General features: G+C 67.9%; 50 protein-coding genes, 1 tRNA gene and 2 pseudogenes (1 of these 53 only partly in view). 24 read left to right on the top strand and 29 right to left on the bottom strand.

Annotated features, from left to right (window positions below; genetic code table 11):
* Positions 1-2103, bottom strand: partial view of an FG-GAP repeat domain-containing protein gene (locus D7W81_RS04195; protein ID WP_120554005.1) — the 5' portion only. The gene continues 324 nt to the left of window position 1, outside the view; only the first 2103 of its 2427 coding nucleotides appear in the window; the start codon lies at positions 2101-2103; the stop codon falls past the left edge of the window.
* 188 nt (positions 2104-2291) lie between these two features.
* Positions 2292-5228 carry a cellulase family glycosylhydrolase gene (locus tag D7W81_RS04190; RefSeq protein WP_158621421.1) on the bottom strand — a complete coding sequence of 979 codons (2937 nt, stop codon included), beginning with the start codon at positions 5226-5228 and terminating at the stop codon, positions 2292-2294.
* Between the two features lie 325 nt (positions 5229-5553).
* On the opposite strand from D7W81_RS04190, the gene D7W81_RS42935 reads away from it, so the two are divergent.
* The 4 genes from D7W81_RS42935 to D7W81_RS04170 all read left to right on the top strand — a co-directional run bounded on the left by D7W81_RS42935 (position 5554) and on the right by D7W81_RS04170 (position 11172).
* Positions 5554-6537: a hypothetical protein gene (locus D7W81_RS42935; protein ID WP_208721155.1), complete on the top strand. Its 984-nt coding sequence runs from the start codon at positions 5554-5556 to the stop codon at positions 6535-6537.
* Between the two features lie 165 nt (positions 6538-6702).
* Entirely contained in the window at positions 6703-8550 is a 1848-nt protein-coding gene (locus D7W81_RS04180; RefSeq protein WP_120554003.1) for a M48 family metallopeptidase, read from the top strand.
* A 181-nt stretch (positions 8551-8731) separates the two neighbouring features.
* On the top strand, positions 8732-9706 hold the full coding sequence (locus D7W81_RS04175) for a hypothetical protein (RefSeq protein ID WP_208721160.1): 975 nt from the start codon (positions 8732-8734) through the stop codon (positions 9704-9706).
* Between the two features lie 296 nt (positions 9707-10002).
* Complete coding sequence (locus tag D7W81_RS04170; protein ID WP_120554002.1) at positions 10003-11172, top strand: hypothetical protein; 1170 nt, start codon at positions 10003-10005, stop codon at positions 11170-11172.
* A gap of 28 nt (positions 11173-11200) precedes the next feature.
* Here the strand turns inward: D7W81_RS04170 and D7W81_RS04165 are convergent, their stop codons facing one another.
* On the bottom strand, positions 11201-12229 hold the full coding sequence (locus D7W81_RS04165; protein ID WP_120554001.1) for a DUF3592 domain-containing protein: 1029 nt from the start codon (positions 12227-12229) through the stop codon (positions 11201-11203).
* A 59-nt stretch (positions 12230-12288) separates the two neighbouring features.
* A complete protein-coding gene (locus D7W81_RS04160) occupies positions 12289-12942 on the bottom strand; it encodes a glutathione S-transferase family protein (RefSeq protein WP_120554000.1) in 654 nt (217 codons plus the stop codon).
* Positions 12943-13016: 74 nt separating this feature from the next.
* Between D7W81_RS04160 and D7W81_RS04155 the strand changes: the two genes are divergently transcribed.
* Positions 13017-13820: a helix-turn-helix transcriptional regulator gene (locus D7W81_RS04155; protein WP_120553999.1), complete on the top strand. Its 804-nt coding sequence runs from the start codon at positions 13017-13019 to the stop codon at positions 13818-13820.
* Positions 13821-13847: 27 nt separating this feature from the next.
* On the opposite strand, the gene D7W81_RS04150 is transcribed toward D7W81_RS04155, so the two are convergent.
* Complete coding sequence (locus D7W81_RS04150; protein ID WP_120553998.1) at positions 13848-14762, bottom strand: NmrA family NAD(P)-binding protein; 915 nt, start codon at positions 14760-14762, stop codon at positions 13848-13850.
* Positions 14763-14868: 106 nt separating this feature from the next.
* On the opposite strand from D7W81_RS04150, the gene D7W81_RS04145 reads away from it, so the two are divergent.
* Positions 14869-15420, top strand: coding sequence for a TetR/AcrR family transcriptional regulator (locus D7W81_RS04145; protein ID WP_120553997.1), 552 nt, complete (start codon positions 14869-14871; stop codon positions 15418-15420).
* A gap of 290 nt (positions 15421-15710) precedes the next feature.
* Here D7W81_RS04145 and D7W81_RS04140 read toward each other — a convergent pair whose 3' ends face one another.
* A complete protein-coding gene (locus D7W81_RS04140) occupies positions 15711-16979 on the bottom strand; it encodes an SBBP repeat-containing protein (RefSeq protein WP_244226957.1) in 1269 nt (422 codons plus the stop codon).
* Between the two features lie 143 nt (positions 16980-17122).
* On the bottom strand, positions 17123-17608 hold the full coding sequence (locus tag D7W81_RS04135; protein ID WP_244226956.1) for a putative immunity protein: 486 nt from the start codon (positions 17606-17608) through the stop codon (positions 17123-17125).
* A gap of 220 nt (positions 17609-17828) precedes the next feature.
* Here D7W81_RS04135 and D7W81_RS04130 point away from each other — a divergent pair, with 220 nt between their 5' ends.
* Positions 17829-18404 carry a class I SAM-dependent DNA methyltransferase gene (locus tag D7W81_RS04130; RefSeq protein WP_120553995.1) on the top strand — a complete coding sequence of 192 codons (576 nt, stop codon included), beginning with the start codon at positions 17829-17831 and terminating at the stop codon, positions 18402-18404.
* A 22-nt stretch (positions 18405-18426) separates the two neighbouring features.
* Here the strand turns inward: D7W81_RS04130 and D7W81_RS04125 are convergent, their stop codons facing one another.
* The 3 genes from D7W81_RS04125 to D7W81_RS04115 form a co-directional block, all read right to left on the bottom strand.
* A complete protein-coding gene (locus D7W81_RS04125) occupies positions 18427-19005 on the bottom strand; it encodes a TMEM175 family protein (RefSeq protein WP_120553994.1) in 579 nt (192 codons plus the stop codon).
* Between the two features lie 118 nt (positions 19006-19123).
* The gene (locus D7W81_RS04120) at positions 19124-19855 is read right to left on the bottom strand and encodes an SDR family NAD(P)-dependent oxidoreductase (RefSeq protein WP_120553993.1); all 732 of its coding nucleotides are present in this window, start codon (positions 19853-19855) and stop codon (positions 19124-19126) included.
* Positions 19856-20078: 223 nt separating this feature from the next.
* A complete protein-coding gene (locus tag D7W81_RS04115) occupies positions 20079-20966 on the bottom strand; it encodes an aldo/keto reductase family oxidoreductase (RefSeq protein WP_279637800.1) in 888 nt (295 codons plus the stop codon).
* A 105-nt stretch (positions 20967-21071) separates the two neighbouring features.
* On the opposite strand from D7W81_RS04115, the gene D7W81_RS04110 reads away from it, so the two are divergent.
* From D7W81_RS04110 to D7W81_RS04105, 3 genes are all read left to right on the top strand, one after another.
* Positions 21072-21980 (top strand): LysR family transcriptional regulator, encoded by a 909-nt coding sequence (locus D7W81_RS04110; RefSeq protein ID WP_208721154.1) that lies wholly within the window; start codon positions 21072-21074, stop codon positions 21978-21980.
* Between the two features lie 55 nt (positions 21981-22035).
* The gene (locus D7W81_RS42225) at positions 22036-22206 is read left to right on the top strand and encodes a metallophosphoesterase family protein (protein ID WP_158621420.1); all 171 of its coding nucleotides are present in this window, start codon (positions 22036-22038) and stop codon (positions 22204-22206) included.
* Positions 22207-22462: 256 nt separating this feature from the next.
* Complete coding sequence (locus D7W81_RS04105) at positions 22463-23215, top strand: RICIN domain-containing protein (protein ID WP_158621418.1); 753 nt, start codon at positions 22463-22465, stop codon at positions 23213-23215.
* Between the two features lie 148 nt (positions 23216-23363).
* Here the strand turns inward: D7W81_RS04105 and D7W81_RS04100 are convergent, their stop codons facing one another.
* Positions 23364-23822 carry a nuclear transport factor 2 family protein gene (locus D7W81_RS04100; RefSeq protein WP_208721153.1) on the bottom strand — a complete coding sequence of 153 codons (459 nt, stop codon included), beginning with the start codon at positions 23820-23822 and terminating at the stop codon, positions 23364-23366.
* Positions 23823-23860: 38 nt separating this feature from the next.
* Between D7W81_RS04100 and D7W81_RS04095 the strand changes: the two genes are divergently transcribed.
* Complete coding sequence (locus D7W81_RS04095) at positions 23861-24499, top strand: TetR/AcrR family transcriptional regulator (RefSeq protein WP_208721152.1); 639 nt, start codon at positions 23861-23863, stop codon at positions 24497-24499.
* 127 nt (positions 24500-24626) lie between these two features.
* On the opposite strand, the gene D7W81_RS04090 is transcribed toward D7W81_RS04095, so the two are convergent.
* Positions 24627-27032: an Ig-like domain-containing protein gene (locus D7W81_RS04090; RefSeq protein WP_244226955.1), complete on the bottom strand. Its 2406-nt coding sequence runs from the start codon at positions 27030-27032 to the stop codon at positions 24627-24629.
* Between the two features lie 411 nt (positions 27033-27443).
* On the opposite strand from D7W81_RS04090, the gene D7W81_RS04085 reads away from it, so the two are divergent.
* The 3 genes from D7W81_RS04085 to D7W81_RS04075 all read left to right on the top strand — a co-directional run bounded on the left by D7W81_RS04085 (position 27444) and on the right by D7W81_RS04075 (position 29130).
* Positions 27444-28181: an Ig-like domain-containing protein gene (locus tag D7W81_RS04085; RefSeq protein WP_120553988.1), complete on the top strand. Its 738-nt coding sequence runs from the start codon at positions 27444-27446 to the stop codon at positions 28179-28181.
* 167 nt (positions 28182-28348) lie between these two features.
* On the top strand, positions 28349-28654 hold the full coding sequence (locus D7W81_RS04080) for a putative quinol monooxygenase (RefSeq protein ID WP_120553987.1): 306 nt from the start codon (positions 28349-28351) through the stop codon (positions 28652-28654).
* 17 nt (positions 28655-28671) lie between these two features.
* A complete protein-coding gene (locus tag D7W81_RS04075; protein WP_208721151.1) occupies positions 28672-29130 on the top strand; it encodes a group II truncated hemoglobin in 459 nt (152 codons plus the stop codon).
* 74 nt (positions 29131-29204) lie between these two features.
* Here the strand turns inward: D7W81_RS04075 and D7W81_RS04070 are convergent, their stop codons facing one another.
* The 4 genes from D7W81_RS04070 to D7W81_RS04055 form a co-directional block, all read right to left on the bottom strand.
* Positions 29205-30536: a PQQ-dependent sugar dehydrogenase gene (locus tag D7W81_RS04070; protein WP_120553985.1), complete on the bottom strand. Its 1332-nt coding sequence runs from the start codon at positions 30534-30536 to the stop codon at positions 29205-29207.
* 126 nt (positions 30537-30662) lie between these two features.
* Positions 30663-30833, bottom strand: coding sequence for an SMI1/KNR4 family protein (locus tag D7W81_RS04065; RefSeq protein ID WP_120553984.1), 171 nt, complete (start codon positions 30831-30833; stop codon positions 30663-30665).
* 29 nt (positions 30834-30862) lie between these two features.
* Positions 30863-31243, bottom strand: a complete 381-nt coding sequence (locus D7W81_RS04060; RefSeq protein ID WP_120553983.1) for a phosphopantetheine adenylyltransferase — start codon at positions 31241-31243, stop codon at positions 30863-30865.
* Between the two features lie 315 nt (positions 31244-31558).
* Entirely contained in the window at positions 31559-32461 is a 903-nt protein-coding gene (locus tag D7W81_RS04055) for a LysR family transcriptional regulator (protein ID WP_120553982.1), read from the bottom strand.
* A gap of 86 nt (positions 32462-32547) precedes the next feature.
* Here D7W81_RS04055 and D7W81_RS04050 point away from each other — a divergent pair, with 86 nt between their 5' ends.
* The 3 genes and pseudogenes from D7W81_RS04050 to D7W81_RS44560 form a co-directional block, all read left to right on the top strand.
* Positions 32548-32853, top strand: coding sequence for a nuclear transport factor 2 family protein (locus tag D7W81_RS04050; protein WP_244226954.1), 306 nt, complete (start codon positions 32548-32550; stop codon positions 32851-32853).
* Positions 32850-33641, top strand: a complete 792-nt coding sequence (locus D7W81_RS04045) for an SDR family oxidoreductase (RefSeq protein ID WP_244226953.1) — start codon at positions 32850-32852, stop codon at positions 33639-33641. The genes D7W81_RS04050 and D7W81_RS04045 overlap by 4 nt, the downstream gene beginning before the upstream one ends.
* 76 nt (positions 33642-33717) lie before the next feature.
* Positions 33718-33828, top strand: a pseudogene (locus D7W81_RS44560) (IS5/IS1182 family transposase); the annotation flags it as partial.
* 1201 nt (positions 33829-35029) lie between these two features.
* Here the strand turns inward: D7W81_RS44560 and D7W81_RS04030 are convergent.
* Positions 35030-37945 (bottom strand): cell wall anchor protein, encoded by a 2916-nt coding sequence (locus D7W81_RS04030; protein ID WP_120553979.1) that lies wholly within the window; start codon positions 37943-37945, stop codon positions 35030-35032.
* 1212 nt (positions 37946-39157) lie between these two features.
* Here D7W81_RS04030 and D7W81_RS04015 point away from each other — a divergent pair.
* A complete protein-coding gene (locus D7W81_RS04015) occupies positions 39158-41047 on the top strand; it encodes a bifunctional metallophosphatase/5'-nucleotidase (RefSeq protein WP_120553977.1) in 1890 nt (629 codons plus the stop codon).
* Here D7W81_RS04015 and D7W81_RS04010 read toward each other — a convergent pair.
* The 9 genes and pseudogenes from D7W81_RS04010 to D7W81_RS03980 all read right to left on the bottom strand — a co-directional run bounded on the left by D7W81_RS04010 (position 41031) and on the right by D7W81_RS03980 (position 48346).
* On the bottom strand, positions 41031-41318 hold the full coding sequence (locus tag D7W81_RS04010) for a transposase (protein ID WP_244226952.1): 288 nt from the start codon (positions 41316-41318) through the stop codon (positions 41031-41033). The two genes, D7W81_RS04015 and D7W81_RS04010, sit on opposite strands and share 17 nt — an antisense overlap.
* On the bottom strand, positions 41252-41758 hold the full coding sequence (locus tag D7W81_RS44355; RefSeq protein ID WP_120553975.1) for a helix-turn-helix domain-containing protein: 507 nt from the start codon (positions 41756-41758) through the stop codon (positions 41252-41254). Before D7W81_RS44355 ends, D7W81_RS04010 begins: the two co-directional genes overlap by 67 nt.
* A gap of 696 nt (positions 41759-42454) precedes the next feature.
* Positions 42455-45487, bottom strand: a complete 3033-nt coding sequence (locus D7W81_RS04000) for a P-loop NTPase (protein WP_244226951.1) — start codon at positions 45485-45487, stop codon at positions 42455-42457.
* Between the two features lie 27 nt (positions 45488-45514).
* Positions 45515-45916, bottom strand: a pseudogene (locus tag D7W81_RS44350) (FAD-dependent oxidoreductase); the annotation flags it as partial.
* Positions 45917-46176: 260 nt separating this feature from the next.
* A protein-coding gene (locus D7W81_RS03995) for an IS5 family transposase (RefSeq protein WP_244226950.1) occupies positions 46177-46999 on the bottom strand; the annotation gives its coding sequence in 2 pieces (ribosomal slippage) (positions 46177-46644 and positions 46646-46999; 822 coding nt in all).
* 88 nt (positions 47000-47087) lie between these two features.
* The gene (locus D7W81_RS03990; protein WP_120553972.1) at positions 47088-47603 is read right to left on the bottom strand and encodes a site-specific integrase; all 516 of its coding nucleotides are present in this window, start codon (positions 47601-47603) and stop codon (positions 47088-47090) included.
* 70 nt (positions 47604-47673) lie between these two features.
* Positions 47674-47850 (bottom strand): hypothetical protein, encoded by a 177-nt coding sequence (locus D7W81_RS42220; protein WP_158621415.1) that lies wholly within the window; start codon positions 47848-47850, stop codon positions 47674-47676.
* Between the two features lie 116 nt (positions 47851-47966).
* Entirely contained in the window at positions 47967-48152 is a 186-nt protein-coding gene (locus tag D7W81_RS03985) for a hypothetical protein (protein ID WP_120553971.1), read from the bottom strand.
* Positions 48153-48273: 121 nt separating this feature from the next.
* A tRNA-Asn gene (locus tag D7W81_RS03980) sits at positions 48274-48346 on the bottom strand.
* A 141-nt stretch (positions 48347-48487) separates the two neighbouring features.
* Between D7W81_RS03980 and D7W81_RS03975 the strand changes: the two genes are divergently transcribed.
* From D7W81_RS03975 to D7W81_RS03950, 6 genes are all read left to right on the top strand, one after another.
* On the top strand, positions 48488-49681 hold the full coding sequence (locus D7W81_RS03975; RefSeq protein ID WP_244226949.1) for an RsmB/NOP family class I SAM-dependent RNA methyltransferase: 1194 nt from the start codon (positions 48488-48490) through the stop codon (positions 49679-49681).
* 169 nt (positions 49682-49850) lie between these two features.
* Positions 49851-50765, top strand: a complete 915-nt coding sequence (locus D7W81_RS03970) for a S66 peptidase family protein (RefSeq protein WP_120553969.1) — start codon at positions 49851-49853, stop codon at positions 50763-50765.
* Complete coding sequence (locus D7W81_RS03965) at positions 50762-51925, top strand: serine hydrolase domain-containing protein (protein ID WP_120553968.1); 1164 nt, start codon at positions 50762-50764, stop codon at positions 51923-51925. Before D7W81_RS03970 ends, D7W81_RS03965 begins: the two co-directional genes overlap by 4 nt.
* 12 nt (positions 51926-51937) lie before the next feature.
* Positions 51938-53407 (top strand): UDP-N-acetylmuramate:L-alanyl-gamma-D-glutamyl-meso-diaminopimelate ligase, encoded by a 1470-nt coding sequence (gene mpl / locus D7W81_RS03960; RefSeq protein ID WP_120553967.1) that lies wholly within the window; start codon positions 51938-51940, stop codon positions 53405-53407.
* A 3-nt stretch (positions 53408-53410) separates the two neighbouring features.
* Positions 53411-53995: a TlpA family protein disulfide reductase gene (locus D7W81_RS03955; protein ID WP_120553966.1), complete on the top strand. Its 585-nt coding sequence runs from the start codon at positions 53411-53413 to the stop codon at positions 53993-53995.
* Between the two features lie 23 nt (positions 53996-54018).
* Entirely contained in the window at positions 54019-54843 is an 825-nt protein-coding gene (locus D7W81_RS03950; protein ID WP_120553965.1) for an inositol monophosphatase family protein, read from the top strand.
* Here the strand turns inward: D7W81_RS03950 and D7W81_RS03945 are convergent.
* From D7W81_RS03945 to D7W81_RS03935, 3 genes are all read right to left on the bottom strand, one after another.
* Entirely contained in the window at positions 54840-55448 is a 609-nt protein-coding gene (locus tag D7W81_RS03945; RefSeq protein WP_120554007.1) for a polysaccharide biosynthesis/export family protein, read from the bottom strand. The genes D7W81_RS03950 and D7W81_RS03945 overlap by 4 nt on opposite strands.
* Before the next feature lie 14 nt (positions 55449-55462).
* A complete protein-coding gene (locus tag D7W81_RS03940; protein WP_120553964.1) occupies positions 55463-56722 on the bottom strand; it encodes a hypothetical protein in 1260 nt (419 codons plus the stop codon).
* 109 nt (positions 56723-56831) lie between these two features.
* Positions 56832-57291 (bottom strand): hypothetical protein (locus tag D7W81_RS03935; protein WP_120553963.1); only part of this gene is annotated, 460 nt, incomplete at its 5' end.

Below are 57291 nucleotides of genomic sequence, written 5' to 3'. Positions count from 1 at the left end.
CGTGCCCGGGTCGTAGCGCACCACTCCGAGGTAGCGGTTCCCGGTGTCCTGGTTGCGCACCACCAGCTCCGTCCTGCCGTTGGCGTCGAGGTCTCCGGCCAGCAGCCAGGCGTCGCGCGTGTTCATCGTCCAGCCGCCGGGGAGGGTGTTCTGGAGGATGCCGTCCGCCTTGATGCCGTGCGTGCCAGGGTCGTCGCGCAGCAGGCCGACGTAGCGGTCTCCCGCGTACTGGCTGCGCACGATGAGCTCCGACCTGCCGTCGCCGTCGAGGTCCCCCGCGAACAGGTACACGTCGCTGGTGTTCATCTTCCAGCCGCCGGGCAGTTCGTTCTTCACGATCCAGGCCGCCCGGAGACCCTGCGTGGCCGGGTCGTAGCGCACCACGCCGAGGTAGCGGTCCCCGTCGTACTGGCTGCGCACGATGAGGTCTGTCCTGCCATTGCCGTCGAGGTCTCCGGCCGCCAGCCAGGCATCGCTCTGGTTCATCTTCCAGCCACCGGGGAGGGTGGTGTGGACAATCCAGACGGCGCGCAGCCCTCCCTGGCCCGGGTCGTAGCGCAGCAGGCCCAGGAAGCAGTCTCCCGCGTACTGGCTGCGCACGAGCACCTCCGTCTTTCCGTCCCCATCGATGTCACCCAGCGGGAGGTACACGTCGCTCGTGTTCATCCTCCAGCCGCCGGGAATCTCGCCCTGGACCCGCCAGCTGACAGACGGGCCGCCGATCTCCTCCGCGTAGCTCACGAGCGCGAGGGCGGGCTGTCCGCTCCGGCGCTGGATGAGCGCCTCCGGCTTGCCGTCCCCGGAGATGTCGCCCAGGGCCAGCCACACGTCGCTCGCCTCCATGGGCCATTCCCAGCCGGGGAGCGAATGGATGGCCGACCAGCCGACCTCGAGTCCGGCGCCTCCCGTCACCTGCCGCAGTGTCGCGGCGCGCTGCTCGCCCGCGGCCTGGGTGCGCAGCAGCACCTGGCTCCTGCCAGCAGCCGACAGGTTGCCCAGGCGGGTGCAGGCGTCCGTCTGCATCAGCGTCCATGGCGCGGGGAAGCCGACGTGCAGCGGCGTGTAGTCGCACATTTCGAAGGCGTTGCCCTTCATCAGGCACGCGACGCCTCCCGCGGGCGCGCAGGCCTCGCAGTTGTCATTGGGCGCTCCATACCGGCCCCAGGCGCCGCCGCACCCGCAGGAGCCGTATTCATCCGGGGCCCGGAAGATGTGGCCCGTCTCGTGGGCGAAGACCCTGTCGATGTTGTCCGGGCCCCAGCCGTCGTTGTCGTACTGCATCACCAGCCGCGGCCCGCCCAGCGAGGCGTAGGCGAACCACCACAGCGGGTACTTGGTGAAGAAGCCGCAGTACGTCCAGCGCGTCCCGAAGCGGACCCGCAGGGCTTCGATGTACTGGATGACGCCGTCGAAGGAGGCCGAGTAGCCCAGGGCGGCCATGGCGGGATCCCTCCACGCCGCCTCCAGGTCCGCCGCGTTGGGGTCCGCTGGCGTGGGAATGCGCACGTGCTGGATGTCATAGGTGAAGCTCAGCTGCGCGGCGGGGCTCACCGTGGGGAACCAGGAGAGCCCGTTCTGGACCTCGGCCACCACCTTGATGAGTTCGTCGTTGCTGAACTGCAACTCCGGCGTCGGGCCCGACACGATGACGAGCCCCACCGCGGCGCTGCCGGCCATGAACGCGCTCCACGGCGCTCCTGCCTTGAGCGCCGCGGCCTCCGCGGTCCGCTGCCTGTCGATGGGCGCCACGTCCGTGCAATTCCCGCGCATGTTCCAGGGCTGCCCCTGCCGGGGCCGCTGCTGTTTGGCCGTCTGGTACGCGGAAGACTGACGCAGCCGCAGGGCCGCCAGCCCGAGTGACTCCACCCGGTCGAGTGTGCCGGTGAGCTCGCGGGGAACCTCGGAGGCGTTCGGGTAGACGCTCGCGGGCATGGGCAGCTGAAGCGCCCGGGGGCTGGTGCTCCCGATGATGTGGACGCGCTTGCCGTAGGTGTGGACGGTCCTTGGAGCGGGGCCCTCGCGTGCGCCGGGCTGCGCCTCCGGACTCTCGAAGGGCTGCTCGCCGACGAGCACCTGCTCGTGAAGTGGAATATCGCCTGCCATGGTCTGGATCCTCCCCTGTCTCTCGCGGGACAGCCGGGTCAGTCACTCAGATAGGCATTGGCACCGTGAGAGGATTTGACACCCCGGCGAGCGCCGCGCCAGGCGGAGCCCCAGCGGGGTGCTCCGCCTGGTCTGACCTCCGTTTATTGCGACCCCTCTCTTCCTCGGCGTCAGGGGGCGTTTTTCCGTCAGGGCTTCGGCTTCAAGGCCAGCAGCATCGAGGCGTTGAGCTGGACGTTCTGCACGCTCAGGCGCCGGGTGTAGTCGCCTGCCGCCACGGGGCCCTCGCTGTGCAGCGCGCAGTTGTCGGCTGTCACCTTGGGCGTCATCCCGCCGTCGTCGGTCACCGCGCCGAAGTGGCCACTGGCGAAGTGCAGGAGGAGGCCGTCCTGCGGAGCCGTCACCGTCAACGGGGCCGTCTGCTCCTGCCAGTGGTTCGTGCCTGACGCGGTGTCGGCCACCCCGTCGCCTCCGGCCACGGCTCCCAGCACCGCCTGCCAGTTCCACCACCCGGCCAGCGGGAAGCTGTAGGTGGCGCCGTCGCCAGCCTGCGCTACGCGCCGGTAGAGGAAGCCCGCGTAGTCGCCCGTCACCGTCGCGTCGGCTACGAGCGTCCAGTCAGGAGAGGTTGGGGCCGGGGCCGTGAAGTTGTCACCCGGGAAGATGCCCAGGTACAGCTCCGTCCCCGCCACCGCCCCCGCGGGCCGGGCAATGCTGACCGGGCCACCTGAGCCGTTCGCGTGGGAGCCCTTGATGAAGGCCAGGCCCGCCACCCCGGCCGGTGTGGTCACCGCCGCTACGTTCGAGGCGGTGGTGCCCCCGGCGTTCACCGAGACCAGGCGGTATTCGTAGGCCGTCATCGCGGCCACCGTCGTGTCATCGGCGTTCGTGGAGTTGGCCGGGATGCCCGCCTCGATCTCCGTCCAGGCGCCCGCGCCCGCCGGCCTGCGCTCGAGGGTGTAGCTCGTCTCACCCGCGGCGTCGGACCAGTTGAGGGTCACCAGGCTGGCGGCAGGAGCCGTCGCCATCAGGTCGGTCACTCCCACGGGTGGGGCAGGTGGGTAGAGGTCCATCAGCTTCGTGGTGATGGGCTTGGCCATCTTCACGTAGCCCTCGTCGCTGAGATGCACCCCGTCACGGGTGTCGTCCGCTGTGTAGATGTGCTCGACGAGGTGGAGCCGGGTCCCGTAGTGCGTGTGACCGACGATCTGGGCCTTGATGAGGTTGTTCACCTCGACGACGGTCTCCGCCCGGTCGAAGCCGTTCGGCGGATTGACCAGTGAGCTGACCGCCCCCCAGGTGCAGGCCAGCAACCTGACGTTGCTGCTGTGCGCCAGGATCTTGTCCACCAGGTCGAACCAGTCGCTGGTGAGCTCGGCCGAGGTTTGGCTCTGATAGCTGAAGATGTTGTTGGCCCCGATGTGCAGCACGACGAGGTCGGCCGGTGACCCGGTCAGCCAGTCATCCACCTTGGCCAGGACCCCCTGCATCGTCCAGCCGCTCATGCCCTGGTGGTAGTGGTACTCATTGGGCATGCCGGTGTAGGCGTCGCATGCCGCGCCCACGAAGATCCAGTCGCCGCCCTTGAACCCTGCCGTCGTCAGCTGTGTGTAGGCAGGGTCGCGCCAGGCTCGGGGCTCGCCGGTCAGGCTGTCACCCAGCGGCATGATCCTCATCAAGACAGGAGGAACCACCTGGTGGCCGTAGCATTGGTGCTCGGCATGGATGTCTTCCTCGGCGTAGCTCTCCTCGTAGGAGCCCTCGCGGGTGTTGTCCCAGTAGTGGTGTGCCTCGTAGGCGAAGTTGTCGCTCGGGTCGTCAATCCAACTCCCGCGGGTGTGATGCTCGGGCCACTCGGCGGCGGAGGACCAGTCGTAGCCGGGGACCAGGATGAGCTTCCCGCTGCCCGCGTCGCGGATGGCGGTGACGGCGGCCTGGCTCACCTGCTCCCAAAGCAAGGCGCCGTCCTGCTCGAAGTCGTGGGGCTCGTTCATCAGACCAAAGCCCAGCACCCCGGCGTTGCCCTGGAAGGCCAAGGCGAGGCGGCTCCACACGTCGGCCAGGTCAGCGGCCGCGAGGCCGTCGCCAAAGGCCCATTCCGTGCGGGTGTTCGCGTCCGTCCCGCTCCAGTAGCGCCCGTAGTTGTGCAGGTTCAGGACGAGCTTCATCCCCGCGGCGTTGGCCGCGCTCACGGCCGCGGTCAGGCGCCCCAGCTCGGTGGCGTCCAGCGGGCCGCGCAGGGCCGGCTGGATTCGCTCCCAGCGGAAGGCCAGACGCCCCACGCGCACGCCGCGCCCATGGAGGTAGGCGTAGACATCCTCGTCGGGGTACTTGTAGTCCTGGCCGTAGGTCCCCGGGTTGACGTTCGAGAAGGCGCCGCTGTTGCTGGGCAGCACTTCGCCGGTACCGAACTCCGCGATGTTGAGGTTGACGCCGCGCCAGCGGTCCGCCGTCGTCGGGTGGGCCTCCACCACCGGGGCGCTCCCGGTTGAAGTCCAGGCGCCCGTGACGAAGGTGTAGGGCTGCCACGGGTCTTCGTCCCTCCACCAGTCGCCCACACTCCAGTTGGTGACGTGGAGGTTGGCGTCGTCGGCGGCGGCGTACCAGGCTTCGGCCAGGGCGTGCCACTTGTCGTCGTTCTTGGGCCAGCCCACCTCGCCCACGTAGCCCTTCGGTTGGCCGTGGGCCTCCAGCCAGTCGGTGAACGCCTTCAGCTGGGACTTGCTCCTCCGCGTGATGGCGTCGTCAAGCGGGGTGTAGCCCGAAGCGGTGGCCGTCGGGTAGTTGAAGGTGATCACCTCGGGAAGCGGGGCTGCGGGGACGTAGGCGCCCAGCCGGAGCAGCACGGCCTTCCAGTCAGTCACCCCGGTGGCGTGGAGGCGCAGCACGTCGCCCTTCAGCAGCGGTACCGGGAGCGAAGCCGCGGCGAAGCCCGCCTGCGAGCCGGTGGCCTTGCCGTAGGTGAGGACGCCTGTTCCACGCTCCTCCGCGCTCGTGACGAGGAGGTCTTCGGGCGCGATCCAGAAGCGGTCCCCGTCCGCCGTCCAGCACTGCTGGGGCTCGGCACCGCCGCTGCCCTCGGATGCGGCCTCGCTCTGTACGTCAGTCTCGCCTAGTCGTTTCATCGTCCGGATCTCCTGTTCCCTCGGAAGGTCCGCCAGCCTGTCGAGGAGCGCGCTCCGCCGCGGCCGTTGGAACCCTTGCGTCGGGTGCATTCGTGAATCCTCTCAGCAGCACTTCTCCAGGATGTGCATGTCCAATCCCCTGGGCGAGGCCGACGCGTTTAGGCTCAGCGCGGCCGGCCAGCCATGGATGCAGGGGGCGGCCCACCGAGGCGCGGGTTGTTCATCCAGACGGCGCGCGGGAGGCTCAGGGCTGGTTGCTGGCGCGGCTTTGGGAGGCATTGATGCAAGGGGTTATCTCCGTCACCCGCGCGCATAGGTTGATGCCATGAGCCGCGCACCACTCGTCGATCGCATCGTCTGCCTTTCGGAACTCTCCAAGGACCTCGAGGGCTCGCTGCGGCCGGTGGAGGCCGTGCGCGAGAAGTGCCGCCCGCTGCGCTGCGTGACGCTGGAGACCCTCCATCAGCTCGACCTCCGGGTGTCCGGCCACGCGTGCGATTCGTCGCTGGGCAAGCTGTTCGACGGGCAGCTGAACTCCCTGCAACTTGTGCACAAGTACAAGGACGGCGAGCGGCGCGGCGTGCATGAGGGGACGTTCCGCTGGCGAGGCCAGGCAGGCGTGCTTGCCACGGGAACGCTCCAGGGCATCACGAACGCCGGCACCCACCGCGAGCCAGCCTTCGCCGGGTGTCAGCGCTGCGACGAGCGCGGTGTCATGGAGGGCATGCTGCTCGGCGCGATCGTCCGCGCCGAGGATCCCAAGCTCATCGGTTGCGAGGTGCGCGCTGCCTACCGGTTGCGCTTCGACCCCTCACGGGATGAGGGCGGCTCGGGCGGTGTTCGCGGCACGCTCGAGGGCGCGCTCGTATGCGACTGCGCGGGCCGGCCGCCGGACACGTGCATCGACTTCAGCGCGTTCCCGGTGGGCGCGGGCCCGAACCCACGGGTGGAGCAGGGCGTCGGTTTCACGGTGTACGACTTCGCCGGTGCACCCGCGCCGGGCACGCAGGTCCGGTCCCGCGGCACGTTCACGGGGCTCGACGTGCTGAACATGACCGAGATCACCCTGCCCATGCCGTGCGCCGCGGTGGAGGTGACGCTCATGACGGAGGCCCAGCCCGCGCAATTCGAGGCGTTCGAGTCCGGCGGTGGCTCGGCGGGGGCGGTTTCGATGACGGTCGGCCAGCAGGTGGCTGAGACGCTGCGCCTCACCGGCACGGCCATTGACCGCGCCGTGATCACCGCCAGGGCGAACGAGACACTGCTGCTGAGCCTTTGCTTCTACCCGGCCCGCCAACCCGGCCGTTGATGGATCCGCGAGAGCGGGTCCCTGGGCGGCGGCCTGACCCCTCCGTGCCGCGCTTCTCAGGACCGGGCGAAGTCGCGCAGGAGCGCCGCGAGCGCCGCGGGTCCACCCGCGACCGAGCTGGAGGGGGCATGACGGTGGGTGCGGTATGCTGGTTCACCAATCCCCATGGCCTCCACCCGGAAATCCCCTGGTTTCGTCCAGAGCTACGTGCTGCCCGCGCTGTTGCTCTTTGCTCTCCCTCTCTTCGGCCTCTGGTTCTCCGGTCATGCCGCTGGCCGCTTCGACGCGCAGGTGCTCGAGGTCGTCGAGAAGGAGATCGGCCGTGACACGACGTTGAGCGACGCGGACCGTCAGGAGGCGCTCGCCTTCTACCGGGCGGTCCCCGCGTCGGCGGCCTGTCAGGGCGACGGCGAGGAGTTGGCGGGCTACCGCAACAGCCTGGGCGACGCGTGCTCGGACGTGAAGCAGTTCGGGTGGGCGCATCTGGCCTCCTGGGCGCTGCTGGCGCTCGGGATTGCCTCCACGGTGATCGCGCTCCTGTGCGGCCTGGCCGCGTTCATCTCGCGCCCCTTCCAGTACGGAAGCTTCGTGGTGGGCTGGCTCACGCTCCGCATCTCCAGCGCGCTCCAGGTGATGGGGCAGGGCGTGCTGCTGGTGTGGCTCTCCTATTGGGTGACCGCGCTCTGGACCGAGCGCTACTACCCGAAGCTCATCGGCATGATGGGCATCCTGGCGGCGATCGCCATCTTCCTGGTGGTGACGGCCATCTTCCGCCGCCCGCCCACGGACTTCGATGTGGAGGCGGAGGAGCTTTCCGAGGAGCGCGCTCCGGAGCTGTGGGCTTGCGTGCGCCGGCTCTGCGAGCGGCTCCAGACGCCACCGCCCGACCACATCCTCGCGGGCATCGACACCAACTTCTTCGTCACCGAGCATGAAGTGCGCGTGGGCGGACGCATCCTCGCTGGCCGCACGCTCTTCGTGAGCCTGTCCCTCTTGCGCCTGCTGGAGCGCTCCGAGGCGGAGGCCGTGCTGGCGCACGAGATGGGACACCTGCTGGGGGGCGACACCGGGCACAGCAAGCGGCTGGCGCCCATGCTCGGGCACTTCGGCCACTACCTCCAGACGCTGTACGAGGGGGGCGTGACGCGCCCAGTCTTCTATTTCATGGCGGCCTACCGCGGGCTGTTCGAGCTGTCCCTGGGCCGCAGCCGCCGCGCCAGTGAGCTCGCGGCGGACCGGCTGGCGGCGGGTGTCACCTCGGGGCAGGACATCGCGCGTTCGCTGGTGAAGGTGGGCGCGTACGCGAGCTTCCGCGACCGGGTGGAGGCGAAGCTCTTCGCCCAGGATGAGCAGCACCACTCCGTGGCCATCGCGCAGCGGGTCGCGCACGGCTTCTCCGAGTACGCTGGGTCCGAGGCGGTGCACGACGACCTGCAGCGCGCCGTGACACCCCATCCCTTCGACTCCCATCCGCCCCTGGCCGCGCGCATGGAGAACGTGGGCGTCCACCTCAAGCCCGCGGACATGTCCCAGGCGCTCCTGGAGCCCGTGACGTCCTCGTGGGTGGAGGCCATCGTGGACGCGGAGGCCATCGAGGCGCGCCTGTGGGGCGTCTACGAGGAGCGCTTCGCCCAGGCCCATGACCTGGCACTCGCCTGCCGCTACGAACCGGCCACGGACGCGGAGCGGCAGCATGTGGAGAAGCACTTCCCGCCGCTCGTCTTCGAGGGCAAGGAGGCCGGCTTCGAGGTGCGGATGGACTACGCGCAGGTGAGCTGCACCGAGTGGGAACAGCCCGTCCTATTCGACCGTGTCGCTTCCGCCGCCACCGCCGACCGCATGTTCAAGAAGTACCTGGACCTGCAGGTCACCGGGGAGGGCCGCTTCAAGGGCCGGCGCGCGCTCTGCCTGAGCAAGCTGAAGGAGCCCGACGCGGCGCTCCAGGCGTTCGAGAACTACCTGGGACGCCACCGGTTCATGAAGGCGCACCGCTCGGAGTCGCAGGCCGCCTGAGTCGAAGCCGCGTGGTGACTGGCGCCATCCTCCTGGTGACCGCGGTCACCAGCCGGGCCCCTGGCGCCGGTCCTCCGAAGTCATCCCTTCCCTGGGAAATCAAAGGGTTGTGGTGAGCACCTGGCGCGGCATGCGCGCTGCAATGAGACAGCGCAACGCTGTCACGAACCAGGTGATCCCCATGATCAAGCCCACGGCCTTCTCGTCTTCCATGCTGCGCCCGAACGCTGCTCCGTCCGCTCCCATCACCCCGAAGCAGCAGCTCTCGGCGGGGCCCGTTCAGGACACGCGGACCCTGGGCCTCCGAGGCGGGCCCGCGCAGGGCTTCAGCATGATGGATTCGTTCGAGCCCGCCGCCATCATCAACCGGCGGCAGCCGCCCCCGGAGCTCCAGCCGTCCGCTCCGGTCGAGCAGGCCTCCAGCTCCGGCGTGCCGAGCGCCAGCGACAAGCGGCCGGCCGGGGACACCCGCTCCGCGGCGCAGATTGTCGACGACACCCCGGTGCTCAAGAGCCTGGGCCGCCAGAAGGACATCAAGTTCAACGAGCTGTGCAAGCAGACCGGCGTCGACCCCAAGCTCGACCTGAAGGACCCGAAGCAGAACGCGGACGGCGTCTACCGGCTGGCCAAGGTGCTGGAGTTCATCGACAGCGCCAAGGCCTCCACGGGCGGGGACCGCTCGAACAAGGTCCAGGACGGCCAGGGCGACGGCAACATCGAGGGCATCACCAAGGACGGGGATGCGCGGCACGGCACCGAGGCCGGCATGCTCAAGGACTTCGCCGAGAAGGGCTACTCCTTCCTGGGCGAGCACCAGCTGCCCACCACGAAGGACACCCACGTGAAGGCGGACGGCAGCAACAAGGACAACTTCCAGTGGGCCGCGGGCGAGGCGGGCAAGGCCCTGTGGTTCATCCCGGGAGTCAGCAACGTCCTGACGGGCATTGGCAACTCGGAGGGCGGCTTCAAGGGCGTCCTCGAGGGCGCCGCGACCGGCTACGTCAACACCCTGAAGGGCGTCGCGGAGGGCGTCATCGGGTCCATCACGACGGGACGCGCCAACCCGGCCGGCATGCTCTTCGGCGCCTACATGGGCGCGCTGGGGAACACCGAGGCCGCGCCGCAGCCGGTGAAGGACATCGCCAACCTGTTCTGAGCCAGGGAAAATGGCTGATGGCTCACGAACGGCCTGTCCCTTCCACGCGGAAGGGGCAGGCCGTTTTCGTTTTCATCCCGTCCTCCCTGGCGCGCGGCAGGGGGCGATGACAGCTGTCACCCGCGCTGGTGACCGCGGTCACCAGTCCGCTCACCGCTCCCAGGAGGCCCCTCCCGCCAACTGCTTGAAACCACAGGCGGGCTTTGGCCACACCGTTCCACATGGGGACGGCATGTCGGATGCAATGGAAGGGGACATCGCTGCACAGTCCCCTTCGCCGCCCCCGAGAGCCTCCCATGCCTGTTCGCCCCGTCGGTTCGTCCCTGCGCCGCTCCTCCACCCTGCCGGCCTCCACGGTGTCCCAGCCCAAGCCGCCCGCGCGCGCGTCGACGCTCCCCGCCTCGAAGCCCACGATGCCCGCCGCGACGACCACGAAGCCCACCGCGACGCTGCCCGCCGCGACGGCCACGAAGCCGACGGTGACGCCGGCGGCCGTGGAGCCCAAGCCGGTGAAGCACGCGGGCGCGCCGGAAGGGGCGCCCTCCTACACCCCCTGGGAGCGCACCACGGGCGTGGGCTCGGACGTGTCGGTGAGCGGCGGTGACAACAAGCTCACGGCGCCCGCGGGCGCGAAGCAGAACATGCTCCTCGACAAGCCGGGCCGTCCCTTCGAGAGGGACACCTTCGGCGGTGGCCGGCTGAGCGGCAACGTGGGTTCGGCGCAGGCCTCCACCACGAGCCACAGCGGTGGTGGCGTGCACCACTACTCGGCCCAGGCCGAGGTCCAGGGCCCCAGCGCCGCCTTCGAGATGCAGAAGACGCACGCGGGCCGCTACGGCGTGTCGAGCGCGCAGCTCACCGGCGAGGCCAACAGCTTCAAGGCGCAGGCCCAGGCCGGTGTGTCGGCCGACACGAACTCGCACGCCTACACCGCCGCGCTGACGGCCAAGGCGGAGACGGGCGTGGGCGTCACGGCGAGCGCGAACCACGACTTCAACCGGCACGTGGGCGGCTACGTGAAGGGTGAGGCGAAGGCCTCCGCCAACGCGTACGCCGAGGGTGTGGCGACGCTGGACCCGAAGGCGGCCACGGCGATGGTCTCCGGGCAGGTGGGCGCGGGCGCCACGGCGGGGGTGTACGGCACGGCGGGCGGGCACGTGGGCCGGGTGCACGGCTCGGTCACCGCGGGCGCGGTGGCGGGCGCGTCAGCCCAGGCGGGCGGCAAGTTCGGCCTGGAGAATGGCTTCCTCAAGCACTCCGCGGACGTGAACACCGCCCTGGGTCTGGGCACCCACGTGAAGTCCGACGTGGCGGTGGACCTGCGCCACCACATGAAGCCGGGCATCGCGTCGGGTCTGCGTCCCGCCCTCGCCGGTGCCATGGGCGCGCCGGCACCCTCCATCGCCATCGAGCCGGAGAAGTCGGGCATCGAGAAGCTCTTCGCCAAGGCCTTCCACACGTCCTGACGCGCGCTCCAGTGCCAACCCAGGGAGCTCAGGCGGCGCGTGAAGGGCGGTCGAGGTGGGGGAGGCGCGCTCCCAGCCAGTCCGCCAGCGCCTCCGCCTGCTCCTGGCGGGTGAAACTGGCGATGTCCGTCTGTTGTTCCAAGCCGTCGGTGGTGGCGTACTCAATCGCGAGCGCGTAGCGGGTCTCCTTGCGCCCCTTGCGCTCGTGAACCCGGGGTTCGACGCGGAGCGACCGCGTGTCGCGCCACCGCAGGTCAAGCCGGTGCTCGCGGCCGGAGAACGGCGGCAGGGAGAGGCTCTTCGCCTGGGCGTGAATGCGCAGGTCGTAGTGCCCGGCCTTCCGTCGTGCACGCACCCACCGCCCGGCGAGCACGCCGCAGGCGATGACGACCCCCCAGGCCCCCATGCCCACGGGCAGCGGTGCGTTGAGTCCCCCCGCGATTCCTGCAATCACCACGCATGCCAGGGCGGAACCTCCCATGGCCAGGAACACCCAGGAGAGCATCGACTGCCGTTCCAGCGTCACGCCCTCGCTGCCGTCCTCCCGGACGAAGGGGGACACGAGCGGCGGCTCCGGCATCAAGGCCCACCCCACCAGGGCGCCCAGCCAGAGCGCCACCAGGTTGAAGGGCAACAGGATCATGAGCACGAACAAGTCCGTGCTCCGCAGGCCGGGCTGCAACACCGTCTCCGAGGGTTTCCCGGGCTGGTAGTACACCGGGACGGTGGCTCCGATGGGAAAGCGTGCCACCTGCCTCTCCGCGTCCCTGGGGTTTGACGTGCGCCACGCAGCGGAGCGGTCCGTGCCGCCCTCGTAGCGCTGCCCGTCGACGGAGTAGCGGTAGGCCACCTTCGGGCCGTACGTGGTGCCGCCCTTGCTCGAGCGCACCGCTTCCACCTCGCTCCGGGTGATGGTGCCCGGCACGGAGGGCCAGCGCTCCGCCTGCACCTGACGGACCATGTTGGCGGTGGCAAGGAGGTCGATGGCCACCGTGATGCCGGTCCACAGCAACACGAAGACGAGCAACACCGCGGACGAGGCGACGCGAGCAAACATCGCTCCAGTCTACAGGGAGGACAGGTTCGCGTCCGGCACCGCGCTGGCGGGAAGACAGCTCATTCTGGAATGGCCCCCAGCAGGGGCGTCGAATCCGGGTCGGCCTTCTGCATGGCCAGGCGGTACGCGGGCCTCGCGCCAATGCGTTGCAGGTAGGCCAGGATGTGGGGCCAGGGTGAGAGGTCATACGGCTTGAACCGCCGCATCGTGGTCAGCGTGAACACAACCATGATGTCCGCCGCCGTCAACGCGTCGCCGGCCAGATAGGGCGCCTCCCCCAGCCGCTTCTCCAGGGTCGAGAAGACCAGGTTGAACCGCTCCCGGGCCGCATGCAGGGGCGCGTTCTTGTCCGAGGGGTCGACGCGCTCCAGGGACCGCACCTGCAGGACGAGCGGTTGCAGCGTCCCGTTGGCGAAGTGGAACCAGTAGAGATAGTCGGCGAAGCCGGGTTCGCCGTGCTTCACCGCGAGCCGGCCATGGCCATGGGTCTGGATGAGGTACTCGCAGATGGCCCCGGACTCCCCGAGGACGAGGTCGCCGTCGGTGAGGACCGGCGCCGTGCCCAGCGGATGGAGCGCCTTGTATTCCGGTGGGGCCATCCGGTTGTCCGACCGGCGCTGATAGCGCTTCAGCTCATAGTCGAGCCCAAGCTCCTCACAGAGCCAGACGATCCGCTCCGATTGCGAATGTCCGAGATGATGCAGCGTCAGCATGGGACCTTCCTCGTGGTGAGGGGCGGACCGTAGGCTGCGTGGACCCGCGGGAAAAGACGTGCCCGCATACTGGTATGGCGACTACCACCCTCCCCGAATTCCTCCGCGCTCGCCGCGAGCGGCTTCAGCCCGCATCGACCGAACGGCGCCGCACTCCCGGGCTTCGTCGCGAGGAGGTCGCGGCGCGAGCCGGCGTGAGCGTCACCTGGTACACGTGGCTGGAACAGGGGCGCGGCGGCGTGCCGTCCGATGACGTGCTCGAACGCCTCGCTCGCGCACTCGAACTCGACGAAACGAATCGCGAGATGCTGTTCCTGCTCGCCCACGCGCGTCCGCCACCGCGCCGCCACACGCCGCCCGCGGAGGTCACGCCCGCGTTGCAGCGCGTGCTCGACAACCTGCGCGTGCCCGCGTTCGTGAAGACACCGACGTTTCAGATTGTCGCGTGGAACCGCGCCGCAGTGGCGGTGCTTGGTGATTACGCCGCGATTCCCGAGCGTGACCGCAACATGCTGCGCCGGGTCTTCCATCCCGAAGCCGCCACCTTCCTGCCGCATGGCGATGACATGCGGCGCACCTGCCTCGCCGCGTTTCGCATCGACATCGCGCGCGCGGGAGCCTCGGAAGAGGCTGCCGCGCTCGTCGACGACTTGATGGAGACGAGCGAGGACTTCCGCCGGCTGTGGGCCGAGAATGAGCTGTACCCGCACGGCGTGAGACTCAGGCGGCTTGTCCGGCCGGGGGTCGGAGAACTGGTGTTCGAGGCGTCTGTGTTTTCCGTCGACGACAGCGACGGCCTCGGCATGTTTGTCCTGTCCCCGGTGGACGACGCCTCCGCGCGGGGGGTCGAACAGCTGGTCCGCGAGCTCTCCGGTTAGCGCCGGGGGCCGTGCCTCGGGCGGCGGTCACGCCGTCTCGCGGCGCTTCCGCGCCCAGGTCTCGAAGCTCATGGGTGAAAGGCCAAGGGAGCGCGCGATTTCGGGCCGGGCCAGCACCGGGGCGACGTTCATGTACGTCATGCCTTGAGCCACGCCGGGATGCAGGCCCGCCGCGACGGCCTCTTCGACCGTGGCGGACTGGACGACGTACTCCTTGCCGTCGACACGCGAGAGGACCTCGGCGACCTGGGGCAGCGTGAGCAGGTCCCCCGCGAGTTGCAGCGTCACACCCTGGAACTTCGCGGGGTCGTTGATCGCCGCCGCTGCCGCCTGTCCGATGTCCTCCGGGGCGATCAACCCGATGGGCTTATCCGCCCCGACCACCGTGAGCAACCGGCGCCCGTCGACGAACCCGGCAGGGTCCAGCATGGCGTGATCCATGAAGGTGGCGGGCAGGATGAGGGTCCAGTGCTTGAAACCCGCGGTGCGGACGAGTTCGCAGGTGGCGAGCTTGTTCTCCCAGTACGTCTCGTGTGACTTCCAGCGCCCCTCCGCCCAGCCCTCGACGTTGCGATGGTCGCCGACGCCGGACGTCGCGGTGTGCACGAACGTTTCGACACCCTCGGCGAGCGCTGCCTCGACGAGGTTCCTCCCTTGCTGGAGCTCCTTGCTGAAGTCGACACCGGTCGCGGAGACGATGGGGGACTGCATGGAGAAGACCGCCCGGGCCCCGGCACAGGCGGCGCGCAACGACGCTGGATCCTCCAGGTCCCCAATGACCACCTCGGCGCCAGCCGCCGCCAGCGCCCTGGCGTTCGCCGCCTCCGGATTGCGCACCAGCACGCGCACCCGCGTGCGGCCCCCGGCCAACAGTGCCCGGGCGGTGGCGCCGCCCTGGCGGCCCGTGGCGGCGGTGACGAGAACCGAATCGTTGCTGCGCATCAGCAGCTCCTTGGTAAGTGGGGGACCCCACCGTTTATTTTCATGGTTGAATACGGAGGGGGACCCCGTTTGTCAAAGGGAAGGTTCCCGTGAGGAGGAGCGTGCCGTGGCGCAGGTGAAGCGGTTGCGAGTGGACGGGCAACGCAACCGGGAGCGGATTGTCGCGGCCGCCGCGGAGCTGGTCGCCAGGGATGGCGCTCAGGCGTCCCTGGAGGAGATCGCGCGGCAGGCGGGGGTGGGCTCGGCGACCCTGCACCGGCACTTCCCGTCGCGGCAGGCGCTGTTGGAAGCCGTCTTCCGGGATGGCGTCGCGCAGCTCTGCGCGCGGGCCGCTGCGCAACCGGGGAAGGAGCCCGCCGCCGAGCTGGCGGCCTGGCTCGAGGAGCTGACGGTCTACACCGCGACCCACCGCGGGCTTGCCTTCGCACTGCTGGGCGGTCCGGCGGGCCTCACCGCCGAAGACATCTGCTGCACCGACATGCTGCGCGACGTGCTGAACGTGCTGGTGGCACGGGCGTCATCGAGGGGTGCGCTTCACGCAGGCGCCACCACGGAGGACCTGATGATGCTGGCGAACGCGATCGCCGTCGCCAATGAGAAGGATCCGCTCACCGCGCGCCGGGTGCTGCGCCTCGCGCTCACTGGCATCCGGCCCTGAACGCGGCAGGGCGCCTCATCCAGGCGGCTCTGCCTGTGTCCCTTCCATGGCACTCATTGCGGACTCACGCGTGCCCGGACGCTGCAAAGGGCGGGCAATGGCAGCAGCGCGCCCCCCGTCTGGGGAGCACCGTGTGTTTCAGCGGGCGTCATGGGCCGTTCGTGCAACGCCAACGGCGTCTGGACACATCCCGCGCGCGCCAGGCACGCCCTCCCGTGGGATTGCCGGGAGGGGCGCTACCGGTGGCCGTCCGGCCTCTCGTGTCGAGCCGGACGGGAGGGTCCGCCAACTCAGAAGCGGATGAGGAAGGCGTCGTTGCTGCCGGCGTTCGTGTTGCCGCCGAGGCTTCCGAGCGTCTGCCCGGCGACGTAGGTGTTGCCGGAGGCGTCCACGGCCACGCCGCGAGCGATGTCCTGGCGCGAGGTGCCCAGGGTGCGGGTGCCCAGGCGGGTGCCGAGCGCGTCATAGCGGGTGAGGAAGGCATCGGAGCCGCCCGCGGACGGGACGCCGTCGAGCCCGAAGGTGTAGCCAACCACCTGCACGACGTTGTCCGGGGTGACGGCGACGCCGAACGCGTAGTCGGTCTGCGCGCCTCCGAACATGCGGCTCCAATCGCGATTGCCGGCACTGTCGTAGCGGGCGAGCAGCACGTCGATGGTGCCGTTGTTGGTGTTGCCGTCCAGGCTGCCGAAGGTATCGCCAGCGATATAGACGCCGCCGTCGGGGCCCACGGCCACGCTCTTGGCGTCATCGAGTTCGCCCGCGTCGATCTGCCGGACCCACTGCTGGGCACCGAGGATGTTGAGCTTGAGCAGGAAGATGTCGCTGCTCACCGGGGTGGTGGTGCCGTCGAGGCTGCCGTAGGTGTTCCCGACGATGTAGACCTCATGGGAGGGCGTGACGGCGATGCCGCGCGCCATGTCGCTCATGGGGCTGACGTACTGCTGGAGCCAGTACGGGTTGCCCGCCGTGTCATAGAGCGCGGCGATGATGTCGTAGTTGTTGGGATTGCCGCCGCTGGCGAAGCTTCCGCCGGTGTAGCCGGTGAAATAGAGGGTGTCGTCCGCACCGACGGCGATGCCGGTGGCGAAGTCATCCATCTGCGTGCCGTTCTGGCGCAGCCACAGGCGGCTACCGGCGGCGTCATACTTGGCGACGAAGAAATCGAGGCCGCCCGCATTGGTATAGAAGTCGAGGCCGCCGAAGGTGGTGCCGGCCACGTACACGTTGCCGTCCGCGTCGGAGGCCACGGCGGTGGCGCGGTCATTTCCCGGGGTGCCGAACTGGCGGACCCACTGGAGGTTGCCGGCGGTGTCGTACCGGGCAATGAACGCGTCCTGCCCACCCACCTTCGGGTCCACGCCGAGCTGGCTGGTCGTCTGTCCTGCCGCGTAGACGTGGGTGCCGGACACGGCCACGGCGTTGGCCTGTTCATCCAGGTTGGCGCCCAGCTGCTGCACCCAGGACGGAGGAGGGACCTGGGCCTCGGCGACGGAGGGGAGACCCGCGACGCCGACGACGCCCGCGAACCCGAACATGCTCAAGAAGAGGTGTTTCATCACGAACTCCATTTCTCAGTGGGGGGACCGGGCCGGATCCTTGGGAAGGCCGGAAGGCACGGCATCCATGCAAGACCACGAGAAACGGGTGTCTGGAAGATGGGTAATAAAAGACACGGAAGGCCGGAAGAGCCAATCCCCTGTCATCCGGTGAAGACGCCCCAGCAGATGGCATTGCGCGCCCGCTGGTCTTCGAGGACGAACTCACGGAGGTGGGCGGGGATCCGTTTCCGCTGCCAGCCGAGTTCCTTCAGCCGGGCGCTTTCCGCGTCACCTTCGGGGACCGACGCGGAGGCGGCCCGGATGGCGTACGCCGCCGCGCCCAGGTAGTGCGCGGCGACGTGGGCGACAGCCACCGCCTGGCCTGCCGCGAGCGCAGCGAACCTGGCCGGGTCCGGCAACTCACGAGCCGCGGCGTTGGCGACGAACGCGGTCTTGTGTGCGTCACGCATGGGTACCTCGCCCCGGATCCACGCTCGTCCCACGGCGATGGCGTCACGGGGGCGCGTGTCCTCGGGGCTCGCGTTCTCGAAGAAGGGCAGGACGTGCTCCGCGCAGAGGGCGGCCCACTCCGCGAGCAGGTGGTGGTCCTCGTCGGTCAGGCTTCCGCCACGACGAATCGTGATCAACCGGGGGTCTCGCTCTTTCGGCAGGATGGGCATTGGCGGATTCTCGGTTCGCCTCCTCGCGAGGAGGGGGCGCGGGTCGCCATGGTATTCTCCTGGAGGCCCAAACGACATGAGCCTTCCGGAACGACTGATAGGTCTCAGCGCCGATGACCCAGGAGCGTTCGCGCGCAGGAACGTCGAGAAGGCCTCGCTCGACGAGCTCCTTGGAGGAGGCTGACGCGTGCACGAGTACGATTTGATCGCGGACTGGTTCGCATCCCAACGCACAGGCTCCATGGGCGTCCCGGAAGTGACCGCGCTCGCGGCCTCACTTCCGGCCGGCGCCTGGGTGCTGGACGTCGGCTGCGGCACGGGACTGCCGCTGACGCGGGTGCTGCTGGAGCACGGCTGCCAGGTGATGGGCGTGGACAGTTCACGCGAGCTGCTGGCGCGATTCCAAGCGAACTTTCCTCACGTTCCGGTGAGCTGCGCGCCCATCCAGTCGTGTGAGCTTCAGGCGCGGACGTTCGACGCCGCGATTGCGTGGGGCGTCCTGTTCCACCTGCACCACGAAGAGCAGGAACAGGCGATCGCCAATATCGCGAGGGCATTGAAACCTGGCGCCGCGTTCCTCTTCACCTCGGGCGACACCCACGGCTCCGTGGACGGCGCTCCGATGAATGGCGTGCCGTTCCGCTATCACTCATACAGCGTCGACGGGTATCGCGACCTGCTGCGCACGCATGGGCTCACGCTGGAAGCGACGCACAAGGACCCGGGCGAAAACGTCTACTACCTGGCGCGCAAGACAGGGTGAGGCGGCTTCTCGCCAGCCGCTCCTAGCTTGCATGCGTCGCTTTCTCGAAGCGACGGTCCGGCACCAGCCACATCAGCGCGGCCAGCACATAGAGCGCCTCGGAAAAATACCCATTGAAGAAGGCGCTGACGATGCCGGCCAGGTAGAAAACCGGCGAAATCTTGCCCTTGAGATCGCGCCCGACAGCCAGCGCCAGCGTCGACTTCCGGCCCTGTGCCGCCACCATGCGGGTTTGCAGCAGCCACCAGGCGAAGGCGCACATCAGTAGCACGAAGCCGTAGAGCGCCAGCGGCACGGACGCGAAATGGTTTTCGCCCATCCAGCCGGTGGTGAAGGGAACCAGCGACAGCCAGAACAACAAGTGCAGGTTTGCCCACAGCATGCCGCCGCTGACGCGGTCGACGGTGTGCAGGAGATGATGGTGGTTGTTCCAGTAGATGCCCACGTAGATGAAGCTGAGCACATAGCTGAGGAAGACGGGGATCAGCGGTCGCAGGTCGGCCAGTTCGCTGCCGTGCGGTGCTTTGAGCTCCAGCACCATGATCGTGATGATGATGGCGATGACGCCGTCGCTGAACGCTTCCAGCCGGTTCTTGTCCATGCTTCCCCCCGTGCACAATGCGAGTGGCCTTGGGGGGCCACCCTGGCGCACACGTTATTCCGGAACGGCTCCCAGTCTCCCACTACTGGAGGCGATGGGTGTGGCCCGGAACATCCCGTCAGGGGAGCGAAACTCCGGTGGCCCGGGCCAGTTCGTCGAGCAACTGGGCCTGGAACTTCAGGTCGTGTGTCGCGGGATGCCTCTCGACCCGTCGTTGGTGGTGCCAGTAACCATCCGTGGTGCGTGCCTCGGCGGCGTCGCTGGTCGCCAGCCACTCCTGCGTGAGGTGTCCGAGCCGCAGGTCATCGGGTGCGTTGGGGCCGCCCATCTTCGTGGGAACCCAGCCCGGATCGACCGCGTTGCTGAAGACCTCCGGCCAGCGTCGGGCGACGGCCGAGGCCAGGGTGGTGACGAAGAGCTTGCTGTCCGAGTAGGTCCCCGTGACGCGACGTCCGCTCCAATCCATGCCATCCAGGCTCGCCCGCCCGCCCTTGTGCATCCCGCTGCTCAGGTAGACGAGGCGTTTGGGCCGCTGGATGAGCGCGGTGAGCACGTAGGGTGCCACGACGTTCACGGGCAGGATCCACGGGTCGGAGTACACGCCTGCGTTGTGGATCACCGCGTCCATCTGCCCGAGCGCGTTGACCTGCCTGGCCAGGTCGCGGGTCTGCTCCAGAACAGCGAGGTCCGCGACCAGGACGACCGCGCCTTGCGTCACCAGGTCCTGTACGGCAGCGAGTCGCTGCTCGCTGCGCACGTGGACGATCACCTCGTGACCGTCGGAGAGAAGCGTCCGTGCGGCGGCTTTTCCCAAGCCGTCCGCGGATCCGGTGATGAAGATGCGTGCCATGTCTCACCACTATGCGCTCCGTCACGCCGAGGCACCACTCACTGTGCGTGGGTGGATGTGCTCGCGATGGCTCAGACTGCCGCGAGAAACGTGTCACTGCTCGATTGCAGTTGGCCCGTCACGAAGGTTTTCAATCGATTGAGATTATCTCCGTTCTCTCCGGGATTGCCTGTGATCAGCTCCGAGAAGGGGCGCATCTCTTCTCGTTTGAAACATTGAAGGCCTATGGCGTGCCAGCAGTGTGATGCCCGGCAAGACGGTTCAAGGTGTCCATGTCTTCAGCGCTCAGGGCGAGCGCGGCACTTGCGAGATTCTGTTTGAGGTGTGTGATTGATGACGTGCCTGGGATGAGAAGCAGGTTGGGGGACCGGTGGAGGAGCCAGGCCAGCGCAACCTGCATGGGTGTCGCGCCGAGGCGCGCGGCCACGTCGTTCAGTGCGCTCGACTGTAGCGGCGTGAACCCGCCCAGCGGGAAGTACGGCACGTAGGCCGTACCCCTGGCGGCGAGCTGGTCGATCAGGGCGTCGTCACGCCGGTGCGTGAGGTTGTAGTGATTCTGCACGCAGGCGATCTCGGCGATCTTGCTGCCTTCAGCGACCTGCGCCGGCGTGACATTGCTCAATCCGATGTGGCGGATGAGGCCGCGCTGCTGAAGCTCCGCGAGCGCGGTGAGCGGCGCTTCGATAGAGCCTTCAACCGGGCCCTCGGCGCTGAACATCGCGCGGAAGTTCACGACATCGAGCACCTCGAGCCCGAGGTTGCGCAGGTTGTCGTGGACCGCGCGCTCCATGTCAGCGGCGGAGAACGCGGGCTCCCACGAACCGTTGGGACCGCGCACCGCGCCAACCTTCGTGGCGATGAGCAGACCGTCGCGGTACGGGTGCAGCGCCTCACGGATGAGCTGGTTGGTGATGTGGGGGCCGTAGATGTCACTGGTGTCGAGATGGTCGACGCCCTGGGCGATGGCCTCTTGCAGCACCGCGACAGCCGCCTTGCGGTCCCTGGGCGGGCCGAAGACGCCAGGGCCGGCGAGCTGCATCGCGCCGTAACCCACGCGGCGAACGGTGTGTGTGCCGATGCGAAAGCTGCTTGAGATGGGGCTGTGGGTCACTGGGAAGCTCCTTCGTGTGGCGAGGTCGCCCATCCCTTTATGGAAGGAATCAGTGCACGACTATGGGTAGCAATCTGCACGGGCCGTGCGAAAATCCGCACAGTGATGGATGAACTCGCTGATCTCACGGCATTCTTGACGGTCGCTCGCGAGGGCGGATTCCGCAGCGCTGCTCGCGTGGCGGGCAGCAGCGCTTCGCGCATGGGAGACGCTGTCCGTCGGCTGGAAGCCCGGCTCGGCGTGCGGTTACTCCATCGAACCACGCGCAGCGTGACGCCTACCGACGCAGGGGCCCGGCTCCTCGAGCGGCTCACGCCTGCGCTCGGCGAGGTGCGCTCGGCGTTGGATGTGGTCAACGACTTCCGCGACCGACCCGCGGGACGCCTGCGGCTCAACGTCCCAATCGCGGCAGCGCGGCTGGTGCTGCCGAGCATCGTGCCGCCCTTCCTCGCGAAGTACCCCGACATCCGCCTGGAGGTGATCGCCGAGGAGCGCCTCGTTGACGTGGTGGCCGAAGGCTATGACGCGGGCATCCGCTACGAAGAGCGGCTCGCGCAGGACATGGTGGCTGTTCCGATTGGTCCTCGCGTCCAGCGATTCGCGGCAGCCGCCTCGCCGGCATACCTCGCTCGTCGTGGGCGCCCCAGGCATCCGCGCGAACTCCTGGACCATGATTGCCTGGGGGGACGGTTCACGAATGGCCCGCTGCATGCGTGGGAATTCGAACGCAACGGAGTGACCCTCCACGTCGATCCGAAGGGGCCGCTGATTGTCGGTCTTGGCACGACCACCGACCTTGCGGTGGCTGCCGCCGTGGCTGGCACCGGGATCATCTACGACTTCGAGGATTGGCTCCGTCCCTTCATTGACCGAGGCGAGCTTGAGCCTGTGCTCGAGTCATGGTGGCCGAGCTTCTCCGGGCCGGTGCTCTACTACCCCGGCCGTCGCCACCTCCCTGCGCCGCTGCGTGCGTTCATTGACTTCGTCAAGTCGATGCGGCCCCGACGCGGCTGAGACGCGAGTGCCTCATCCGTCTCATGCCCGGGTGAACCCGAGGCATGCTGCGGGGATGCGCATCGTCGCCGTCTCGGACACCCACCTCTTCCACGACGAGCTCGTGATGCCCCCGGGCGACATCTTCGTCCACGCTGGCGACATGTGCCGCGCGGGTGACCTGGAGGAGTTCGCCCGAGCGGCGTCGTGGATTCGCGGGTCGAGCAGGTCCAGGCGGAGGCCGTGAGGACCGGGCTCGAGTCCCTCGTTCCGAGGACCGAAGAGGCCATCCGCGCGAGGAACGCACAGACCCACTCCGCCACCACGCGAGCGCCTCCTCGCGTGAGGCACGTCGACGACCGCGAAGTCCTTGAGTGCGCGGGACGGACTCGCTCCCGGCGGTGTGAATGAAACTTCCGGGTTCCCGTCATGAAGGACACAGTGCGAACGAGGCGGCGAGAGCTGCCCCTCCACTGGAGACCTCAAGGTCAAGGAGACGTCCCATGTTCGCGGTTCGCATTGGCTCCAACGCTGGTCGTGCGCGTGAAAACAGCGGGTCCGCGAAGGGCAGGGGATGGGCCGCGCTCGCGCTGCTGCTCCTGCCGCTGACGGCGTCGGCGGGACCGGGCCCGGACTACCGCTGGGACGAGTCGCGCAACCGTCCCGGGCCCAACCGCTGCCACGATGCCTCGCAGTGCGATGGCGCCCGCACGTGCAGCCCCGCGGGCTGGTGTCAGGGCGAGTCGCGCCCCACGCCGCCCCCTCCGCCTCCTGGACGTTCGGAGTGGAGCACAGGGCGTGGAGAGACGCGTCCCCAGCGGAGCACCGTCATCCGCAGCAAGCTCGCGGGGCTCGTCATCGACATCGAGGGCAACAACCGCGCGCCTGGAGCGGGGCTTGTCGCCTTCCGGGCCAAGTCCAACCGCGAGGGCAACGACAACCAGATGTGGCAGCTGGTGCCCACGAAAGGCGGCTATCTCATCCGCAGCCGGCTCAACGGGCTCGTGCTCGACGTGGAGGGGGCCAATGGGGCCGCGGGAACCCGCGTGATCACCTGGGAGGCCCACGGCGGACTCAATCAGGTGTGGCAGCTGGTGCCCGGTCGCGTTCGCGGCACGTACTTCATCCAGAGTCAGCTCAACGGCCTTGTGCTGGATATCGAGGGCGGCAGGACGGATGGCTCAGGGCGGCTCATCATGTTCCCCATGCATCGCAACGCGCGGGCGGACAATCAGCTCTGGCGGCTGGACATCTGAACCCATTACCCCGGGGTGCAGGAGACGGCACGTCATGCGTGGCGGCACCTGTGCCCGCTGGGCGTCACGCCGGCGCCATGGAGCATCGGTCTTCGCAGGGGCGTGCCGCCGGATGCGCCACCCACGGGATGGGTTCCGAGGTTCGTCATCATGCCGGGCCCCCGAGGTCCTCGGGCGTGAGTTTCAGCGCCTCGCTGATCGCCAGGACGTCCTGGTACTCGCGCCAGTGTTGGATCAGGCCGTCGCGGACCCGCAGCACGCCGATGAGGGTCGCCGAGGCGTGCCGGCCGGTGGTGGTGACCGTCCCCGCCAGCTCGTACTCGACAATGATGACCTCGGGGTCGCCGGTCTGATGCGTCGCCAGTTCGCGGAACTGCTCGAAGCGCACCGGCAGGACCGCGCTTCTGGCCCGGTAGAACGCCAGCCACGCCTCGCGACCCTCATGGCGTCGCATGCCTGGAGGGGAGAACGGGGTCTCGACCACGACATCCTCGGCCAACAGCTCCGCTGGGAGGAGCGTCGCACCGTCCCCGAGGAGTGCTTCCTGCATGCACCGGTAGATGGTGAGAGGGCCCGCGGCCCCCGTCGCCGGCTGTGACATGGTCATGCCTCCTGGGATAAGATGAGTGCGACTCAGGATGAATAGTGAGTCTGACTCACTTTTTCAAGGAGCGACGGCTGATGGCGCGAAAGGGTGGGCCGCCCGCGGGCGGCGGTGCGGGTGAACGCCCCGTTCGTGCGGATGCCCGCCGCAATCGCGCGCGCATCCTGGATGCGGCCGAGGCCGTGTTCGCCGAGCAGGGCGCGTCGGCCTCGACCGAGGCCGTGGCCGCGCACGCCGGCGTCGCGATTGGCACCGTGTTCCGGCACTTCCCAACCAAACCCGAGCTGCTCCAGGCCGTGGTGATGCACCTGCTGGACCGGCTCATCACGGAAGTCGACGCGATGGTCGGCAATCAGGACGCAGTCACCGCCCTGTTCGAGTTCTGCGCCCGCGTCATGGCGATCAGCGCGCGGAACAGGGCGGTGTTCGCCCGGCTCGCCGAAACCGGGGTCCGGGTCCGCGTTGGCGACGCGCTGGCCCGCCTCCGGCCCGGCATCGATGTGCTGCTCGAACGCGCCCAGAAAGCGGGCACCGTCCGCGACGACCTGCGCCCCACCGAGCTGATCGCCCTGCTGGCGGCCATCTGCCAGGAAGCGCTCACGGATGAGTGGAGCGCATCATTCCGCCAGCGCGCGCTCACCCTTCTCTTCGACGGCCTGCGGCCGGCCGCGAAACGCTGACCGCAAGCCCACGCCGGACATGGCTGAAAGGGGGCACCGCCAGGTTCCGCGCCGACTGGAGACGAGACGTGACGGCCTCGCGCGCCTCCCGCATGACCTGGGAGGCGCGCATCCGGGACCCGTGGATTCAGTACACGACCACTGAGGCGTAGATACTGGTGCCGTTCGTGTAGGCCACCAGGGCGCCGCCGTTCGACGGGAGCGCCGCAACCGCTGGCGCGGCACCCGGCCCCACCGTCCTGGCATCCGTGGCCAGAATCATGGAGGCCCCCACGAGCATCCGGTCCAACTGGATGTCGCCCGTCCCTCGCTGGGAGGCGATGTAGCCGTTGCCGAGCGCGTCCGCGTCAATCGTCCGGAGGGGGCCAGGACCGACGTCCGTGGGGAGGCCCGGCACCTGGGTGCTCGTCCCCGGCGCGGACATGGGGATGACGTCCACGTTGTCGTCCCCGAAGGAGCCCGTGGTGTAGATGAAGCCGTTGGAGCCCGTCCAGTCCGAGAAGAAGGCCTGCCCCGGAGGGGAGCTCAGCGGGCCGAAGCTGGTCCCCTGGTCGCTGCTGCGGCGGATGCGGAAGGAGGGGTCGTCGCTCACCGAGAAGACATCTCCGCTGATCTTGTCCACGATGACGTCGAAGTAGGCATTGCTCTGGTCCACGTCTGTCTCGCTGAAGTCGTTCGCGCCTCGCGCGAAGTTCCGGAGGACGCGCACCCCCGTGGAGGTGCCTCGCGAGACGGAGATGTAGAGGGCGTCGCCCCTGGAATCCAGACTGAGGGTGGGGTTGGCCGCCGCGCTGAGGGTTCGCGGCGCCTCCCAGCTCGCTCCCGCGTCGACGGTCCGGGTGAATATCAGCGTGCCCACGCTGGTGGCCGCGACGTACGCGACCCCCGTGGGGCCGCCTTCAATCGCGACCTCCGCCGCGTTGGTGATTCCCAGGGGAGTGGGCCCCACCCAGGTGTGGCCACGGTCCACGCTCACGCTGACATGGACCGCGCCATCGCACCTCATGACGACGTAGAAGCGCCCCAGTGCATCCACCGCCGCCTTGCGCCCCGTGTTCGTGTTGGCCGTGGTGCAGTTCAGGGTCCCGCTGATGAGCGTGGGGGGCACATTCGAAAAGGCATCCAGCTGGCACGCGGCGTCGCAGCCATCCCCGGGGATCGTGCCGCCATCGTCGCACTGCTCTCCCGTGACGCTGTCGACCAGCCCGTCGCCGCATACCTCCGCGCCCTGGCAGTCCGCCCGGCAGCCGTCCCCCGCGACGCGGTTGCCGTCGTCACAGACCTCACCCGAATCGACGTTGCCGTCGCCACAGACAGGCGGCGGCCTGACGGTGATGCTGAACGTGGCGGTGTTGGAGGTCAGCGCGCTGTCGCTGGCCGTGAAGGTGAACGCGTCCTCTCCATGGAAATCCGCGTCCGGCGTGTAGAGCAACTGGGCGCCCGTCCCGGACAGGGTGCCGTGCGCGGGAGGAGCCGTCACGGCGAACGTGAGCACGTCCCCGTCCACGTCCGTGGCCGTCAACGTGATGGGCGTCGAGGTGTTGTAGCCCACGGTCACCGCGGCAGAGGCGGCCACGGGAGCGTCGTTGACCGGGCTCACCGTGACCGAGACGGTGGCCGTTGCCTGCTTCTTGCCGTCGGAGACCGTGACCTGGAAGGTGTCCACTCCGGCGAAGTTCGCGTTCGGGGTGTACGTCACCGACGCCCCCGAGAGTGTGAGCGTGCCATGGCTGGGCGCGGTGTATGAGTAGTCAAGCGCGTCGCCATCCGGGTCCACCGCGGGGATGGTGATGTCCACCGGGATATCCTCGGGGGTCGTCGCGTGAACGTCCTCGACCGTGGGCGCTGAGTTGTTGTCGCAAACGCTCGGTGAGCCTGTGCAGGTGTAGCCCGGCTCCACTTCGCAGACGCTGTTACAGCCGTCTCCAGAGAGCTGATTGGCGTCGTCACAGGTTTCGAACCCACCCAGCACCCCATCACCACAGAATGGCCGCAGGGATGTCTCCACCGCGTCCACCAGGTAGAGCGCGAGCACCGTGCCCCTCAGGCGCACGTAGCGATAGGGCTTGTTCCCCGGGTACGTCGCCACCGCCACATGCGTCCCCAGGCCCAGCTCCACCAGGTGCAACGAGCTGGAGCCAATGAGGGTCCCATCCGCCTTCAGGAAGTCCACCTGGGCCACCAGCGCCAACGACAGGCCGTGGTAGTAGACGCGCAGGTCGCCGGTGCCTTCCTCGCCCTGGCCCAGGTCCAGCACCAATGCCGTGTTGAACAAGCCCAGCAGTGTCGCGGCCTGCCCGTCCGGAGCGCCCAGCGCCGCGCTGGCGTTGAGCACCGTCGCCGTGGTGCCCGGCGCCACCGCGTCTGCATACGGATCCCACGTCAAAGAGGCTTCCAGACGCTCATTCGTCAACGCCCGGACGTCCTCTTGCGACACCCCAGCCTCCAGGGACTCCACTCCACACGCCCCCAGCGACAGGGCCAGCATCACGCCCAGCCCCCACGACCACGGCACACCAGGACGGCTTCGCATCGAGTGTCTCTCCCCTGAGGAGCAGGATGAGGCCCGGAATGGACCGTCCCCTCTCATGGAATGAACGACGCCATTCCTTGCCCCCGACAGCTCGGCGCGCAACACCCGGATGGCCAATGTCCCCCGGTCACCAGCCGGCAGGCACTCGAGTGCCATGGACACCCGATGAAGGGGAGCGGCAGGCGCGCCCCCAGCCGCGACTCATGAGGCGTCCATCCGCCGCTCCACCGTCGAGGCGCACGGTGGACGCCTGCAAGCCGGGAGCCCTCCGGTGCAGGGGCTCTGTTCGGTGCGTGCCTCCTGCGGCCCACACGGAGTCCTCGTCATGATGCAAGCCCCCACCACCCTCTTCCTCGTGGACGACGATGCGTCCGTGCTGCGAGGGGGGCATCTTTGTTTTTGAAAAGGCTCATGGCATCAGCCGCTGCATTGCGCGCCGGATTGGTACTTGGACTGGCCGTCAGCACCCTCGCCGCTTGTGGCGGCAACGACCCGCCGCCCAACGACCCGCCGGTGGCCCGCGACGTCACCCTGGAGGCGGTGGAAGACACGCCCCTCGAGGTGCAACTGCCTGCCACCGGCAACGGGGCAATCACTTTCACCATCGTCGACGCACCGGACCACGGCAAGGTGGGTGAGGTCAGCGCCAATGGCTCCATCACCTACACCCCCGGCGCCGACGACAACGGCGAAGATGCGCTCATCTTTCGCGCCACCAACAGCCAGGGCCAAAGCGCCCAGGGCACGGTGACCCTCACCATCACGCCAGTGAACGACACACCCACGCTCTCCCCGGTGGAGAACCAGAGCATCACTGATGGCAGCTCGACCGGCGACCTGGCCTTCACCGTGGGCGACGTGGAGACCGCCGCCGACAGCCTCACGTTCACCGCTACGTCCTCCAATACCGACCTGGTGCCGAATGCCCCCGCGAACCTCATCTTCGGAGGCTCCGGCTCCACCGCACTGGTGACCAATCAGAGCACGGTGCATGGGATTGCCATCGATGTCGCGGCCGGGCGGCTGTATTGGGCGGATTGGCTGGGGACCGCGCTCCGGAGCACCAACCTGGCCGACGGCGGGGATATCCAGACCGTGAACTCGGGCAGCGCCAGGAACCTGGGTCTGGCCTGGATGCCTGCGCCGTAGCCTGGACCGAGGCGGCTGGGACGCACGTGCTCGCCGCCTGCCCTCCCGTCACAAGTGCTTCGCCAACGTTTCGTCGAGCGGCCCTGTTTCTTCTTGTCATTGTCATGGCAGGTGTTGGAGTCGCCGCGCCGCCTCAACCCCAGTCCCTTTCGAAGAAGGCACCGACCATGGTCGTGGAGTACATCCGTTATGACGTTCCCGCCGAGCGGGCAGGGGCGTTTCTCGAGGCCTATCAGCGCGCGGGTGAGCACCTGCGCGCCTCGGCTCACTGCCTGCGCTATGAAGTGAGCCAGGGCGTGGAGGAGCCGCACCACTTCGTGGTCCGCATCGAGTGGGACTCCGAAGAGGGGCACCTTCAGGGGTTTCGCCGGAGCCCCGAGTTCCGGAAGTTCTTCGAGCTCATCAAGCCCTTCGTGCCCGACATCCAGGAGATGAAGCACTACCGCGTCGACAGTGCCTGGGTCCGCCCGTGAGCGGGGAGTCCAGCTCCGTGCCGTCGTTGTACGCGTGGGCGGGCGGGGCCGAGGCTCTCGCGCGATTGACGGAGCGGTTCTACGAACGCGTGCGCGTGGACGCGCTGTTGGGCCCTGTCTTCGAGCGGATGTCCGCGGCACACCCGGCCCACGTCGCCCTCTTCCTGGGCGAGGTGCTGGGAGGACCTCCCCGCTACAGCGGCGAGAGAGGCGGGCATCCGGAGATGGTTCGCCATCACCTCGGACGACACCTGACGGAGGCGCAGCGCCGGCGCTGGACGGAGCTGCTGTTGGACTCCGCCGACGAGGTGTCGCTGCCGGAGGACCCTGAGTTCCGGTCTGCGTTCATCGCCTATGTCGAGTGGGGGTCGAGGCTCGCGGTCATCAACTCCCGGGAAGGTGTGAGCGTGGACCTGGAGGCGCCCATGCCTGTCTGGGGGTGGGGTGTTCCGGGCGGTCCGTACCGTCCTGGATAGGAGGCGCTGCCCCTCCGCTCCCCGAGGTTTGATTCTCTCGGGGAGCGAGGAGCGCGCCGCAGCCTGCGGCTGCTTCAGCGCGGCGTGACCTTGAGCACCTTGCCGTTGGTGGCGTCGGTGAGCAGGTAGAGGGCGCCCTCGGGGCCCTGCACCACGTCGCGGATGCGCGAGTCCAGGTTCTTGAGGAGGTGCTCCTCGCCCACCACGCGGTCGTTGCGCACCATGAGCCGCACCAGCGCCTTGGCGGCCAGGCCGCCGATGAACAGGTTGTTGCGCCACTCGGGGAACAGGGTCCCGGAGTAGATGGTCATCCCCGAGGGGGCAATCACCGGGTCCCAGTAGTACACGGGCTGCTCCATGCCCGGAGCCTGGGGGCTCTGGTGGATGGGCGCGCCGGAGTACTCCTCGCCATACCCGATGGTGGGCCAGCCGTAGTCCTTGCCTGCCTCGGGGCGGTTCACTTCGTCGCCTCCCTTCGGCCCCATCTCCACCGTCCACAGCCGGTTCTGGCTGTCGAGCGCCGCGGACAAGACGTTGCGGTGACCGATGGACCAGATCTCCGGCTTCGCCCCCGGGGTGTTCAGGTAGGGATTGTCCTGGGGCACGGAGCCGTCGGGATTGATGCGGACCACCTTGCCGAAGTGGCTCTTCACGTCCTGGGCCTGGACACGGCCCGCGAGGATGGAGCGCTCCCCGAGCGTGACGAACAGCTTGCCGTCCGGGGTGAACACCATCCGTCCCCCGGAGTGCAGCGTCGACTCGAGCGTGGGCATCATGCGGAAGATGACCTGGACGTTCTCCACGCGAGGCTGCGCTCCGTCCACCAGCCGCGCGCGCGCCACCGCCAGCCCGTTGCCGCCCTGGCGTGGCTCGGAATAGGTCCAGTAGATGAGCCCGCTCTGGGCGTAGTCCGGGCCCACCTCCACGTCGAGCAAGCCGCCCTGGTCGCGTCCGTCCACGGCGGGCAGGCCGCTGACGGCGGGAGACTTCGCGCCCTGCTGCGTGACGATGTAGAGCGAGCCGGTGGGCTTCTCCGTCACCAGCATGCGCTGGTCCGGCAGGAAGGCGATGCCCCAGGGGTTCCTGATGCCCGAGGCAATCTCCGTGACTTGAAGGGCCGTCTTCGTCTGGATGGCGGGGACGCGCGTCTGCTCGGGGAAGGCCGGCTTGAACTCGGGCACGTTGGGCGGGCCCTGCGGAACCGGGGGCCCGCTGGGGAGCGGATCTTCCGGGACGCCCGCGTCATCCTCAGGGACACCCGAGTCACCTTCAGGAACGCCCGAGTCCTGGGGTGGAACGCCAGAGTCCTGCAGCGAGGCGCCCGAGTCCGGTGGCGTGGGTTCTGGATCCTCGCGGCAACCGACGAGGAGGGTGGCGACGATGAGGGGGATTGACAGTAGGCGCACGCGACTCACTCCTGGGGGGAAGAGGACAGGAGTGATTATCTGGTTTTCGAGTCAGCCGGAAAGGACGCATTGCAACGGGTGGCCGTGCTGGACATCGGGCTCCCTTCCGTCCCAGGGCTTCAGCGCCTACGGGCTGAACATGTAGTCGAAGCAGCAGACCGAGGGCACACCGCCGTTGGACGTCGCGTAGAACGTTGCCAGTCCGTCAGGAAGCGTAAGGCCGAGCTGTGATTGGGCCGAGGCGATCTCAGCCGGGTCGGCTGGCTTGCCAACTTCCGAGAACTTCAAATCCCGCATGTTCTGTCTCCCAATAAATCAGGGACAGGTCAGCCACGAAGTCGTTCGGAGACATGGGCGGCAACACCCACCAGCAGGAAGACCAGCGCAGCGATGTCCGCGATGAAAACGCGCGCGAGCTGGGGGTTGTAGCCACCCACGGACCAGGCCAGCCAGAGAAAGGAGATGACGCTGACAAAGCCGGCGGTGAATGCCGTGGTTTGCAGCGAAGGTTGAAACGCGGCGAAGACCAGGAAGAGTCCAAGCAGGCCGAAAAGCACCGCGCGATGGCGCATGAGAATCGCCAGATTGGGCTCGGTGAAGGAGAGACCGTAGAGCGCGGCGAGCCGTTCGCTCCCAAGAACCCCCGGCAGTGGCAGGAGGTGAATGATGCCCACGAACACAAGCATCGTCGATACGACGTGGCGCATACGGACTCCGGCAGGGTGAACAAGGTGGGGCAGCCACCTTCGCCCAAGAAACCACAGCCCGCGCGAGCAAGAGCAGGGAGGCGGGGACAGGGGGCTGCGCTGGTTGAGAAGCGCGGCCGAGGCAGTCTGAGGGCCCCCCTCGGCACGGCGAGCCAGAGCGGTTCAAGTCCGGCGTGCAGGCGCTCCACCTTCGTCGCAAAGCGGGATGAGCGTGGACGGACCCGAGCGCTTCTCCGGCGGCTGCCATTGCGGCACTCCTTTTTATGCATTTTCGGTCTTCCCGCAGGATGCTCATGACTTTTCATTCTGCGAGCCTCATTTGCGAGCTACCGCGACTTCGCGGGCCAGTGCGACGAACGCAGTGTGTGCGGCCGAGGAATTGCGCCGACCAGGGTAGTAGAGGCAGAGCCGAGCGAGCTCCGGTGTCCAGTCCTCGAGCACGCGAACGAGGCGTCCCGCTTCGATGTCGCCTCGCACGTCCGGCTCCATGAAGAAGCCGAGTCCGATGCCCTCCAGGACTGCGATCCGCGAGAGGCTGGCCTCGTCCAGCGTGATGGGCCCCGTCACATCGATCAGGGCCGTCTGCCCCCGCTTACGGAACTCCCACCGGAAAAGGCTGCCGTTCGGCAAGCGCACCCGGATACACCGATGACGGAAGAGGTCCGATGGGACGCGCGGCCGACCGTGCTTCTTCAGGTACGCCGGCGAAGCGACGATGGCATGGCGTTGGGGCTCTCCCAGCGGAATTGCAATCATGTCGGTGGGCACGAGGTTCGCCATCCGCACGCCGAAGTCGAACCCCTCGGCGACAACGTCGACCAGCCGGCCTTCGGTCACGACGTCGACATGCACGTCCGGATGGCGGCGGAGGTACTCCAGCACCAGTGGCGCGAGGATCTCGCGCGCCGCTGTCGCAAATGTGTTGATGCGCAGCATGCCGGACGGCTTTGCCTGCTGGGAGCGAGCCGCGTCCATCGCGCCGCGGATGTCCTCGAGTCCCGGAGCCACCTGTTCGACGAACGCTCTGCCGGCGTCGGTCAGCGAGACGCTGCGCGTCGTGCGGTTGAAGAGGCGGACGCCAAGATGTGCTTCGAGCTTCGCGATCGCGCTGCTCATCGCCGTCGTCGACATCCCGAGATCGAGGGCAGCGCCGCGAAACGAGCTCCTGCGAGCGACGGCGAGGACGGCATCGAGATCATTCAGTCCGGGTTGATACATCGATAGTCCTGTAGTTCGGGATGTCGCATCCTATTTTGTCCCTATTGAGCGGGCAATCGCGCGGGCTTACTTCATGGGTCATGACAATGCACCCATCGATTCGAGCCTATTTCGACGCGGACAGTGCCACGCCGCTCCACGCCTTCGCGCCCGATGCCGTTGTCGAGGATGAGGGACATCGGCATGTCGGGCATGCGGCCATCGACGAATGGTGGCGTGACTCCCAGGTGAAGTATCAGGCCGTCGCGCAGCCGATCGAGGTGAACGCGAAGGACGATGCCTGCGAGGTTCGCGCGAAAGTGACGGGCCGGTTTCCCGGCAGTCCCATCACGCTCACCTTTGCGTTCCGGATGAAGGGCGATCGGATCGCGGCTTTGAGCATCGGCGCGTGAGCCGCGATGCCCATTTCAACCCTGCGGAAGGAGATGACGTGATGAGAGAGCTAGAGGGTAAGCGCGCGCTCGTGACGGGCGGAACGAAGGGCATCGGCAAGGCGGTGGTCGCATGGCTGCGCGCGGCCGGCGCGATAGTGCTGACGACCGCGCGGGAGGGAACGGGCGAGGGCTTCATCGCCGCCGATGTCGCCACGGCCGAGGGCTGCGCGCGCGTCGTGAAGGCCGCCGGAGCAATGGACATCCTGGTCCACGTCGTGGGTGGAACGTCGGCGCCGGCGGGCGGCTTCTCCGTCCTCGACGACGACGCGTGGCAGAAGACGATCGACCTGAACCTGATGGCGGCGGTGCGTCTCGACCGGGCACTGGTCCCCGGAATGCGCGAGCGCCGGACCGGCGCGGTCGTGCACGTGACGTCGATCCAGCGGCAGATGCCGCTTCATGATGCGACGACCGCGTACGCCTCGGCCAAGGCCGCACTCTCGAACTACAGCAAGGCCCTCTCGAAGGAGGTCGCGCCGCAGGGCGTGCGCGTGAATCGCGTGTCACCGGGCTGGGTCGAGACCGAGGCCTCCGTCGGATTCATGAGCGAGATCGCGGCGAAGAACGGCACCGACGAGGCGGGCGCGAAGGAGCTCGTGATGCGCTCGCTCGGCGGAATTCCTCTCGGGCGCCCCGCGCGTCCGGCCGAGGTCGCCGAACTGATCGGGTTTCTCGTCTCGGACCGAGCGAGCGCGATCACCGGGGCGGAGTACGTGATCGACGGCGGGACGGTGCCCGTGAGCTAGCAGGCTGCTGAAAGACTCCGGTGCGGGGACGACCTCCCGCACCGGAGCAGGGTCTCCTCCTGACCTGGTGAGCCAGGAGCCTCCGGACGACAAGGGCAACCCCACCGTCGACTTCCACGGCGAGAAGAGAAGCAACGCCGCGCACGCGTCAACGACCGACCCGGAGTCGAGGCTGGCGCGCAGAGGATGCCGGGTATGACGTGCAGTGCTTCGTGGAAGCGGTACGGGCGCGACGGATGACTCCGCACGTGGCCCAAACGCGGGACGTGCGCCGGGCCAGCCGAATCGACGGCCGGGCCCCCCGCCATACGGGCTGCGCCCTGCCAGCGCGCGCTCTTCAGCACCGCGAGAAAAATCCCTGGGGATTCAGCGGCTTGAGCACGAAGGCCCTGCGGTGTTCATCGCGAGGCCCGTGGAAAACAAAAAGGCCCTGCCGGGTAAGGGCAGGGCCTTCTTTTTTGCTCCCCGAATGAAGTCCTGCGCGAACTCGTTCTCGGCTTTTCTCTGAGAGGACTCAAACTCTCTGAGGGCCGAAAACCGAGTGATATCCAGCGGTTTCAAAGAGGCGCTGGGCGAGCCCTTCAATCGGGGCTCGATTCAATGTCCGCAAACTGCACCGTGGGTGACCTCCCGTCCATGGTTTCGATCTGCCGGTGCCTGGGCTTGAGTATCGCGCGCGCGGTAGCGGGAAGTGCGGTGCATGTCGAAGCCCACAGGTTCGCAGCGCGAAATCCAGAGCAGCAGATGCTTTCGGTTGCCCGGCTGCTCTGGCGCTCCGAGGCTCTCAGTCTGCTTGAGGAGGTCGGAGCTGCGCGGGGCGTGCGGAACAAGCCCCGCGCGGTCCTCTACGGGCGTCTCATAGAATGCCTTGCGCCTGAACAGCTACGGGCCCAGGTGCGTCGGGTGTTGAAGTCGCGAACGCGATGGCGAGCTACGGAGTGAGGTAGTGGTTCGTTCCTGCTCGCTAGGGCTGGGAATGTTCCGGGCTGGGCTGTAGCTCGAGCATGAAGCTTATGGCCTCATGCTCATCCGCAAAGTGGTTCGGAAACACTCCCGCCAACAAGCCAGCAGAGGGGTAGAGGTCGTCTCGCGTGTGCTCCCCTCCAGCGGTCGCATTTCGGTCCACGAAAAGACGTGGTGCAGATCGTGGAAGCGCACCGCGCGCTTGCGAGCCTCGGTGTTGGGGAGCGGGAAGGGGAGGGGGCCGAGCTTGAAGTCGACCCAATCGGACGCGTACCCGCCGTCCTCTCCGAAGCCACTCTCGTCGAGTGTGTACGACCACGTGAACGGCGGCGCCGAGCGCGAGCTCCCAGCTCGGAACAGCAAGGCCGGCCATGATGGGGACGTGCCCCACGACCGGCCTTGCTCCTCGGCGTGTCGACGCGGTCCTAGCGCAGGGGCACGCGCTTGAGCCTGAAGGGCGAGGGGCTCTCGCTCATCGTGAAGTAGCTCGCGCCGTTGGCCTCGTACTCGATCGCCTCACCCTGGCCCTCGGAGGTGTCGGTCAGCGTGACGGGCGTCGCGAAGACGGCCGACTCGAAGCCAAGTCCCGGCGTCGCACGGAACTCGTAGACAGTGCGGTAGGTGCGAAGGAGGAAGCGATCCGCGCATGGGTGGATCGCCGCCGCGGTCGCGGCCGAGAAGTTGGCGTCTCCGTTCAGCGGCAGCTGGATCGTGTGGACGTGGATCAGCGTGGCCTGCACGCCCGGCGTCAGCGGCTGGGGGAACTTGTACACGCCGCTCTGCCCCGTGTCCCCGTTCTTGGTGACGACGTAGATGTCCCCGGTGGTGGGGTGCACCATCAGCGACTCCGCGTCCTTCGCGCCGTCCGGATAGACGAACGGGAGGGCCTCGGCGACGAGCCCCCCCGAGGTCTGGCCGTTGGCGAGATCCGGCTCGGGCACGCGGTAGATCGTGAACGACGTGGGGCTGCCACCCGGAGGGAAGTTGGCGCTCCACTTCCCGATGTCACCGATGAAGATGCACGAGCCGCTCGGGCAGGGCCCGGTCGCGAGGTCCTCCCAGTCGGCCGGCGTCACGTTGGTCACGTTGAACGTGCCGATCGTGCTCGCGTTGAGGGTGTTGATCGCGACGATCGCGGTGGTGTCCTCGTTGTGCACGTAGAGCGCGTTGCCGACCACGCGGCTCGCGGCCAGGCCCGAGGGCTCCACGATTTCCGGCGCGGTCACGGTGCCCTGGAGCGTGAAGGTGCTCGCGTACGTGTCGCCGACCATGCAGCTGGGGGCGTTGGCGGCGCGCAGGACGATCACGTGCGCGGTGTTGGTCTGCACGAACGCGGAGCTGCCGGAGAGGCCCGTCTGGAGGCCCGGCGCGGTGAGCGACCGGTAGGCCGCATTGAAGAGCAGTCCGTTGGCGTGACCCAGGCACGCGTCGAAGGCCTCGGTGAAGCCGAGCGGCGGCTCGATGCCGGTGGCAGGGCAGGTGGCGTCCGGCCAGACCTGTGAGCCGTACCAGACGGCGAGGCCACCCGCGCTGCCGTTCACCACGTCGGGCACGGTGAACGACGCGGAGTCGCCGTTCTTCTGGCCTGCGTGCACGTCGATTGGCTGGACCGGATCGACGCCGCTGAAGGCCTCCACGCTCCCCGCCATGTGGGTGGCCGCGTCCAGTCCGAACGCGTAGCTCGCGGGCTCGGAGGCGCCCGCGACGCGGTAGAAGATCCAGGTGCGGATGGCCCAGGCGCTCTGCTCCGAGCGCAGGAACGTCCAGCCGGCGGGCGGCGTGACGGTCGCGGAGATGTTGTTGCGCACGGTCACCCGCGCGATGAGCGCGTCGTTGGCCTCGGTCCCCGACGGCTTGGGGATCGACAGCGAAGCGAGCGACAGGCCGCTGTGGCGCGAGCTCCCACGCAACGCGACCCCCGAGGACGGTGCGACCTCGGCGCGGCGAAGGACGACGACCTGCGCGACGTTGGTCTCGGCGAACGTCGAGCTCCCGTTGAACGGTCCCTGGATGCCGGCACCGGCGAGGGGCATGAAGGCGGCGTTGAAGACGAGGCCCTGGGACGAGGACACCAGGCAGGTGTCGTAGGTCTCGGCGAAGCCCACGGGGGGCTCGATCGCCGGGGACGGACACGCGGCGCCGGTCCACGCCTGCGCGCCGAACCAGACGGCAGCCCCGCCCGCGGTCAAGGTGCTCAGCTGCGGCGTCGTGAAGGCCGTCGAGCCGCTGTTGCTCTTGCCGGCGTGCGTGTCGATCGGGTTGGCCGGATTGACGCCGGCATACGCCACGAGGTTGCCGACGAGGTTGCTCGCGATGGAACTCTGGAACGTGTGGCTCGCGGGCTCGCTGGCGGTGGCGACGCGGACGAAGACCCAGCCGCGGATGCTCCAGGTGCTCATGTCGGTGCGCACCAGCGTCCAACCCGCAGGCGGGGTGAGCTCGGCGCCGATCTGGTTCCGGTTCGCAAGGTGCGCCAGCAGCACGTTACCGGCGGCGACGCCCGTAGGGGTCGAGAGGGTCAGGCTGGTGACCGTCTTGCCGCTCGCGTGCGTGGTGCCGACGAGGGTGATCTCCCCGGTGGCCGGCGGCTGGAGGGGACGCAGCACCACCGCGTGCGTGATGTTGGTGTTGGGGAGCGTGGAGCTGCCGGTGAAGGCGGGCTGGGCACCTGCGGCCCCGAGCTCCGAGGTGGCGGCGCTGTGCAGCACGCCGCGCGACGACGAGACGAGGCAGGTGTCGAGCTGCTCGGTGAAGCCCGTCGGAGGGGTGTGGACCGCGGGGCACGCGGCGCCTCCCCAGACCTGGGCCGAGAACCACACTGCGAGGCCGTTCGCGGACGACGTGGTGGCGACGGGCAGCGCGAGGCTCGCGCTGTTGCCATTCTTCTGGCCCACGTGCACGTCGATCGGCTGGAGCGGATCCGCGCCTGACACCGCGACCAGGGTGGCCGCCATGGAGCTGGCGAGGTCGAGGGTGAAGGTGTGACTGCTCGGCTCGGCCGCGCTGGCCACGCGGAGGAAGAGCCAGGACTTGATGGCCGAGGCGCTCTGCTCGGAGCGCAGCAGCGTCCAGCCAGCGGGTGGGGTGGCGACAGCGGTGACGGCCTCGCGATTGCTCAGCTGCATCACCAGCACATCTCCGGCGGCTGTACCGACGGGGGTGGGGATGGAGAGGGTGGTGGTGGCCAGGCCGCTCGCGCTGGTGGTTCCTCGCACGGAGAGCGTGGAAAGGCCCTGGGCCGTCGTCGCATCCTGTACGTCGTCGGGCTGCGCGAGCTCAGTCGTTCCACAGGCGGCCATCAGTAGGGCGGCCGCGAGCCACAGACTTCGGAATGGGGTCATGGGGTTTCGATCGGGTGTCGACTCACTGGACTGGAGGTCCGGGAATCGGCCATGTGAAGGGCCCCGAAGTGCGAAGCGCAATCGACTGTCATGACACGGGAAAGCTGCCGTGAAATGGTTGGGATCGTCGGGTGTCATCGAAAGAAGGTGGCAGTCCTGTCCATGCGGTCACGCGGAGTGCTTGGAGAACGCGAAGCCCAAAGATATCTGCGCACGGTGCAAGGGCCGAAGGGCGGTCGGCACCCCGCGGGGTGGGCCTCCAGGCAAGCCTCGTGACCGTGGCTGTGACCGGCTCGTGACGTCAGCAGAACGGTGCTGACATCCTGTGATTTGGAGCGTGCCTGGAACTGTGGGCTTCGTCGAGCTCGTGGGGCACGAAGCCCTTGGAGGCCCTGCTCTGCGGGCGTCCGACCAAGAGGGAGTCGATTGGAGTGTGCTGTGTTTGTGCCGCTGCGATGAGGGCGCAAGCGAGGTGGAGAAACCCGAGGAAGTTCTCGGCTTTCACCTCGTAGCGGGTGACGAGGCGCCGGAAGAAGCGGAGCCAGGCGAAGTAGCGTTCCACCTTCCAGTGTCGCTCGTAGCGCCGCGGCTCGCGCCCGTCCTGAGGGCCTTGCGCTTGCGGCCCCTGCGGTGTGGGGCAATCAGCTTCACGCCACGCTCGTCCCAGACTCGCTCGTCGAGTTCGCTCACACCTACCGCCAGGTATCGAACCGCTGCGGAAACCCATCAGATCGAGCCTCCGCAGACTTCTCTCAGCTCGACAAGTCGTCGGAGAGCATGTGGAGCAGGAAGGCCGCGCGCTACGCCGTCATCTTCGGTTTGCTCGTGGAGGCCGAGGGCTCACGGGTCGGAATCGAAGAGGCAGGTCAACGTGAGGTCCATGAGGGCCTGCCGGTGCGCACCGTCTACCTGCGTGGCCCCGTAGCGTCCCGGCGGTGTCGTCCGAGACTGGCTTCGCCTGGCGCGGAGAGGCGGAGCGCTTCGGTCGCGCGCACGGTCAGGTGGCCGTCCTGGTGGGTCGCACCGGAGGTCCCGCGGAGTTGCTGCTGTGTGGCAACGAAGCGCAGCCATCCGCGCCATGAGTACGAGCGGCAGCCGCAGACCCGTGTCGAGACGAAGTCGGGACGCGAGCTTCACCGTGCCGCCATGAAGTCGCGCCATCGTCCACGAACCAAAGTAGGTTCTCCCTCCCTGTTCGGTGGAGTTCCGTCGATGCCACAAGCCACACCGCGCTCGTCACTTCTGGACGCGCGTCCCAGCGTCTTCCTGCTCGCCGGAGCGTTCGTCACCGGCATGTTCCTCTTCGCCCAGGGCGGCTGCGGAGGTGACGAGTGCCAGGACGCCGCCGACTGCCGTGAAGACAAGGGACCGCCGGCTTCGAACACGGAGTGGGTCTGCGGGGACACGCGCTGTGAGCAGCATTCCGGCCAGGTGCCGCCCCCGGATTCCGGCACGGACGCGGGGAGACCCGACGCGGGGACTCCCGATTCGGGCCCCACCACGGTGAGCGTGCAGGTGCTTGCGTTCAATGACTTCCACGGGCAGCTCGAGGAGCCCGCGGGCCAGATTCTGACGGGCGTGGCCCCCGACGGTGGACCGGTGCGGGTGAACGCGGGCGGCGTGACGTACTTCGCCCGGCACATCGCGGCCCTGCGGGCCACCAACCCGAACACGGTGGTGGTAGCGGCGGGAGACCTCATCGGCGCCTCCCCGCTGCTGTCGGGGCTCTTCCACGACGAGCCCACCGTCGAGGCGATGAACCTGATTGGCCTGGACCTGGTCGCGGTGGGCAACCACGAGTTCGACGAGGGCAGCACGGAGCTGTTGCGCATGCAGTCGGGCGGCTGCCACCCGGTGGATGGCTGCCAGGACGGGGATGGCTTCCCGGGCGCGAAGTTCAAGTTCCTGGCGGCCAACGTGGCCACGGGCGTGGACCGCACGCTGTTCCCCCGCTACGACGTGCGCGAGTTCGAGGGCGTGAAGGTGGCCTTCATCGGCATGACGTTGGAGAACACGCCGGAAAGCGTCATACCCACGGGCGTGGCGGGGCTCACCTTCAAGGACGAAGTGCAGACGGTGAACGCGCTGGTGCCGGAGCTGCGGCGGCAGGGCGTCGAAGCCATCATCGTGGTGGTGCACCAGGGCGGAATTCCGACCTCGGGCTCGCTGGTGAACGAATGCAAGGGCGCGGGTGCGGACGGCCTCATCTCAGGTGCCATCGTGGGCATGGCCAAGGGCCTCAACGACGCGGTGGATGTCATCGTCAGCGGCCACACGCATCAGGCCTACAACTGCGTCATCGATGGCAAGGTCGTCACGAGCGCCTCGTCGATGGGGCAGCTCGTCACGGACATCGACCTGACGTTGAGCAAGGCGACGGGCGACGTCGTGGAGGCACGAGCGAACAACGTCATCGTCACTCGCGACGTGCAGGAGGTCGGCGCGGTGAAGGAGCTGGTGACGAAGTACCAGGAGCTCGTCACGCCGAGGGCCAACCGGGTCATCGGATGGGTGTCGCAGACGCTCAGGACACAGACGGACTCCGCGGGCCAGTCCACCCTGGGCTTCGTCATCGCGGACTCGCATCTGGAGGCGACGAAGCCCGCGAACCTGGGTGGGGCGCAGGTGGCCTTCATGAACCCGGGCGGCATGCGCGCGGGCATCGCCCAGGGCGAGGTCACCTACGGCGAGGCCTTCACCACGCAGCCGTTCGGCAACAGCCTGGTCACCCTGACGCTGACGGGCGCGCAAATCGAGCAACTGCTGGAGCGGCAGTGGCGGCCGTCGGGAGCCACCCTCATGCTACTTCCGTCGGCGGGCTTCACCTATGCGTTCAGCGCGTCGGCGCCCGTCGGAAGCCGCGTCGACCCGGCGTCCATCCGGATCAACGGCGTGACGGTGGACCCGGCGGCGAACTACCGCGTCACCGCGAACAACTACCTCGCGAGTGGGGGTGATGGCTTCCAGGTGTTCGCCGAGGGGACGAACCGGCTGGGTGGCGCCGTGGACAGCGACGCGCTGGAGGCATACCTGAAGGCACACAGCAGCCAAGCGAGCCCCTTGCCCGCCCCCGCGCTCAACCGCATCACCATGCTGCCCTAAGGCCCGGACATAGATGTTGTCCAGGGGAGTGAAGTCGCAGGTGGTGGCGGCGCAGTGCGCGCCGCACGGCCCTCAACAAGTCATCGAGGGTGACGTAGCTGCGCTCAGATAACTCGTAGTGCTTCACCACTTGCAGCACGGCCTCCACGTCGTTGAGCTGCGGCGAGTACGCCGGTAGGTAGAAGAGGCGCAGCCCCTTGGGGCTCAACGCGTGCGCCGCCTTCCGCACCCGATGGGCGACGTGGATGCCCACGTTGTCCAGTACGACCACGCAGGGGCATAAGCCGGAGGGCAATCGGCGTAGCAGGTGCACCACTTCGTGCGCGGGCGCACCAGGAAGCGCAGTCCGGGCCTATTTCCTGCCGGGCGGTACGCCACCAGCGCGTTGACCCGTCGACGCTGAGGATTCTCGTACGGCCCAGCTTGCGCGTGCCGCCTGCGGCCCAGCTGTAGCCAGTGGGCTGCGTCAGGCTGAAGCCGCACTCGTCCATGAAGTAGAGGTCTAATTTCCCCTCTCGGGCTTTTTTCAGAATCAGGCGCCGGCCCGGGCAGTTTCTTGAAGAGAGCCTGCTCACCTTGCATGCGCCAACCCTTCAGCAGCCGACGCACCGTCTTGTCGCTGACGCCCAGGTGGCGCGCGATGCGCGGCGCACGCCAGCCTTCGGCGGCAAGCAGGACCATCTGCACTCGGTCCCGCTCGTCCGCATCCACATCTGCTGAGCGACCAATCTCCCGCAGGCGCTCACGCACCGCCTCGTTCACCCTTACTCCTACAGCTGCAGTTTGAACCGCGCCTTTCGGGCCCGGTAGTGGCACTGCATGGCCACGGCTTGGTGGTGGCGTCGCCAGCGACTCCACGCCAGGACATAGGCAAGTGGAGCCGCCACGCGCCGCAATAGCGCTACCAGAAGCGCTCGCACTTCCTGGACGGAGTAGCGGACGAGGGCTGTCAGTGAAGGCCGCGCCGGGCGAGAAACGCGCGCATGGGGTTTCTGCGCCTCGGCAGGCCGAGCGCTTTTGGGGGCAGTCCCTCCTGGAGTTGATGATTGGCCACGGCACGCGCGGCGGCGAGAAAGACGTGGGCCACCAGGCGCAATGTCATATGTCGATGCTAGGCCGTCCAGGTGCGCACCTCATAGTCGGCGAGGCCCACCTCGTTCTTGGCGGATTCGAAGTCCTCGTCCTCGGCTGCTGCGTCATGCTCCTACGACGCCTCTGTCCTGGCATTTGTTAGGAGCTGTAAATCGTCAAGGAAGAGGCATTCGGGGGCATTGTTTGTCGTCGTGTTCTACGTCATGGATAACCTGGGCAACGTTCTGGCCGCCGTTGTTGGCGTGGGACTGAAGTTGGTGGTTCCAGAGCGGGGCTTCTGGGTTCGAAGACTGTCGAGGTGGCGCTTCAGTCATGCTAATTTCTGTGTTTGCGTCGCGGCGCTGGAGAGGGGAGCTTCCTGGGAGTCTTTGCTGGCTTGCCAGCCGTTGCCCTCTTGGACGAATTACGGTTGCTACGAGGCTCCTTCCCTTGGGACGAAGTGTGCGCTTCCTCCTTTTTCCTCGGAGCGTTAGCCCAAGGCGTCTGGTTCTTGGGGGAGTTGCGGATGTTCGCGCGTAGCATCTCCAAGGAGGCAGTTGTCTTCAGACTCTCAAGCTGCTGCCGGAGTTCTTCCGACACCAGAGGCCAGACATCCTCCAACGACGCCTCCAGCACATCAGTCGCCCCATCTGGATTCTTGATGGCCTTCGAATCTGCCCGCTTCGCGAACTCGTCAAAGAAGCGAGTGGTTTGCTGGTTTCCTTTCAATCGAACTTTCAGCGCAGTCAGCGCAGCGAACCCCTTCTTGGCGAGGGGAAACGCACCACGATCCTGCAGATCCATCAAGGCACGCCCGGATCCTGCGAGCGAGTTCGTTACTTGCTCGTGGGTCAGAGGTTCGTCTGAAAAAGCATCGGATACCGATAGCAGGGCTAGGAACAAGTTGCCCGCCGCAGACTCGACCGTCTGGTCCGATAAACCCACACAAGTGGCCCACTCGAATATCAATGCTCTTATGTGAGCATTGGCATTCCTACTGGAGCCAGAGAACTGGCGATATGCCTCCGATAGCAGAGTGGCGCCTCTTTTCGCCCCAGAAGGGTTCGACTTCGTGGATTCGCGATGGATGAACGCTAGGTGAGAGAGCAGGAACAGATCGTTGGGTTGGCTGATGCGCACAGCCTCAGCCAGTGCCACGGCAAGCTCCGGCTCACGTTTGACGAACTCGGATGAGAGGAAGAGGATTCGCCTCAACCTCGGATTCTTCCAACCATCCGGGTACAAAGTGGATACGGCTTCAACAAGGTTGGTATACGCCTCCTGTCTGAAGCCTCGCATCGAGTCGTTCTCGCGAGAATAACTCAATGCAACCTTGGCGAGCATGTCATGCCGGATTTTGAAGCGCTGACTACTCCCAAGCCCTGTCACCTCAATCTCCGTTGACAGAGGCTCGCGAACCAGTTGCTGCAATCTCTCAGGACGGATGTCCAAGGCTTGCGCAAGCACATCCCGATCCACGCCGCCAAGCCCCAGCGACTGGAACGCCCCGACATGAAGATACAGGGAGAGCAGATTATGACCTGCCTCACCTGTGCTCTTTTGCATTCGCTCCATCAAGGAATGCACATGGGTTTCCAGGGACTTGCCGGTCCGCCCTTCGATGAGGGCTCCAAGGAAAGCTCCTTCGCTCTCCTCCTCCTTGCGATGCCGGGCGCTATCCACCAAGGCCGCGACCTTTTCATCATGGCTCGCAATATTTGCCAGAATGCCCTGGGCATGTTGGCGAGCAACAGGATCCTGCAGGGCCTCGTAGCACCCAACAATGAGGCCCGCATCCACCTTATGGAGCCCCTGTACCCTGAATGGATCCAGGACCTCCAGGGCTTGACGCCATGTCGACAGGTGTGGTGCAGCACGCTGCCAGTACAACTCTGTCGAGCAGAGCAGAATATGTAAAGGATGGGTTCGCTCGTTCAGGTATGCGCGGAAGCGGCCAGTTCGCATGATGCGGTCCAGTTGTGGAGCCAGTTCATGCCCATTGTCGGAGGCCAGCAAGACGGGTCTGTCTCGCGGCAGTCGCGCTATCAGTTCATCTGCCAGCAGTGACACCTCGGGATCATCCCGCCAAAGAACCGCAAGCTCAGGCTTCTCCAACACGAGTCGGCGAACCGCTTGCATGAGAATCGTCGACTTGCCTTCCCCCCCTGGACCGATGATGCGGCTCAGAAAACTCTTCGCCGGGGCATCCAGCCTCTCATGGAGGTTTCTGACAATGGTCTCCACCTGCTGCCGCTCAGCCAACCGCCCGGAGACAATGTCTCGCCAGAGAGGATCCCGTCCCTCGAAGAAAGGGAGTAACTCCCGCTCGCTTGATATCTGCTGCTTGTCGAAGAACTCCCGATCCAGCGTCAGCCATCCGACCAGTGTCGCCGGAGAATGAGCAGGGTCTTCGACGCGGGGATTCAGGGACGCGGACTTCGATAGGAGCACGGCCTCTCGGGGCGCTTGGAAGTCTTCATCTCTCCAGATCTTGAACCGCGTTCTATCCGTCACGAGGCGAAGCTTATCGACAGACTCCTTTCCGAGGTTCAGACATGCAAGAACGTCGGGAAATTGCTGAAGCGGCGTCGGTTTCGCGGGTCCGTGACGGAGCACCATTTTGGAAAAGACATGAGGTGCGCTGATGTTCCCAAGCCGGTTGAATTGTATGGTGTACTGCCCCTTCTCATCCTGCTTGATCGGCTGTTGCACCTCACCAAACTCATAGGGAAGTCCAAGCCGCATCAGGCGTGATACCAAGAACCGATTAAGTGAAGCGCTGCCACGGTCGAAGGGGAGACGGGAGCGGCCATTGAGAACGACCTCCTTCAGATTCTGTACGCGGCCACGAAGGAGTTCCTCGGGCTCCTCCACCGAAAGCTCACGATAGAATTGGTTGAGTTCTCGATCACCTCCGGTGTCTCCTGCGCTCCCCTGCTTAAGCTCGGCTTCGAGAATCTTGGGGCGGACTCGCTCCAGCCAGGGGCCGGAGAGCAGGCTGAGAATTTGATCGTGCTCGAAGTCGCGAACGCACAGCCGAAGAGTGTCGGTTAAGCCACCATCGCCGCAGCCGGAGACGAGGACACGTCCTGGGAGCTTCGTTGCCAGTTGATGAAGGTGATCATTCCGCCAGTATGATTCCGAGTGCGCAGACTCCTGTTCCTCTCCGAACCCTACGGCGAAGATGACGATGTCGAAGCTCCCGCCACCATGCCCAGGCGCATTCCAGGTCAAGTCCCAAGGCGGGTTCGATGGGCTGAGGTCAATATAGAGGGACTCGACGTTGAACAGCTCCTTGATCTGCCCATGATCAGCGCCCTTGAAATGGCTGACCAGTGCTCGCCATTGCTCATTCAGGGCTTTCGCCACGTCCCCCGCCCACCCTGCTGACCAGTTGAGAACAGGGAGCCCTGCATTACTCTGGTCCCAGCCTTCAGCCGGCCAGTCATAGATGTGAGGATGGATCCATCGAGTGTTACAGCCCAGCTGGATGGTCAGCGGCCGCGAGCGCCGCTCTAGAATAGTGACATGTGCCCCTCGAATTGTCAGAGCCGCCGAAACGGTCAATCCCGCCACACCAGCTCCGATGACCGCGACGCGGACCGGCTGACCATTCCTGGGTGCAAGCTTGCCCGTCACTCGGAGCGCATGCACCAGATTCAACGCTCTGCACTGCTGGGAGTAGAGCGTCACGCGCCCTTCAAGGCTTCCGAGGACAAATAGGCCAGGCTTCTGCTTGCTCCCAAGCAGCTCAAGAATCTCCTCCGTCGTCGGCTGCGTTCCGTCTCCCGCTGGCATTCGTCGTACCTCTTGAGCTTTCGCTGGCCGTAGTACTCCGTCTTTTACCTACGAATGACGGAGGCACAAGGCTCCAACTCCCGCTGGGGCCATGCTACGTGGCCGCGACGCATGGCATTTCGGCTTGAGGGAACTGAAATGGCCGGGTTTTGCGCCTTGAGCGATGAACGCCGCCTGACAGAAGAAGTCTGCTTCCAGGAACCAGGGAAGCAGGGCGAGTAGCTTGGCTGGATTCGAACCACCGGCCTGCGGTTTAGAGCTTATTTCGGTAGGAGCGAGTGGAACCAGGTGATGATGCCCAGCGCGAAGTGCAGCATCGCGACGTAGGTGTCCTCTCGCTTCTCCCAGCGCACCAGCAGGCGTCGGAAGCGGTTGAGCCAGGAGTGGGTTCGCTCGACGACCCATCGTGGCGAAGGACGCCGACGCCGTGCGCTCCTGGGACTGAGTTGGGAGCGCCGTCTCGGCGCTCGGAGCGTGAAGCCATACTCCTGGACCAGCTCACGTACAGGCCTGAAGGCATACCCCAGGTCGACGCAGAGAGTCTGACGACGGCTTCGATTCGGCAGAGGCCTTCGGACTGGAATCGATTCAAGCGTGGAGCGCGCCAGCTTGAAGTCGTTCGTGTTGGCGCCAGCGACCACGAGGCCGAGGGGGACGCCACGAGAGTCTGTCAGCAGGCTCCGCTTGGTACCTCGTTTCGCTCTGTCGGTGGGATTGGGACCGGTTTTTTTCCCCGCCCAGCGGCGCTTTGCCCTGGGTCCCATCCAGCGCCAGCCACCGCCAATCAATCTTCGCCAAGCCGTCATAGGCGAGCAGCCCCTGACGCCAGAACTCGCGGAAGACGCCCGCGGTCAACCACTCCCGGAAGCGTCGGTAGGCCGAGGACGGATGGCACAGGCCCGTGGCCTTCAACGCGCCCCACTGCATCCCCGTGCGCAGCACCAGGAGGATGCCATCCAGGGCCTGTCGGTCGGGCACTCGTGGATTGTGGCAGCCCAGCGGGTGCTCTGGCCGAGCTGGCAGGAGCGGCTCGATGCGTCGCCATCGCTCGTCGGGTACCCGCCAGCCGTCGTCCTTTTTCACTACCCCATGGGCTCGTCCTCCTGCCTCTTCAACCCGGCAGGAGGCCAGCCTTCTTCCCTACCGAAATAGGTTCTTAGGAAATCGCCCCTCACCGCAACGTGGGGATCTTCTTAGGTATGGCGTGCGTCGCGTAGAAGCGCATCGTTGTCCTTGGACTCTTGTGGTTGAGGAACGCCGCGACCGTGGCGGGCTCTGCTCCCTGGTTGATGGCCCACGTCGCCACCAAGTGTCGGAAGCGGCCAGGGCTGACCTCCGGGATGCCCGCTGCCCTGCACGCGGCCCTCACCGCGAGGCCGAACTTCCCGATGGACAGGCTGCCGCGCTCACGCAGCCGTCGCGCCGCGTCTACCTCCTCGGTCGAGGCGCCTGTGCGCAGCTCCTCGCCGTTCTTGTACGAAGGGCACACGAGCACGCCGGCCACGCCTTCAGCATCGCCATGGCGCGGGTAGGGTTCCTCGCGGCCATCCTCCGCGAACCGCTGAAGCTCGCTGACGTGCCAGCCGGTACCGGCGAGGATGTCCAGGGCATCCCGCCAATAGCCAGCCAGGTGCTCGCGGACGAGAGAAGGTAGTGCTCCCGGGGAATCGCCTTCATGCGCTTCCACTGCTCGGGTTTCGCCTGCGGCACGGAGAGCCGGCCGAAGGTCGGGTCCTCGGCCACGGTGAGGACGTGCTTCACCTTGCGCACGTAGCTGTAGACGCGCCTGAGCACCGCGATGCGGTGGCCCGAGCCTTCTGGCCCTTCAGCGCCGGCAGGATGTCATCGAGGAGGGTGAGCTTGCGCAGGTTCCGGCCCTTGAGCTGGTCGGCCCACCACGCGAGGTAGCCCTGCTGCTTCTTCACCCAGCGCACCCCCGTTCTTGTCCACGTCGCGGGAGTGGGTGAGGAACTCCAAGGCGAGCGCCGCGTCGAGGTAGAGGGGCTGCTCCTGTGGAGCACCCGCCGGGCTGTAGCCGTCAGGGTCGGCCTCAAACCGCTTGAGCTGCTCCATCGCGGCGCGGAGGGTGTGCGCGGGTGCTGACCTTGTACGTCTTCCCGTTGAGCATCCGGCGGATGACGTAGACCTTGCGGCCCTTCGCATCGACGCGGACGTACCCTCCGTCCCACGTCTCCGCGTACCACTTGCCCGCCTCGCTGGCCGCGTCCTTCCCCATGAGCGCCTCTACTGGGGAAAACCCATGGGGGGTTGCCCAAATTTTGCCCACGGGGAGGGGAGGGCAAAAGAAAAGGGCCCTGGACTGTTGTCCAAGGCCCCGGATTTCTTCAGGAATCTTGCTCCCCGACGTGGACTCGAACCACGGACATGGTGATTAACAGTCACCCGCTCTACCAGCTGAGCTATCGGGGAATATGTCCCGTCGCGGCGGTGCGTTGCCGAGACGGATGCGACTTCTAGAGAACCGAGCCTGCCCTGTCAACTGTCCTGTTCGACCCGATCTCCCGGCTTACTTCGCAGCCCTGGTCCGCGCTCCAGGGGCTCGGTCCCGTCGTGTCCGACGCGCTTGCCCGCGTCCTCTCGGGGGACCCCGCCGAGCGCGTCCTCGACCGGACCCTGCGCGCCCACCGCGACCTGTCCCGCGAAGGGCGCCAGGCGCTGAAGGAGGCCGTCTTCAACGTGGGCCTTTGGCGCCGCCGCCTGGGGTTCCTCCTGGACGCTCCGGACGCGCCGCCGTCCCAGCTCCTCTTCGCCCTCCTGCATGGCCTCGCGGGCGTTCCAGCCCGGGATGCCGCGTCGTGGGCCGGGCTGGAAGCTCCGGTGCCTTTGAGGACTGAACCGCCTCCGTTACTTGCGCTCCGGGCCTCCCTTCCGGACTGGCTCGCGGACCACTTCTCCCGGGAGCTGGGCACGGAGGCGGAGGACTTCTGTGCCCACCTCAACGTCCCGGGGCCCATCACGCTCCGGGTGAACCCGGCCCGCATCTCCCGTGAGGACCTGGCCGCGCGCCTGGCCTCCGAGGGCGTCGCGACCCGCCCTGGCTCCTGGAGCCCGCTGGCCCTTCATGTCGACGGGCCCCGGCCGAACCTCTACGCCCTGCCGTCCCTTCGCGAGGGCCTGTTCGAGGTCCAGGACGAGGGCAGCCAGCTCCTGGGGCTCCTCGTGGAGGCCCGGCCCGGAGAGACCGTGCTGGACCTGTGCGCCGGGGCAGGGGGGAAGACGCTCCAACTGGGCGCCGCCATGGCGGACTCCGGCCGGCTCATGGCCTATGACCCGGATGGGGAGCGACTGGACCGGCTCCAGCAGCGCGCCTCCCGTGCCGGGCTCACCCGCGTCCAGGTGCTCCGGACGCTTCCTTCGCCGGGGCTGAACGCCGACCGCGTCCTCGCGGACGTGCCCTGTTCCGAGCTGGGTTCCCTGCGCCGGGGCCCGGACCTTCGCTTCCGGCTCGGCCCGGACTCGCTCTCCCAGTACGCCGCCATCCAGCGCGACATCCTGGCCCGCGCCGGGGATGTCGTTCGTCCGGGCGGCCGGGTCGTCTACGCGACCTGCACCGTCAACCGCGCGGAGAACCAGGACGTGGTCGCGGACTTCCTCCGTTCCCGCCCCAACTTCCGCCTGGTCCGGCCGGGCGCCGGGTGGCTTCCGGACGCGTGCCTTCAGGACGGGTTCCTCCTGGTCACGCCCCACCGCCATGGGACAGATGGGTTCTTCGCGGCGGTGCTCGAACGAAGCGCGGAGGGGTAGGGCGGCCCGGTCCTGAACTGGTCCGACAGTCGGACCAGTTGGCCGGCTCCCCTCCGGCGACGGGCAGGCGTCCGAGCGCTCCACGGAGCCTCGTTCCTCCGTCCTGCGGTACTCAACGCTTCGGGCCACGGCCTCCCTGAAACACCGTGTCGCCCCTGGACCGGGTGCTATGAAGCGCTGCGTGCGTTGGCTCAAGCCCCTTCCGCTCCGTCCCCGCGACACGGTGCAAGTCGTCGCCCCCGCGGGTCCCTTCGAACAGGCCCCCTTCGAGGCTGGCCTGCGCATCCTCTCCGAGCGCTACGCTCCAGTGGTCCGGCCCGACATCGGCGCCTCGCACCGCTACCTCGCCGGGGATGACGCCCGCCGCCAGGAGGAGCTGTCCCAGGCGTTCCTCGACCGCGCCACCCGCGCCATCTTCTGCGCCCGGGGTGGCTATGGCAGCTCGCGCCTGCTGCCGGAGCTGCCGCTCGACAAGGCCGGCCCTGTCTCCTTCACCGGCTTCTCCGACCTGACGTCCATCCACTGCGCGCTCCAGGCGCTGGGCCGCGTTTCGTTCCACGCGCCCGTCCTCACGCAGCTGGGCCGCCAGTCGACCCAGGTCCACGACTACTTCTTCCGCCTGCTCGAATCCGCGGAGGCTCCGCCGCCCCTCACCGGCAACGCCACCTACGTCCCCGGCACCGCCGAGGGCGTCCTCGTGGGCGGCAACCTGTCCGTGTTCTCCCGGCTCCTGGGCACGCCGTACATGCCACCGCTGGATGGCGCCGTGCTCCTCCTGGAGGACGTCACCGAGCGCCCCTACCGCCTCGACCGCATGTGGACCCACCTGCGGCTCGCCGGTGTCTTCTCCCGCGTGCGCGGCATCGTGCTGGGTGACTTCACCGCCTGCGAGGAGAAGGACGCGAACTACTCCAGCGCGGACGTGCTGCGCGAGCTGGCCCGGGACGCGAAGCTGCCCTGCGCCGCGGGCTTCCCCATTGGCCATGGCGCCATCAACTACCCCGTGGCCCTGGGCACCCGCGTGCGCCTGGACGCGGACGCCGCGCGCCTCACGTTCCTCGAAGGCGCGGTGAGCCCCGGATGAGCCAGCACCCCATCGCCAACCTCCAGGCCGTGCTGGATGACGGCGTGGAGCTGGGCATCTTTCCCGCCGCCCAGGCCGTGGTGCTCCACAAGGGCATCCAGGTCTTCGGCGGCGTCGCTGGCAACGTGACGGGTGACACGCGCTTCGACCTGGCCTCGCTCACGAAGGTCCTCTCCACCACCGCGCTCTTCCTGCGCCTGTGGACCGAGGGCAAGGTGGGCCCGGACACGCTCGTGTCCCGCTACTTCCCCGGCTCCCCCGCGGGCGACGCGGGCGTCACCGTCGCGGACCTGCTCTACCACCGCTCCGGCCTGCCTCCCTTCGCCCCGTTCTTCGCGGAGGCACTCAAGGCCCACCCGGAGCTGCTCGACGCCGCGTGCCCCGCGACCCTCCGCGCGCAGGTCCACGCGGAGGTGCTGCACGCCGCCGCCGCCACGCCGCTCGATGCGCCCGTGCGCACGAAGTCCGTGTACAGCGACGTGGGCTTCATCCTCCTCGGCGACATCCTCGCCCGGGCCGGTGGCGCCCCGCTGGACGTGCTCTTCCACCGCCACGTCGCGGAGCCGCTGGACCTGAAGGCCCGCTTCCACCGCCTCACGGATTTCCCCACCGACGGCGCCACCGCGCGCACCGGCGCCATGCGCCCCCGTGAGCCCGCGCCCGGCCAGGAGTCGCTGTGGAAGGACGTGCCCTCCCAGCCGTCCCGGCCCGCTGAAGTCGACGACGACAACGCGTGGGTGCTGGACGGCGTCGCCGGACACGCGGGCCTCTTCGGCACCGCCGTGGACGTGGCCCGCTTCGGCCAGGCCGTGCTGGAAGGCGCCGCGGGCACGCATGCCGCGATTGCTCCGGGGCCCTTGTGGCACCGCGCGCTCGCCACGGATCCGCTCGTGGCGGGCAGCACTCGCTCCATGGGCTTCGACTCTCCGTCGAAGGGCCATTCCAGCGCGGGTCGATTCATTGGCGACACGCCTCCGGGCGCGGTGGGCCACCTGGGCTTCACCGGCACCAGCCTCTGGGTGGACCTGAGGCGGTCGCTCGTCGTCGCGCTCATCACCAACCGCGTGGCCCAGGGCCGTCAGGACCTGCGCATCCGCGACTTCCGCCCCGCCTTCCACGAGCTCGTCGTGGAGGCGCTCGACCTCCACGTCCTCCCCTGAGGAAACCGCAGCATGGCTGACGACAACGGCAACGTCCTCGACACCCTCGACCCGAAGTCCGTGCGCCGCATCCATCTGGTGGGAGTCGCCGGCACTGGCATGGGCTCCTTCGCCGGCATGCTCAAGGCCGCCGGCTACGACGTCACCGGCAGCGACGAGAACGTCTACCCGCCCATGAGCGACATGCTCCGCACCTGGGGCATCCCCGCCAGCAGCCCGTACTCGCCCGCCAACCTGGACGCGGCGAAGCCGGACCTGGTCATCATCGGCAACGTCATCCGCCGGGTGAACCCGGAGGCCACCGCCGTGCGCGAGCGGGGCCTCAAGCAGATGTCCTTCCCCGCGGCGCTGGGCTCGCTCTTCCTGGACCGCTCGCACTCCGTCGTCGTCGCCGGCACGCATGGCAAGACGACGACGTCCTCGCTCATGGCCCACGTGCTGGTGGCCGCGGGCAAGGACCCGAGCTTCCTCGTGGGCGGCGTTACCCAGAACTACTCGGGCAACTACCGCGTGGGGAAGGGGCCGCACTTCGTCGTCGAAGGCGACGAGTACGACACCGCCTACTGGGACAAGGGCTCCAAGTTCCTGCACTACCGCCCGCGCACCGCCATCGTCACCAGCGTGGAGTTCGACCACGCGGACATCTTCCGCGACCTGCCGCACTACGAGGCCACGTTCGAGAAGTTCGTGCGGCTGGTGCCCAAGGACGGCCAGCTTGTCGTCTGCGCCGCATACCCCAACGCCGTGCGCATCGCGCGCGAGGGCACCGCGCCCGTCAGCACCTACGTGGCCAAGGAGGGCGCGGACGCGGACTACACGCCGAAGAATCTCTCCTTCGGCCCCGAGGGTGCCCGCTTCAACGTGATGGAGAAGGGCCAGGACCTGGGCACCGTGACGCTGCCCATGTCCGGCGCGCACAACGTGGAGAACGCGCTCGCGGTCATCGCCGCCGCGCGCGGCCTGGGCCTCACCTTCGCGGAAATCCAGCAGGGCCTGTCCACCTTCCAGGGCGTGAAGCGCCGCCAGGAGGTGCGCGCGGAGGTGGACGGCGTGCTCGTGGTGGACGACTTCGCGCACCACCCCACGGCCGTGCGGGAGACCATCGCCGCCATCCACCACCGCTACCCGGACCGGCGCCTGTGGGCCATCTTCGAGCCGCGCTCCAACACCAGCCGCCGCAACATCCACCAGGAGGACTACGCGCACGCCTTCCCCGGCGCCGCGCGCGCCAGCCTCAAGGTGCCCGAGCGCCACGACAAGGTGCCCGAGGGCGAGGAACTCAACGTCCCCAAGCTCATTGAAGCGCTGAAGGGCCAGGGCATCGCCGCGGACGGCGCCACCGACGTGCAGACGCTGGTGGACCGCGTCGCTTCGGAAGCGAAGGCCGGTGACGTGCTGCTCGTCATGAGCAATGGCTCCTTCGGGGGCTTCATCGACAAGCTGCTCACCGCCCTGAAGGCCCGGGCGGGGAAGGGAACCTGAGCCATGCGCCGTCCGTTCCTCGTCTCGCTGGGGGCCCTGGCGTTCGCCATGGGCTGTGCCTCGTCGCCGTCTTCGTCGCTGCCTCCGCTCACGGACCGGACCGGTGACGGTCCGCGCACCAGCAGCTCCGCCCTGGAGTCGTCGAACCGGGCTCCGGGCCAGCCGCTGTCCTTCCAGGTGAAGCACTACCCGGATAACACCCCGTACGACCTGAAGAGCGACCGGGGGCAGGTGGTCCTCCTGGACGTGTGGGCTTCGTGGTGCGAGCCCTGCAAGGACGCGCTGCCCATGTACGCGCAGCTGCAGAAGGAGTACGGCGCGCGCGGCTTCAAGGCGTACGCGCTCAACGTGGACGAGGACGTGCGCGCCATTCCCGCCTTCCTGGAGGAGGCGAAGGTGGAGGTGCCCATCCTCCTGGACACCAACGCGCTGGTGTCCGAGCGCCTGCTGAAGGTGCGGCTGATGCCCACCACCTTCCTGATTGACCGCAAGGGCGTCGTGCGGCACGTGCACGAGGGCTTCGCCGAGGAGTTCCTCCAGCAGTTCCAGACGGAGATCGAGCAGCTGCTCGCCGAGCCCGCCTCCTGAACGCACCCGAGGGACACGCATCCATGGCCCACGATTCGGACACGCCCGCCGCGCTGCGCCGCACCGCGGAGGAGGGCGCGCGCATGGCCGGCCGCATCCTTCGCGAGCGCTTCCCGCAGCACCGCACCATCGAGTTCAAGGGCGGCATCGACCTGGTGACGGACGCGGACCGCGCCTCCGAGGCCGCGCTCCTGGACTTCCTGCGCCAGCGTTACCCGCACCACGCCATCCTCGCGGAGGAGAGCGGCGCGACGCAGGGCACGGACACGTTCCGCTGGCTGGTGGATCCGCTGGACGGCACCACCAACTACTCACACCAGGTGCCGCACTTCTGCGTCAGCGTGGCGGTGGAGGGACCGGAGGGCACGGTGGCGGGCGCCGTCTACGACCCCATGCGCGACGAGCTCTTCTCCGCCGCGAAGGGGGAGGGCGCCACGCTCAACGGCGTGCCCCTGAAGGCCAGCCCCACGGACACGCTGGAGCGGGCGCTGCTGTGCACGGGCTTCCCCTACGATGTGCGCGAGCGTCCGGACCTGCCCGTGGGCCTCTTCTCCCAGCTCATCCTCCTGGCGCAGGGCATGCGCCGCACCGGCAGCGCCGCGCTGGACCTGGCGTACGTCGCGGCCGGCCGCTTCGACGGCTACTTCGAGTTCGGCCTCAAGCCCTGGGACATCGCCGCGGGCGGCCTGCTGGTGGCGGAGGCCGGCGGCGTCATCGTGCACATCGACGGGCGGCCCTTCGACGTGCTCAAGGGCGACGTGCTGGCGAGCGGCGCGAACCTGGCGCCCCAGTTGATGACCCAGGCGAAGCGCTTCCTGGATGAAATCGGCTGGACGCCGCGCGACTAGAAGAAGCTCTCCGGCACGAAGACGATGTCGCCGGCCTGGAGCAGGAAGTTGCGCTCACGGCCCACGCCGATGTCCTCCACGGGCACGCGAATCTTGCGCTCCTGCCCGTTCACCACGCGCGTGACGAGCGTGTTGTTCTTCGCCGCCAGCTTGGTGAAGCCACCGGCCAGGGTGATGGCCTGGATGATGGACACCTCGCCGGTGACGGGGAAGGTGCCGGGCTTCTGCACCTCGCCGAAGACGAAGATCTTCTGCGAGTTGTACTCGCGCACCAGCACGGACACCTGCGGGCGGCGCAGGTAGCGCGCCAGGCAGTCGCGCAGCGCATCCGCCGCGGCGCTGGCGGTGCGGCCGGACAGCTCCACCTTGCCGCACAGCGGATAGTCGATGGTGCCTTCCGGCGACACGCGCCAGGTGCCGGAGTGCTCGGGCTCCTGGAAGACTCGCACCTCCACCACGTCGCCGGGGCCCAGGCTGCCGCCGGACGTCGCCGCGGCCTCCGTGGAGGACGCGGGCGTGGGCGGAGGCGGCGGCGGACGCGTGTCCGCGTGACACGCGGCCAGCAGCGAGAGGAGGACGGGGAGGATGAGCCGCGAGGGACGCATGCGCGCGGAAGGCATCAGTAGGAGACGGACACCCGCGCGTAGCCTTCGTGGCGGGTGTAGTTGAGCCCGGCGGCGCCCAGCGAGGAGGAGCGCGTGCCCAGCATGTAGCCCACCGCGCCCACGAGCCACGGGCGGATTTGATACTCCGGCCCCAGGTCCAGCGTCACCAGCGTGTCGCTCCGGCCGCCCGCGAAGGAGAGGAAGTCCACCGCGCCCATCGCATGCAGCGCGAGCCGGCTGCCCATCACGGACCGCGCTTCCGCGTAGACGCGGTTGTCACTGAAGGTGCCGTAGGCGGCCACCGGTTCGAAGGCGCGCAGATAGCCGCCCTTCACGGTGAGCGACGGGCCCCACAGGTACGTGCCCTCCGCCAGCGCCACCATGGTGCCTCCGCCGCTCGAGCCCAGGTTCTGGGCCCAGCCCGCCTTGGCCGTCAGCGTGATGCGCGGCGACACCAGGCCGGAGACACCCGCCATGGCGTGCAGGATGGCCGCGCTGGGCGTCGTGGTGTCGTTGAAGTAGCCCCGGTACTCCAGGCCCGTGTCCACCACCACCGCCGTCTTGGGCAGGAAGCGCCAGCGGCCCTCCGCGCCCAGCCGCAGGTTGCCGTAGTTGAACTGGCTGGCGGCGAGCGGATCACACGCGGCGTCGGTGCAGCCCACGGGGGCCATGCCGCCCAGGGGCTCGAAGAACTCCATCGCGTACGCCAGCGACGGCGTCACTTCCAGCGCGCCGCCGCCGGGCTTCCACTGCGCCTTGACGTACGCCTCGTTGTAGAGGCTGAGGATGCCCGCGCCCAGCGCCGCCGTGCGCGTGCGGTCCGAGCGCATCAGCGCGTCGCCCACCTCCACGGACAGCGTGCTCTCCTGGTCGAACTTCAGCGCCAGGTCCGCCGTGCCCTCCAGGTGCGACGCCGCGCCGGAGCCCGCGGTGATGAGACCCGTGTAGGCCACGTAGTCCAGGTTGGCGCGCAGCGCGATGGCCAGCTTCGGGGACGGCACGTCCAGCAGCAGCCCGGGGCGGATGTGCAGGGCCAGCTCTCCGGAGAGGTCCGGGGACAGCGGGCCCGTGCCCTCGGCGCGGAAGTAGCCCACGCCGCTGTCCAGCCGCGTCTCCAGGTCCAGCGTCGGGTGCAGCCGCCCGTTGCCCACCTTGAGGCCGTTGCCGCCCGGAGGCCGTCCCCCCGTGAAGGCCTGGGCCGACGCCGTCAGCGGCAGCAGCGCCGCGAGCGCCAGGGCCCCGAGGGCCAGACGGAATGTCCCAGGCTGCTTCATGGTGTCAGCGGTGCTCCAGACAGTGGGACGGCGGGCATAGCACGCGGGTTCCCCCATCGGAACAAACGGTCCAGGGCCGGGACCGCGAAGGGTGGGAGGAAGCAGGCACTCAGTCCACGGGGCTCGCGGGCGGCGGGCGCACGATGAGGTCCGGCGGCGGCGGGGGACGCGTGGGGTCTCCGCCGGGCAGGTTGTCGGGCTCCTCCACCTCCACGAAGAGGTTCTCGTCGGTGCGGAAGGCGAGCTGGCCGATGCACTCCTCGGCCTCCGAGCGCAGCTGGCCCACCTTCTGCTGGGCGATCATCACCTTGGTGAACTCGTGCTCGCCGGGCGCCGCCTCGCTCTTGCTGACGGCCTCCTGGAGGGCCACGTCGGCCTGCTCGGAGATGCGCAACAGGCCCTTGATCTGCGTCAGCTTCTCGTTGGCGCAGTTGAGCTTCACCACGTCCTTGGTGCGCCGCGCTTCCTCCACCTTTTCGAACACCTGACGGAGGGATTCGCGCATGCCGCCCAGGGCCTGCGTGCTGCGCTCCAGCTTCTGGCTGTCCGGCACGTCACCGGCCTTGTCC

This window comes from Corallococcus aberystwythensis, from assembly GCF_003612165.1.
Lineage (GTDB): Bacteria > Myxococcota > Myxococcia > Myxococcales > Myxococcaceae > Corallococcus > Corallococcus aberystwythensis.
The sequence above is the reverse complement of the archived record's forward strand: the minus strand, read 5'-3'. Positions and strand labels throughout refer to the sequence as shown.

Coding starts and splice junctions, on each gene's coding strand:
- D7W81_RS04125 (WP_120553994.1), bottom strand. CDS start 19,005: ATGGACAAGAACCGGCTGGAAGCGTTCAGCGACGGCGTCATCGCCATC.
- D7W81_RS04160 (WP_120554000.1), bottom strand. CDS start 12,942: ATGCTGACGCTGCATCATCTCGGACATTCGCAATCGGAGCGGATCGTC.
- D7W81_RS04175 (WP_208721160.1), top strand. CDS start 8,732: ATGATCAAGCCCACGGCCTTCTCGTCTTCCATGCTGCGCCCGAACGCT.
- D7W81_RS03940 (WP_120553964.1), bottom strand. CDS start 56,722: ATGAAGCAGCCTGGGACATTCCGTCTGGCCCTCGGGGCCCTGGCGCTC.
- D7W81_RS03950 (WP_120553965.1), top strand. CDS start 54,019: ATGGCCCACGATTCGGACACGCCCGCCGCGCTGCGCCGCACCGCGGAG.
- D7W81_RS04110 (WP_208721154.1), top strand. CDS start 21,072: ATGGATGAACTCGCTGATCTCACGGCATTCTTGACGGTCGCTCGCGAG.
- D7W81_RS04085 (WP_120553988.1), top strand. CDS start 27,444: ATGGCATCAGCCGCTGCATTGCGCGCCGGATTGGTACTTGGACTGGCC.
- D7W81_RS03945 (WP_120554007.1), bottom strand. CDS start 55,448: ATGCGTCCCTCGCGGCTCATCCTCCCCGTCCTCCTCTCGCTGCTGGCC.
- D7W81_RS03970 (WP_120553969.1), top strand. CDS start 49,851: ATGAAGCGCTGCGTGCGTTGGCTCAAGCCCCTTCCGCTCCGTCCCCGC.
- D7W81_RS04015 (WP_120553977.1), top strand. CDS start 39,158: ATGCCACAAGCCACACCGCGCTCGTCACTTCTGGACGCGCGTCCCAGC.
- D7W81_RS42935 (WP_208721155.1), top strand. CDS start 5,554: ATGAGCCGCGCACCACTCGTCGATCGCATCGTCTGCCTTTCGGAACTC.
- D7W81_RS04165 (WP_120554001.1), bottom strand. CDS start 12,229: ATGTTTGCTCGCGTCGCCTCGTCCGCGGTGTTGCTCGTCTTCGTGTTG.
- D7W81_RS42225 (WP_158621420.1), top strand. CDS start 22,036: ATGCGCATCGTCGCCGTCTCGGACACCCACCTCTTCCACGACGAGCTC.
- D7W81_RS04050 (WP_244226954.1), top strand. CDS start 32,548: ATGCACCCATCGATTCGAGCCTATTTCGACGCGGACAGTGCCACGCCG.
- D7W81_RS04100 (WP_208721153.1), bottom strand. CDS start 23,822: ATGACCATGTCACAGCCGGCGACGGGGGCCGCGGGCCCTCTCACCATC.
- D7W81_RS04105 (WP_158621418.1), top strand. CDS start 22,463: ATGTTCGCGGTTCGCATTGGCTCCAACGCTGGTCGTGCGCGTGAAAAC.
- D7W81_RS04180 (WP_120554003.1), top strand. CDS start 6,703: ATGGCCTCCACCCGGAAATCCCCTGGTTTCGTCCAGAGCTACGTGCTG.
- D7W81_RS04190 (WP_158621421.1), bottom strand. CDS start 5,228: ATGAAACGACTAGGCGAGACTGACGTACAGAGCGAGGCCGCATCCGAG.
- D7W81_RS04090 (WP_244226955.1), bottom strand. CDS start 27,032: ATGCGAAGCCGTCCTGGTGTGCCGTGGTCGTGGGGGCTGGGCGTGATG.
- D7W81_RS04060 (WP_120553983.1), bottom strand. CDS start 31,243: ATGCGCCACGTCGTATCGACGATGCTTGTGTTCGTGGGCATCATTCAC.
- D7W81_RS04080 (WP_120553987.1), top strand. CDS start 28,349: ATGGTCGTGGAGTACATCCGTTATGACGTTCCCGCCGAGCGGGCAGGG.
- D7W81_RS04155 (WP_120553999.1), top strand. CDS start 13,017: ATGGCGACTACCACCCTCCCCGAATTCCTCCGCGCTCGCCGCGAGCGG.
- D7W81_RS03955 (WP_120553966.1), top strand. CDS start 53,411: ATGCGCCGTCCGTTCCTCGTCTCGCTGGGGGCCCTGGCGTTCGCCATG.
- D7W81_RS04055 (WP_120553982.1), bottom strand. CDS start 32,461: ATGTATCAACCCGGACTGAATGATCTCGATGCCGTCCTCGCCGTCGCT.
- D7W81_RS04140 (WP_244226957.1), bottom strand. CDS start 16,979: ATGAAACACCTCTTCTTGAGCATGTTCGGGTTCGCGGGCGTCGTCGGC.
- D7W81_RS04065 (WP_120553984.1), bottom strand. CDS start 30,833: ATGCGGGATTTGAAGTTCTCGGAAGTTGGCAAGCCAGCCGACCCGGCT.
- D7W81_RS03965 (WP_120553968.1), top strand. CDS start 50,762: ATGAGCCAGCACCCCATCGCCAACCTCCAGGCCGTGCTGGATGACGGC.
- D7W81_RS04150 (WP_120553998.1), bottom strand. CDS start 14,762: ATGCGCAGCAACGATTCGGTTCTCGTCACCGCCGCCACGGGCCGCCAG.
- mpl (WP_120553967.1), top strand. CDS start 51,938: ATGGCTGACGACAACGGCAACGTCCTCGACACCCTCGACCCGAAGTCC.
- D7W81_RS04030 (WP_120553979.1), bottom strand. CDS start 37,945: ATGACCCCATTCCGAAGTCTGTGGCTCGCGGCCGCCCTACTGATGGCC.
- D7W81_RS04120 (WP_120553993.1), bottom strand. CDS start 19,855: ATGGCACGCATCTTCATCACCGGATCCGCGGACGGCTTGGGAAAAGCC.
- D7W81_RS03985 (WP_120553971.1), bottom strand. CDS start 48,152: ATGGGGAAGGACGCGGCCAGCGAGGCGGGCAAGTGGTACGCGGAGACG.
- D7W81_RS04170 (WP_120554002.1), top strand. CDS start 10,003: ATGCCTGTTCGCCCCGTCGGTTCGTCCCTGCGCCGCTCCTCCACCCTG.